The sequence below is a fragment of the Pseudomonas brassicacearum genome (genome assembly GCF_000585995.1).
Classification (GTDB): domain Bacteria; phylum Pseudomonadota; class Gammaproteobacteria; order Pseudomonadales; family Pseudomonadaceae; genus Aquipseudomonas; species Aquipseudomonas brassicacearum_A.
On record NZ_CP007410.1, the window covers coordinates 2,853,157 to 2,909,362 of the forward strand.

General features: G+C 62.7%; 53 protein-coding genes (1 of these 53 cut by a window edge). 29 read left to right on the top strand and 24 right to left on the bottom strand.

Annotation, left to right across the window (positions count from 1 at the left end; all coding sequences use genetic code 11):
* Positions 1–75: 75 nt before the first annotated feature.
* Positions 76–429: a hypothetical protein gene (locus tag CD58_RS12420; RefSeq protein WP_025213318.1), complete on the bottom strand. Its 354-nt coding sequence runs from the start codon at positions 427–429 to the stop codon at positions 76–78.
* A 432-nt stretch (positions 430–861) separates the two neighbouring features.
* Between CD58_RS12420 and CD58_RS12425 the strand changes: the two genes are divergently transcribed.
* Positions 862–5,730: an NAD-glutamate dehydrogenase gene (locus CD58_RS12425; protein WP_025213319.1), complete on the top strand. Its 4,869-nt coding sequence runs from the start codon at positions 862–864 to the stop codon at positions 5,728–5,730.
* A gap of 186 nt (positions 5,731–5,916) precedes the next feature.
* On the opposite strand, the gene CD58_RS12430 is transcribed toward CD58_RS12425, so the two are convergent.
* From CD58_RS12430 to CD58_RS12440, 3 genes are all read right to left on the bottom strand, one after another.
* A complete protein-coding gene (locus CD58_RS12430) occupies positions 5,917–6,321 on the bottom strand; it encodes a cupin domain-containing protein (RefSeq protein ID WP_025213320.1) in 405 nt (134 codons plus the stop codon).
* Positions 6,322–6,655: 334 nt separating this feature from the next.
* Positions 6,656–6,949 (bottom strand): antibiotic biosynthesis monooxygenase family protein, encoded by a 294-nt coding sequence (locus CD58_RS12435; RefSeq protein WP_025213321.1) that lies wholly within the window; start codon positions 6,947–6,949, stop codon positions 6,656–6,658.
* Positions 6,950–7,072: 123 nt separating this feature from the next.
* Positions 7,073–8,506 (bottom strand): PLP-dependent aminotransferase family protein, encoded by a 1,434-nt coding sequence (locus CD58_RS12440; protein WP_025213322.1) that lies wholly within the window; start codon positions 8,504–8,506, stop codon positions 7,073–7,075.
* Between the two features lie 204 nt (positions 8,507–8,710).
* On the opposite strand from CD58_RS12440, the gene CD58_RS12445 reads away from it, so the two are divergent.
* Entirely contained in the window at positions 8,711–9,151 is a 441-nt protein-coding gene (locus CD58_RS12445) for a carboxymuconolactone decarboxylase family protein (protein WP_025213323.1), read from the top strand.
* Positions 9,152–9,372: 221 nt separating this feature from the next.
* On the opposite strand, the gene CD58_RS12450 is transcribed toward CD58_RS12445, so the two are convergent.
* From CD58_RS12450 to CD58_RS12505, 12 genes are all read right to left on the bottom strand, one after another.
* The gene (locus tag CD58_RS12450; RefSeq protein WP_025213324.1) at positions 9,373–10,869 is read right to left on the bottom strand and encodes a cytochrome D1 domain-containing protein; all 1,497 of its coding nucleotides are present in this window, start codon (positions 10,867–10,869) and stop codon (positions 9,373–9,375) included.
* Complete coding sequence (gene cobA / locus CD58_RS12455) at positions 10,866–11,705, bottom strand: uroporphyrinogen-III C-methyltransferase (protein WP_025213325.1); 840 nt, start codon at positions 11,703–11,705, stop codon at positions 10,866–10,868. Before cobA ends, CD58_RS12450 begins: the two co-directional genes overlap by 4 nt.
* A gap of 49 nt (positions 11,706–11,754) precedes the next feature.
* Entirely contained in the window at positions 11,755–12,951 is a 1,197-nt protein-coding gene (nirJ, locus tag CD58_RS12460) for a heme d1 biosynthesis radical SAM protein NirJ (protein ID WP_025213326.1), read from the bottom strand.
* A gap of 28 nt (positions 12,952–12,979) precedes the next feature.
* Positions 12,980–13,516 carry an Lrp/AsnC family transcriptional regulator gene (locus CD58_RS12465; protein WP_025213327.1) on the bottom strand — a complete coding sequence of 179 codons (537 nt, stop codon included), beginning with the start codon at positions 13,514–13,516 and terminating at the stop codon, positions 12,980–12,982.
* On the bottom strand, positions 13,491–13,934 hold the full coding sequence (locus CD58_RS12470; RefSeq protein WP_025213328.1) for an Lrp/AsnC family transcriptional regulator: 444 nt from the start codon (positions 13,932–13,934) through the stop codon (positions 13,491–13,493). Before CD58_RS12470 ends, CD58_RS12465 begins: the two co-directional genes overlap by 26 nt.
* Positions 13,927–14,439 (bottom strand): Lrp/AsnC family transcriptional regulator, encoded by a 513-nt coding sequence (locus tag CD58_RS12475; protein WP_025213329.1) that lies wholly within the window; start codon positions 14,437–14,439, stop codon positions 13,927–13,929. The genes CD58_RS12470 and CD58_RS12475 overlap by 8 nt, the downstream gene beginning before the upstream one ends.
* Positions 14,436–14,894, bottom strand: a complete 459-nt coding sequence (locus CD58_RS12480) for an Lrp/AsnC family transcriptional regulator (protein ID WP_025213330.1) — start codon at positions 14,892–14,894, stop codon at positions 14,436–14,438. The genes CD58_RS12475 and CD58_RS12480 overlap by 4 nt, the downstream gene beginning before the upstream one ends.
* Before the next feature lie 2 nt (positions 14,895–14,896).
* Positions 14,897–16,075: a cytochrome D1 domain-containing protein gene (locus CD58_RS12485; RefSeq protein WP_025213331.1), complete on the bottom strand. Its 1,179-nt coding sequence runs from the start codon at positions 16,073–16,075 to the stop codon at positions 14,897–14,899.
* Positions 16,072–16,401 (bottom strand): c-type cytochrome, encoded by a 330-nt coding sequence (locus tag CD58_RS12490; RefSeq protein WP_025213332.1) that lies wholly within the window; start codon positions 16,399–16,401, stop codon positions 16,072–16,074. The genes CD58_RS12485 and CD58_RS12490 overlap by 4 nt, the downstream gene beginning before the upstream one ends.
* A gap of 169 nt (positions 16,402–16,570) precedes the next feature.
* Complete coding sequence (locus CD58_RS12495; protein ID WP_025213333.1) at positions 16,571–16,882, bottom strand: c-type cytochrome; 312 nt, start codon at positions 16,880–16,882, stop codon at positions 16,571–16,573.
* A gap of 24 nt (positions 16,883–16,906) precedes the next feature.
* The gene (nirS, locus tag CD58_RS12500; protein ID WP_235195300.1) at positions 16,907–18,475 is read right to left on the bottom strand and encodes a nitrite reductase; all 1,569 of its coding nucleotides are present in this window, start codon (positions 18,473–18,475) and stop codon (positions 16,907–16,909) included.
* Positions 18,476–18,597: 122 nt separating this feature from the next.
* Positions 18,598–18,786: a hypothetical protein gene (locus CD58_RS12505; protein WP_025213335.1), complete on the bottom strand. Its 189-nt coding sequence runs from the start codon at positions 18,784–18,786 to the stop codon at positions 18,598–18,600.
* Between CD58_RS12505 and CD58_RS12510 the strand changes: the two genes are divergently transcribed.
* The 6 genes from CD58_RS12510 to CD58_RS12535 all read left to right on the top strand — a co-directional run bounded on the left by CD58_RS12510 (position 18,785) and on the right by CD58_RS12535 (position 24,616).
* Positions 18,785–19,588: a CbbQ/NirQ/NorQ/GpvN family protein gene (locus CD58_RS12510; protein WP_025213336.1), complete on the top strand. Its 804-nt coding sequence runs from the start codon at positions 18,785–18,787 to the stop codon at positions 19,586–19,588. The two genes, CD58_RS12505 and CD58_RS12510, sit on opposite strands and share 2 nt — an antisense overlap.
* Positions 19,572–20,156 (top strand): cytochrome c oxidase subunit 3 family protein, encoded by a 585-nt coding sequence (locus CD58_RS12515; protein ID WP_025213337.1) that lies wholly within the window; start codon positions 19,572–19,574, stop codon positions 20,154–20,156. The genes CD58_RS12510 and CD58_RS12515 overlap by 17 nt, the downstream gene beginning before the upstream one ends.
* A gap of 12 nt (positions 20,157–20,168) precedes the next feature.
* A complete protein-coding gene (locus tag CD58_RS12520) occupies positions 20,169–20,426 on the top strand; it encodes a cytochrome C oxidase subunit IV family protein (RefSeq protein ID WP_025213338.1) in 258 nt (85 codons plus the stop codon).
* A gap of 297 nt (positions 20,427–20,723) precedes the next feature.
* Complete coding sequence (locus tag CD58_RS12525) at positions 20,724–21,164, top strand: c-type cytochrome (RefSeq protein ID WP_025213339.1); 441 nt, start codon at positions 20,724–20,726, stop codon at positions 21,162–21,164.
* A gap of 3 nt (positions 21,165–21,167) precedes the next feature.
* Positions 21,168–22,595 (top strand): cbb3-type cytochrome c oxidase subunit I, encoded by a 1,428-nt coding sequence (locus CD58_RS12530; protein WP_025213340.1) that lies wholly within the window; start codon positions 21,168–21,170, stop codon positions 22,593–22,595.
* A 182-nt stretch (positions 22,596–22,777) separates the two neighbouring features.
* Positions 22,778–24,616 (top strand): nitric oxide reductase activation protein NorD, encoded by a 1,839-nt coding sequence (locus CD58_RS12535; RefSeq protein ID WP_025213341.1) that lies wholly within the window; start codon positions 22,778–22,780, stop codon positions 24,614–24,616.
* 4 nt (positions 24,617–24,620) lie between these two features.
* On the opposite strand, the gene CD58_RS12540 is transcribed toward CD58_RS12535, so the two are convergent.
* Positions 24,621–24,821, bottom strand: a complete 201-nt coding sequence (locus CD58_RS12540) for a hypothetical protein (protein ID WP_025213342.1) — start codon at positions 24,819–24,821, stop codon at positions 24,621–24,623.
* Positions 24,818–25,501 (bottom strand): Crp/Fnr family transcriptional regulator, encoded by a 684-nt coding sequence (locus tag CD58_RS12545; RefSeq protein ID WP_025213343.1) that lies wholly within the window; start codon positions 25,499–25,501, stop codon positions 24,818–24,820. Before CD58_RS12545 ends, CD58_RS12540 begins: the two co-directional genes overlap by 4 nt.
* 582 nt (positions 25,502–26,083) lie before the next feature.
* Between CD58_RS12545 and CD58_RS12550 the strand changes: the two genes are divergently transcribed.
* On the top strand, positions 26,084–27,274 hold the full coding sequence (locus CD58_RS12550) for an NnrS family protein (protein ID WP_025213344.1): 1,191 nt from the start codon (positions 26,084–26,086) through the stop codon (positions 27,272–27,274).
* A gap of 22 nt (positions 27,275–27,296) precedes the next feature.
* Entirely contained in the window at positions 27,297–27,737 is a 441-nt protein-coding gene (locus CD58_RS12555; RefSeq protein WP_038436632.1) for a membrane protein, read from the top strand.
* Between the two features lie 135 nt (positions 27,738–27,872).
* On the opposite strand, the gene ytfE is transcribed toward CD58_RS12555, so the two are convergent.
* Positions 27,873–28,550: an iron-sulfur cluster repair protein YtfE gene (gene ytfE, locus CD58_RS12560; RefSeq protein WP_025213346.1), complete on the bottom strand. Its 678-nt coding sequence runs from the start codon at positions 28,548–28,550 to the stop codon at positions 27,873–27,875.
* A 162-nt stretch (positions 28,551–28,712) separates the two neighbouring features.
* Between ytfE and norR the strand changes: the two genes are divergently transcribed.
* From norR to CD58_RS12600, 8 genes are all read left to right on the top strand, one after another.
* A complete protein-coding gene (gene norR, locus CD58_RS12565; RefSeq protein ID WP_025213347.1) occupies positions 28,713–30,245 on the top strand; it encodes a nitric oxide reductase transcriptional regulator NorR in 1,533 nt (510 codons plus the stop codon).
* Positions 30,246–30,451: 206 nt separating this feature from the next.
* Positions 30,452–31,099 (top strand): pyridoxamine 5'-phosphate oxidase, encoded by a 648-nt coding sequence (gene pdxH, locus CD58_RS12570; RefSeq protein WP_025213348.1) that lies wholly within the window; start codon positions 30,452–30,454, stop codon positions 31,097–31,099.
* Positions 31,100–31,187: 88 nt separating this feature from the next.
* On the top strand, positions 31,188–31,742 hold the full coding sequence (gene moaB, locus CD58_RS12575; RefSeq protein ID WP_025213349.1) for a molybdenum cofactor biosynthesis protein B: 555 nt from the start codon (positions 31,188–31,190) through the stop codon (positions 31,740–31,742).
* The gene (glp, locus tag CD58_RS12580) at positions 31,739–32,974 is read left to right on the top strand and encodes a gephyrin-like molybdotransferase Glp (RefSeq protein ID WP_025213350.1); all 1,236 of its coding nucleotides are present in this window, start codon (positions 31,739–31,741) and stop codon (positions 32,972–32,974) included. The genes moaB and glp overlap by 4 nt, the downstream gene beginning before the upstream one ends.
* An 81-nt stretch (positions 32,975–33,055) precedes the next feature.
* Entirely contained in the window at positions 33,056–34,051 is a 996-nt protein-coding gene (gene ubiU, locus CD58_RS12585) for a ubiquinone anaerobic biosynthesis protein UbiU (protein ID WP_025213351.1), read from the top strand.
* A 10-nt stretch (positions 34,052–34,061) separates the two neighbouring features.
* Positions 34,062–34,952, top strand: a complete 891-nt coding sequence (locus CD58_RS12590; protein ID WP_025213352.1) for a U32 family peptidase — start codon at positions 34,062–34,064, stop codon at positions 34,950–34,952.
* Complete coding sequence (ubiT, locus tag CD58_RS12595) at positions 34,946–35,416, top strand: ubiquinone anaerobic biosynthesis accessory factor UbiT (RefSeq protein ID WP_025213353.1); 471 nt, start codon at positions 34,946–34,948, stop codon at positions 35,414–35,416. Before CD58_RS12590 ends, ubiT begins: the two co-directional genes overlap by 7 nt.
* Positions 35,416–35,790, top strand: coding sequence for a putative zinc-binding protein (locus CD58_RS12600; RefSeq protein ID WP_025213354.1), 375 nt, complete (start codon positions 35,416–35,418; stop codon positions 35,788–35,790). Before ubiT ends, CD58_RS12600 begins: the two co-directional genes overlap by 1 nt.
* Before the next feature lie 166 nt (positions 35,791–35,956).
* Here CD58_RS12600 and CD58_RS12605 read toward each other — a convergent pair whose 3' ends face one another.
* The 3 genes from CD58_RS12605 to CD58_RS12615 all read right to left on the bottom strand — a co-directional run bounded on the left by CD58_RS12605 (position 35,957) and on the right by CD58_RS12615 (position 39,334).
* The gene (locus tag CD58_RS12605) at positions 35,957–36,634 is read right to left on the bottom strand and encodes a Crp/Fnr family transcriptional regulator (protein ID WP_025213355.1); all 678 of its coding nucleotides are present in this window, start codon (positions 36,632–36,634) and stop codon (positions 35,957–35,959) included.
* Between the two features lie 256 nt (positions 36,635–36,890).
* Complete coding sequence (gene narL, locus CD58_RS12610) at positions 36,891–37,538, bottom strand: two-component system response regulator NarL (protein ID WP_025213356.1); 648 nt, start codon at positions 37,536–37,538, stop codon at positions 36,891–36,893.
* The gene (locus CD58_RS12615) at positions 37,535–39,334 is read right to left on the bottom strand and encodes a HAMP domain-containing protein (RefSeq protein WP_025213357.1); all 1,800 of its coding nucleotides are present in this window, start codon (positions 39,332–39,334) and stop codon (positions 37,535–37,537) included. Before CD58_RS12615 ends, narL begins: the two co-directional genes overlap by 4 nt.
* Before the next feature lie 306 nt (positions 39,335–39,640).
* Here CD58_RS12615 and CD58_RS12620 point away from each other — a divergent pair, with 306 nt between their 5' ends.
* From CD58_RS12620 to CD58_RS12670, 11 genes are all read left to right on the top strand, one after another.
* Entirely contained in the window at positions 39,641–40,942 is a 1,302-nt protein-coding gene (locus CD58_RS12620) for an MFS transporter (RefSeq protein WP_025213358.1), read from the top strand.
* Positions 40,920–42,317 (top strand): NarK family nitrate/nitrite MFS transporter, encoded by a 1,398-nt coding sequence (locus CD58_RS12625; RefSeq protein WP_025213359.1) that lies wholly within the window; start codon positions 40,920–40,922, stop codon positions 42,315–42,317. The genes CD58_RS12620 and CD58_RS12625 overlap by 23 nt, the downstream gene beginning before the upstream one ends.
* A gap of 64 nt (positions 42,318–42,381) precedes the next feature.
* Positions 42,382–46,155, top strand: a complete 3,774-nt coding sequence (locus CD58_RS12630; protein WP_025213360.1) for a nitrate reductase subunit alpha — start codon at positions 42,382–42,384, stop codon at positions 46,153–46,155.
* A 1-nt stretch (position 46,156) separates the two neighbouring features.
* A complete protein-coding gene (gene narH / locus CD58_RS12635) occupies positions 46,157–47,695 on the top strand; it encodes a nitrate reductase subunit beta (protein WP_025213361.1) in 1,539 nt (512 codons plus the stop codon).
* Positions 47,696–47,697: 2 nt separating this feature from the next.
* Positions 47,698–48,453 carry a nitrate reductase molybdenum cofactor assembly chaperone gene (narJ, locus tag CD58_RS12640; RefSeq protein WP_025213362.1) on the top strand — a complete coding sequence of 252 codons (756 nt, stop codon included), beginning with the start codon at positions 47,698–47,700 and terminating at the stop codon, positions 48,451–48,453.
* Positions 48,446–49,126 carry a respiratory nitrate reductase subunit gamma gene (gene narI, locus CD58_RS12645; protein WP_025213363.1) on the top strand — a complete coding sequence of 227 codons (681 nt, stop codon included), beginning with the start codon at positions 48,446–48,448 and terminating at the stop codon, positions 49,124–49,126. Before narJ ends, narI begins: the two co-directional genes overlap by 8 nt.
* 10 nt (positions 49,127–49,136) lie before the next feature.
* Entirely contained in the window at positions 49,137–50,105 is a 969-nt protein-coding gene (locus CD58_RS12650; protein ID WP_025213364.1) for a peptidylprolyl isomerase, read from the top strand.
* 25 nt (positions 50,106–50,130) lie between these two features.
* Positions 50,131–51,123: a GTP 3',8-cyclase MoaA gene (gene moaA, locus CD58_RS12655; protein ID WP_025213365.1), complete on the top strand. Its 993-nt coding sequence runs from the start codon at positions 50,131–50,133 to the stop codon at positions 51,121–51,123.
* 309 nt (positions 51,124–51,432) lie between these two features.
* A complete protein-coding gene (locus tag CD58_RS12660; protein ID WP_025213366.1) occupies positions 51,433–53,448 on the top strand; it encodes a ribonucleoside triphosphate reductase in 2,016 nt (671 codons plus the stop codon).
* A gap of 31 nt (positions 53,449–53,479) precedes the next feature.
* Positions 53,480–53,641, top strand: coding sequence for an anaerobic ribonucleoside-triphosphate reductase (gene nrdD, locus CD58_RS31610; RefSeq protein ID WP_003182303.1), 162 nt, complete (start codon positions 53,480–53,482; stop codon positions 53,639–53,641).
* Positions 53,638–54,333: an anaerobic ribonucleoside-triphosphate reductase activating protein gene (locus CD58_RS12670; RefSeq protein WP_038436633.1), complete on the top strand. Its 696-nt coding sequence runs from the start codon at positions 53,638–53,640 to the stop codon at positions 54,331–54,333. The genes nrdD and CD58_RS12670 overlap by 4 nt, the downstream gene beginning before the upstream one ends.
* A gap of 181 nt (positions 54,334–54,514) precedes the next feature.
* On the opposite strand, the gene CD58_RS12675 is transcribed toward CD58_RS12670, so the two are convergent.
* Both CD58_RS12675 and CD58_RS12680 read right to left on the bottom strand, forming a co-directional pair.
* The gene (locus CD58_RS12675; protein ID WP_025213368.1) at positions 54,515–55,882 is read right to left on the bottom strand and encodes a 4Fe-4S binding protein; all 1,368 of its coding nucleotides are present in this window, start codon (positions 55,880–55,882) and stop codon (positions 54,515–54,517) included.
* Positions 55,870–56,206, bottom strand: the end of a protein-coding gene (locus tag CD58_RS12680) for an FTR1 family iron permease (RefSeq protein ID WP_025213369.1). It continues 518 nt past the right edge of the window; the window shows 337 of its 855 coding nt (coding positions 519–855); its start codon lies off the right edge, out of view; its stop codon occupies positions 55,870–55,872. The genes CD58_RS12675 and CD58_RS12680 overlap by 13 nt, the downstream gene beginning before the upstream one ends.

Consider the following 56,206-nt stretch of genomic DNA (forward strand, 5'->3'; position numbering starts at 1 on the left):
GCAGCCCAGCGGGAGCAAGCTCCCTCGCCACAAGAGCTGCCCGACTCCTATTCTGAATCCCTGGCGCGGCTGAACTCAGAGCTGACTTATATAAGTCCCGGTGCCCCGGAGAATGTTCTGCAAGGTCAACTCCACTTCCGCCAGGTCCGCCGCATCACTGTTGTGACTGATTTCCAGCACATCATCGCCATTGAGCGCATCGGCGTCCGCCGCAGCGATTTCGATCCTGAGCAAGGTCGGGCTCAGCGTCACCTTCACGCCATCCAGGGTCGAGGGTTCACCGTCGAGGGTGATTTCCAGTTCGTCTTCGTCGGGGTAGCGCGTCATCAGGAACATTTCGCCCAGGGCGCTGTGGCAGCAGAGCATGGCCATGTTGTCTTCTTCTTCATCACACGGGTTGGCGATCAGAAGGGCGGTGGTCATTTTCATGGTGATGGCTCCAGGATCGAGTGCACCTGCGGGGGTGCAAAAAGTGGATTCTGCCAGCCCGAAGGATTTTCTGCTGGTTTACCGCCTCGGGGTGCCGTTTGGCCCCCAGCCTGCTAGGGTTGTTCGATGCGCAGGGGCTGTTTAGCTAGCCGATGACCGAATATGTCGCAGCGTTGCAAGCAGGCACATTGTCGCACTCGGTAAGCTGCGCAACGGATGTGCACCTGCAAAGGCCACCCCAGGGGCGTTTTTTGCAGGTGTCCATGACGTGAAATTACATGGAAAAGGATGTGACCTGCGGGGCTCGTCCAGCTTCACCCACCTGTCATCCTGTTTCCTCTGCCCGAGAATCAGGAACGGGATGGCCAATAGCCCCGTAAGGGGTTGCACGCGACGCTTTCATCAATAACAAGCCCAAGCGGAGTACCACAGATGGCGTTCTTCACCGCAGCCAGCAAAGCCGACTTCCAGCATCAACTGCAGGCGGCACTGGCGCAGCACATCAGTGAACAGGCACTGCCACAAGTGGCGCTGTTCGCTGAACAATTCTTCGGCATCATTTCCCTCGATGAACTTACCCAGCGCCGGTTGTCCGACCTCGCCGGCTGCACCTTGTCTGCCTGGCGCCTGCTTGAGCGCTTCGATCACGCGCAACCGCAGGTGCGTGTCTACAACCCCGATTATGAACGCCACGGCTGGCAGTCGACCCACACGGCCGTGGAAGTGTTGCACCACGACCTGCCGTTCCTGGTGGATTCGGTCCGCACCGAACTGAACCGTCGCGGCTACAGCATCCATACCCTGCAAACCACCGTGCTGAGCGTGCGTCGCGGCAGCAAGGGCGAGTTGCTGGAAGTCCTGCCAAAAGGCACCCAGGGCGACGACATCCTGCAAGAGTCGTTGATGTACCTGGAAATCGACCGCTGCGCCAACGCCGCCGAACTCAACGTCCTGAGCAAGGAACTTGAGCAAGTGCTGGGCGAAGTGCGCGTGGCCGTGGCTGATTTCGAACCGATGAAAGCCAAGGTCCAGGAAATCCTGGTTGGCCTGGACGAAAGCGCCTACGCCATCGATACCGACGAAAAAAATGAAATCAAGAGCTTCCTGGAATGGCTGGTGGGCAACCACTTCACCTTCCTCGGCTACGAAGAGTTCGTGGTGCGTGATGAAGCCGATGGCGGCCACATCGAGTACAACCCCGATTCGTTCCTCGGCCTGACCAAACTGCTGCGCGCCGGACTCACCGCCGATGACCTGCGCATCGAAGACTACGCCGTCAACTACCTGCGCGAACCGACCCCACTGTCGTTCGCCAAAGCCGCGCATCCGAGCCGCGTACACCGTCCAGCCTACCCGGACTACGTGTCGATCCGCGTGATCGACGCTGACGGCAAGGTCATCAAGGAATGCCGCTTCATGGGCCTGTACACCTCCTCGGTGTATGGCGAGAGCGTGCGGGTCATCCCGTACATCCGCCGCAAGGTCGAGGAAGTCGAGCGTCGCTCGGGCTTCCAGGCCAAGGCGCACTTGGGCAAGGAACTGGCCCAGGTGGTCGAAGTGCTGCCCCGTGACGACCTGTTCCAGACCCCGGTGGACGAGCTGTTCAGCACCGTGATGTCCATCGTGCAGATCCAGGAACGCAACAAGATCCGCGTGTTCCTGCGCAAAGACCCGTACGGCCGTTTCTGCTACTGCCTGGCCTATGTGCCTCGCGATATCTATTCCACCGAAGTGCGCCAGAAGATCCAGCAAGTGCTGATGGATCGCCTGAAGGCGTCGGACTGCGAATTCTGGACGTTCTTCTCCGAATCCGTGCTGGCCCGTGTACAGCTGATCCTGCGGGTTGACCCGAAGAACCGTCTCGACATCGATCCGGTGCTGCTGGAAAAAGAAGTGGTGCAGGCCTGCCGCAGCTGGAAGGACGACTACGCCAACCTGGTGATCGAAAGCTTCGGCGAAGCCCAGGGCACCAACGTCTTGTCTGATTTCCCGAAAGGCTTCCCGGCCGGCTACCGTGAGCGTTTTGCCGCGCACTCGGCCGTGGTCGACATGCAGCACTTGCTGAGCCTGAGTGAAAAAAATCCGCTGGTCATGAGCTTCTACCAGCCACTGGGCCAGGTCTCCGGCCAGCGCGAGCTGCACTGCAAGCTGTATCACGCCGACACGCCGCTGGCGCTGTCCGACGTGTTGCCGATCCTGGAAAACCTCGGCCTGCGCGTGCTGGGCGAGTTCCCGTACCGCTTGCGCCACACCAATGGCCGCGAGTTCTGGATTCATGATTTCGCGTTCACCGCCGCCGAAGGCCTGGACCTGGATATCCAGCAGCTCAACGACACCCTGCAGGACGCTTTCGTCCACATCGTGCGTGGCGATGCCGAGAACGATGCGTTCAACCGCCTGGTGCTGACCGCCGGCCTGCCATGGCGCGACGTGGCGCTGCTGCGTGCCTACGCCCGTTACCTGAAGCAGATCCGCCTGGGCTTCGACCTGGGGTACATCGCCAGCACCCTGAACAACCACACCGACATCGCTCGCGAGTTGACCCGGTTGTTCAAGACTCGCTTCTACCTGGCGCGCAAGCTCAGCGGCGACGACCTGGAAGACAAGCAGCTGCGCCTGGAGCAGGCGATCCTTACGGCCCTGGACGACGTCCAGGTGCTCAACGAAGACCGCATCCTGCGTCGCTACCTGGACCTGATCAAGGCCACCCTGCGGACCAACTTCTACCAGACCGACGCTCACGGCCAGAACAAGTCCTACTTCAGCTTCAAGTTCAACCCGCACCTGATCCCGGAACTGCCAAAGCCCGTACCGAAGTTCGAAATCTTCGTGTACTCGCCGCGGGTCGAAGGCGTGCACCTGCGCTTCGGCAACGTTGCTCGCGGCGGCTTGCGCTGGTCCGACCGTGAAGAAGACTACCGCACCGAAGTGCTCGGCCTGGTCAAGGCCCAGCAAGTGAAGAACTCGGTGATCGTGCCGGTGGGCGCCAAGGGCGGCTTCCTGCCGCGTCGCCTGCCGTTGGGCGGCAGCCGTGACGAGATCGCGGCCGAGGGCATCGCCTGCTACCGCATCTTCATCTCGGGCCTGTTGGACATCACCGACAACCTCAAGGACGGCGCCCTGGTGCCACCGGCCAACGTCGTGCGTCATGACGACGATGACCCGTACCTGGTGGTGGCGGCGGACAAAGGCACGGCGACCTTCTCCGACATCGCCAACGGCATCGCCATCGACTACGGCTTCTGGCTCGGCGATGCGTTCGCCTCCGGCGGTTCGGCGGGTTACGACCACAAGAAAATGGGCATCACCGCCAAGGGCGCGTGGGTTGGCGTTCAGCGCCACTTCCGCGAACGCGGCATCAATGTCCAGGAAGACAGCATCACCGTGGTGGGTGTCGGCGACATGGCCGGCGATGTGTTCGGCAACGGTTTGCTGATGTCGGACAAACTGCAACTGGTCGCGGCATTCAACCACCTGCACATCTTCATCGACCCGAACCCGGAGCCTGCCAGCAGCTTCGCCGAGCGTCAGCGTCTGTTCGACCTGCCGCGTTCGGCCTGGACCGACTACGACACCAGCATCATGTCCGAAGGCGGCGGTATCTTCTCGCGCAGCGCGAAGAGCATTGCCATCTCGCCACAGATGAAAGAACGCTTCGACATCAAGGCCGACAAACTGACCCCGACCGAACTGCTCAACGCCTTGCTCAAGGCGCCGGTGGACCTGTTGTGGAACGGCGGTATCGGCACCTACGTCAAGGCCAGCAGCGAAAGCCACGCCGATGTCGGCGACAAGGCCAACGATGCACTGCGCGTGAACGGCAACGAACTGCGCTGCAAGGTGGTGGGCGAGGGCGGTAACCTGGGCATGACCCAACTGGGTCGCGTCGAGTTCGGCCTCAATGGCGGCGGCTCCAACACCGACTTCATCGACAACGCCGGCGGTGTGGACTGCTCCGACCACGAAGTGAACATCAAGATCCTGCTCAACGAAGTGGTGCAGGCCGGCGACATGACCGACAAGCAACGCAACCAGTTGCTGGCGAGCATGACCGACGAAGTCGGTGGCCTGGTGTTGGGCAACAACTACAAGCAAACCCAGGCCCTGTCCCTGGCGGCCCGTCGCGCCTTTGTGCGGATCGCCGAATACAAGCGCCTGATGAACGACCTGGAAGCTCGCGGCAAGCTGGATCGCGCCATCGAGTTCCTGCCAGCCGAAGAGCAGCTGGCTGAGCGTGTCGCGGCGGGCCATGGCCTGACCCGTGCCGAATTGTCGGTACTGATCTCCTACAGCAAGATCGACCTCAAGGAAGCGCTGCTCAACTCCCTGGTACCGGATGACGACTACCTGACCCGTGACATGGAGACTGCGTTCCCGCCGACACTGGTGAGCAAGTTCTCCGAGGCTATGCGTCGTCATCGCCTCAAGCGCGAGATCGTCAGCACCCAGATCGCCAACGACCTGGTCAACCACATGGGCATCACCTTCGTTCAGCGGCTCAAGGAGTCGACGGGCATGAGCCCGGCGAATGTTGCGGGTGCGTATGTAATTGTTCGGGATATCTTCCATCTCCCGCACTGGTTCCGGCAGATCGAAGCCCTGGACCACCAGGTGTCGGCCGACGTGCAACTGGAGCTGATGGACGAACTGATGCGCCTGGGTCGTCGCGCGACGCGCTGGTTCCTGCGTAGCCGCCGCAACGAGCAGAACGCTGCCCGTGACGTGGCGCACTTCGGTCCGCACCTGGCGGCGTTGGGCCTCAAGCTCGACGAGTTGCTGGAAGGTCCGACCCGCGAAGGCTGGCAGACCCGCTACCAGGCCTACGTGGCGGCCGGCGTGCCGGAGCTGTTGGCGCGCATGGTTGCAGGCACTACCCACCTGTACACCTTGCTGCCGATCATCGAGGCGTCCGACGTCACCGGCCAGAACGCCGCCGATGTGGCCAAGGCCTACTTCGCCGTGGGCAGCGCCCTGGACATCACCTGGTACCTGCAACAGATCAGCGCCTTGCCGGTGGAAAACAACTGGCAGGCACTGGCCCGCGAAGCGTTCCGCGATGACATCGACTGGCAGCAACGAGCGATCACCATCTCGGTCCTGCAGGAAGGCGATGGCTCCCAGGACGTGGAAACCCGCCTGGCGCTGTGGCTGGAGCAGCATGCCAGCATGGTTGACCGTTGGCGTGCGATGCTGGTGGACATCCGTGCCGCCAGCGGCACCGATTACGCCATGTACGCGGTCGCCAACCGCGAACTGCTGGACCTGGCGTTGAGTGGTCAGGCGGTCGTGACGGCCAACTGATCCGGCGTTGAGTGAAAAAAAAGCCCCGCATTGAGAGATGCGGGGCTTTTTTTGCTTTCAAGATTCACTGTGGACCTTTGTGGGAGCGGGCTTGCTCGCGAATGCGTCGGGTCAGCTTGCACAAGTGTTGGATGTGCCGCCGTCTTCGCGAGCAAGCCCGCTCCCACAGGGTACTGCGCTGGTCCGTTAGTTCTTCAGCGGGATCAACACCGCCTCCTTCTCACCCATCACCATGAACACCAGCAGTTTCGCCGGCTCTGTCGTGCTGGCGTTTTTCGAGACCAGGTGCTCGGACCCCGCCGCTTCGTACCAGAATTCCCCGGCCTTGTAGGTGTTCGCCGGCTCGCCCTTGACCTGGGAGGTGATGGCCCCTTCGAGTACGTAGGCCATGGCCGTGCCTTCATGTTTGTGGGCGATGGACGACTGGCCGGGGGCATAGTTGACGGTGAGCATCATGGCCTTTTTACCGGGCAGGTTTTTCAGCATTTTTTCCTGCAACACCGTGACCTTTTCCGAAGGCGCGGTTTCGTGGGCGTAGGTTTGGGCGACGGGCAGCAGGCCGAGGGCGGCGATCAGACAGAGGGTTTTCATGGTGTTATGACCTGTGTGGTTTTGAGTGGATTCGCGCTGTCGCGGCGATGGATTCACCCTAAGCCCCCAGGTGGGGTAAGCAAACGTCCAATCTTTCGGAAGGTGGGTAGACCAATGGGTGGGTACGAATTTACAGCGGGCTGGCCAGTGCAATTAGCTGGCCTGCACCTTTGTGGCGAGGGGATTTATCCCCGCTGGGCTGCGAAGCAGCCCTAAAATATGCCACACAGATGTGTCAGGCTAACTGCATCCAGCTTTTTGGGTCTGCTTCGCAGCCCAGCGGGGATAAATCCCCTCACCACAATCTGGTCGGGCAGGAATAAAGCGGCGCCTTTCAGACAATCGGAAAACTATTGAAGTCCACGCTCCTGGCCAGGCGGCTGTCGATCAGGCCGATGAAGCTCTGCACTTCAGGACAGTTGAAGTGGGCCTGCATTGCCGCTTCCGATTGCCAGCGGGCGCTGACGTTCCAGCGGTCGCCATCGTCCGGGCAACGGTCGACCATGTAGGCGTCGCAGCCCGGCATGGCGCGCAGGGTCTCGACGATTTGTTGCAATTGCCGGCCCAGTTCTTCCGAGCGACCGGCGGCGGCCTGCACCTCTACGGTATTGATCACTTGGCGAGACATTGCTCTGGCTCCTGGAATCAAGTCGAATGGGTTTTGCTCGACGTCAACGACACCCATGCAGGATAGGCCCGTCGGGGCGTGGTTCAAACAGCCAATGGGCGGATAAATGCCCAGGCCAATCGGTCAGGCGACCTGCTGCAAAATGTCCCGCAGGCGGTCGAGGGCGATGTCGATGTCCAGGGTTTCGATGGACCCGAAACCGAAGAACAGACCCGCTCGCACCGACGCCTCGTTGAAAAAACCTTCAAGGCTGTACAGCCCGACTTCGGCCTTTTTCGCCAGATCGATCACCAGCGCCAGGTCGATGGGTACCTTGCACAGTACCGCCATGTGGAAGCCGGCGGTGGTGGGCACGGCTTCGAACCAGGGTGACAGGTCCCCGGCCATGCGGGCCAGGATTCGCTCGCGCCGCCCGGCATACAGGGTGTGGCAGCGACGGATGTGCTTGAGCAGGCAGCCCTCGGCGATGAACTTGGCCAGCGCCCACTGGGGCAGGGTGGAGGTGTGCTGGTCGGTGAGGCGTTTGGCCAGGATCACCGCTTCGAGGATCGCCGGCGGCAGGATGGCGTAGCCGAGCCGCAGCTCTGGCAACAGGGTCTTGGAGAAGGTGCCGACGTACGCCACGATCCCCCGTTCGTCCATGCTCTGCAGCGAATCGGCAGGGCGACCTTCGTAGCGGAACTCGCTGTCGTAATCGTCCTCGATGATGATCGCCCCTAGCTCATAGGCCCGCGCCAGCAAGGCCTCGCGGCGGGCCTGGCTCATGGGCATGCCCAGGGGGAACTGGTGGGAAGGCGTCACATAAATCAGGCGCGTGCCATCGGGAATCAGGTCCACGCGCATGCCTTGCTCGTCCACCGGCACGCCGGCCACCGTGGCGCCCTGGGAGCCGAACAGCAGCCGCGCCGGCGGATACCCCGGATCTTCCATCGCCACCAGGCTGCCGGGCCGGGTCAATACCCGCGAGATCAGGTCCAGGGCCTGCTGCGCGCCGTTGCACACCACCACGTCTTCATCCTGGCAATTGACCCCGCGGGAAAACGCGATGTGCCGGGCAATGGCATTGCGCAGCGACGGCAAGCCTTCGGGTTGACTGTAGAAGCCCTTGGCGCTGGCGATCTGGCGCAGGGCATGGGCGGTGCAGCGCCGCCAGTCGTCCAGGGGAAACTGGCCCTTGCCGGTGGCGCCGCCGATGAAGTCATAACGCAACGCGCCCTCGAGGGTGGGATGGCGCATCAGGTCCGGCATGGTGCGCCAGGCCTCGACGACGTCGGCACCGGCCAGTTCGCGGTGGCTTTGTTTGCGCACGATCCTGGCTGGCCGCGCGTTGACGTAGGTGCCTTTGCCGATGATGCCGGTGAGGAAGTTTTCGTAGGTCAGTTGGGCGTAGGTGTCGGAAACGGTCTTGCGCGAAACCCCCAGTTGTTCGGCGAGCAAGCGGCTGGGCGGCAGTTGCGTACCGGCGGCCAGGCGCCCGCTTTCGATGGCGCTGCGCAATTGTTGATACAGCTGGCCCGCCAGGTCCTTGCGGCCGTTGATGACAACATGAAGTTCCATACCCGCAGGCTCCTGGCGATTGTTTGGCGACCAGCGTCAAAGGCGCAAGATTACCCGCATTGTGCCGCTGCATAGAAGTTGCGTGGAGAAAATCCCGTCCATTGGCCTTGCGCGAGTTGGCCCCGGTTTTTTTCGACGAATTGGACCTGTCGCTCACTGCCCCCCAGGCCTACCTTGGAGGTATCGATCGCCACGGAGCGTGCCATGAGCCAGCGTCTGGATTACTACAGTGCGTCCCCCGGGGCGATGAAAGCGATGATCGGCCTGGAAGCGCTGACGAGCCGCCTGAGCATCGAACCGGCGCTGCTGCACCTGATCAAGATCCGCGCTTCGCAACTCAACGGCTGTGCGTTCTGTACCGATATGCATTCGGTGGACGCACGGCGCCTGGGCGAGACCGAACGGCGTCTGTACGCAGTGGCGGTGTGGCGCGACAGCGGCTTTTTCACCCCCCGTGAACGCGCCGCCCTGGCCTGGACCGAGGCGGTGACGCTGTTGGCGCAAACCCAGGTGCCGGATGAGGTCTATGCCCAGGCCCGTGCGGTGTTCAGCGAGGAAGAACTGGTGGACCTGACCCTGGCGATCAGCACCATCAACAGCTGGAACCGGCTGGCGGTGAGTTTTCGCCAGAGTCCCAGCGGCTGATCGGCCAGTCATGCAGCGCCTGGCAGGCCGCTATCGCGAGCAAGCTCGCTCCCACAGTGTTTCGCGGGGCGCAAGACTTTGTATCCACCACAATTCCCTGTGGGAGCGAGCTTGCTCGCGATGGCGTCGAATCAGCAACATGGAGGTTGACTGACCCACTGCTATCGCGAGCAAGCTCGCTCCCACAGGTTTTTTGTCTGCCTGGCTGAACCACGCCCAACCTAATGAGAGGTACCTTCGGCAAATTCGATCTTGTTGCCGACGTTGTACTTGCCCGAAGGTTTGTTCATGGGCAGGCGCTTGATCTCCTTGAGGGTGTTGCTGTCGTAGACGATCAGTGCGCCGTCGGTGTCCCAGATGCTCAGCAGCAGGTAGCGACCATCGCGGGTGAATTCGACGTGGGCGGCGGTTTTGCCGGGCATGGGGCGTAGGGTGTGGGCGATTTCCAGGGTCTGTTTGTCGATCAGGTGAATGGCGTCATTGTCCGGGCCGAAGAACACATCGGTCCAGGCGTAGCGGGAATTGACGTGGCTGCGCAGAAAGAAACCCGGCCCCAGGGTGGGAATCTGCTTGATGACTTTCCAGGTGCTGAAGTCGATGACCGAAATCAGGCCTTTGCTGATATTGGGTGTGGCGAATACCCAGTGCCCATCGCGTTTCCAATACGTCCCTGAGCCCAGGTGCGGCATGCCTGGCAGGGCAATGTCCGTGACCACCCGGCCATTGTCGAGGTCGATCACTTGGCCGCCCTGGGCCTTGCGCGAGGTGGCGAGCAATTGCCGGTAATCGGGCGAGAAGGAAAAGTCGTCCAGGTAATCCTGGACTTCGATGCGCCTGGGCACGAAGTCCGGGTTCGGACCGGTGGACAGTTCCCAAACTTCTTTCGTGTCCTTCAGCGCGACGATGAAGCTGTTGCGCGGTGGGGCGGTGTAGACCGCGCTGACCCGCGAAGCCTGACCGTCAGCGCCCACCGTGGCGAGGGTCTTGACCAGTGACAGGTCCCGGGCGTCGAGCACTGCCAGGTTGCCGGGCAGGTAATTGCCCACCAACACCCAGCGGCCGTCCTTGCTCACCGCCAGGTTGCGGGTGTTGAGCCCGGCCCGCACCTCAGCGATCAACTTGAGATTGTGCAGGTCATACAGGCTGATCCAGCCGTCCCTGGACGCCAGGTAGACGAAGCGCCCGTCCGGCGAGAACTTCGGTCCGCCATGCACCGCGAAGTGTGAGGCGAAACGGGCGATCACCTCGAAGCGATCGCCGTCGACGATGTCGATGTGATGATCGCCAGCCTCCACCACCACGAACAGGTTCAGCGGGTCGGCCGTGTGCTGGGGTCTGGTGGGCAATTTGGCAACATCCGCCAGCACGCGATGGCTCTGGCGAATGTCGTCTTCATTCCAGGTCGGTTCGACGGCGGGTGGGCGCTGGAGGTACAGCGCCAGGCCGTCGATTTGTGCCGGCTCCAGTATCGCGCCGAACGCTGCCATCTGACTGGCTGGCCGGCCATTCTCGATCACCTGGCGGACCTCGGCGGGTTTGATCCGGCTCAGGCTCTGGAGTAACAGCGCAGGCCCGGCGCCGCCGATGCGATTCACACCGTGACATTGTTGGCAATGCTGCTGGTAGTCGCGCTCGGCCAGGGCCATGTCCGGCTCTGTCGCGACGGCCCCTTGGGCGGCGCCTAGCCACAGCAACGGGGCGAGCCACCAGCGACTCACGACGCCACCTTCGAGGCGAAAGGGTGGGCGCGGACGGGGTGCAGGCGCGCCGGATGCTCCAGCGGCTGACGGGCGAACAAGCCGACCACCTTGCCGATCACCGTCAAGGTCGGCAGGCCTTCGAAGCATTTCGTTGCCATGTCTGGTAATTGCTGCAGGGTGCCGCGAAGCACCTGCTGGTCGGGGTGCGTGCCGTTGCTGATCAATGCCGCCGGGGTATCGGCGGCCAGGCCGGCCGCCATCAGCCGCGCGGCGATGGTGCCCAGGTTGGACAGTCCCATGTAGAACACCAGGGTCTGGCTGTCGTCCGCCAGGCTTTGCCAGGGCAAGTTCAAGTCGCCCTCGCGTTGCAGGTGGCCAGTGATGAAACGGCAGGAGTTGACCAGGTCGCGATGGGTCAACGGAATGCCCGCGTAGGCACTGCAACCGGCCGCCGCGGTGATGCCGGGCACTACCTGGCAATCGATACCGCGGGCCAGCAAGTATTCCAGCTCTTCGGCGCCACGCCCGAAAATGAACGGGTCGCCGCCCTTGAGCCGGACCACCCGTTGCCCCTGGTCGGCAAGGTCGGCCAGCAATTCGTTGATCTGCGCCTGGGGCAGGCTGTGACAGCCGGCGGCCTTGCCCACGTAATGCCGGGCGCACGTCAACGGGATCAGGCTCAACAGCTGCGAGCTGATCAAGCGGTCGTAGACCACCGCGTCGGCCTGCGTCAACAAACTCCAGGCGCGCAACGTCAGCAGGCCGGGGTCACCGGGACCGGCGCCGACCAAGGCGACTTCTCCCGGTCTGAGGGTCGATTGCAGGGCAGCAGGCAAAACGAGAGGGGCTTGCATGGGATTTCCTTGGTTCGGAATCAGGTTCGGCATCAGGTTCGCCATTGGGTTATCGGGCGCAGGGCAATGCGTCGCTGGGCATCGCAACGCTGGGGATCGCGTGCACACCGATTTCTTCATCGTTGAGGTGGCAGCCCGGGTCCTGGCCCCACAGGTCGCCGTCGGCCCAGGCGCGGGTACGGGTATTGCCGTTGCAGATCGCCAGCCAGCGGCATTGGCCGCAGCGACCGCCCACGGCCCGTGGATGCTCGCGCAGCTTCAGCAGCAGGGCGTCGGGGCGCTCCAGCCAGAGGGTTTTGAACGGTGTCTGGCGGACATTGCCCACCGAGTGCTGCCACCAGTAAGTGTCGGGGTGGACCTCGCCAGTGTTGTCGATGTTGGCAATGCCGCTGCCTGAAGCATTGCCGCCCCAGGCCCGCAGCATCTGCTCCAGTGCGTCGTAGTGTTGAGGCAAGCGCCGGGCGACCCATTGCAGCAGCAGGATTGCATCGGCGTCGTTGTTGCCGCTGACGAAATCAGTGTCGCGGCCCTGTTCGATGTCGCGCCAGGCGCGTTCGAAGATCAAGGTCATGGCCTCGCGGCTCATCTGCTGCTGGGCGTCGAGCTTGCGGCTGCGCTTGCCCCGGCCGCTGTAGTTGAGGTGCGACAGGTAGAATTTCTGCACGTCGTATTCGGTCATCAAGTCCAGCAGTCGTGGCAACTGGGCATGGTTCTGCTGGGTCAGGGTGGTGCGCAAGCCGACGCGGATCCCTCGCTCACGGCAAAGCCGGATAGCCGCCATGGAGCTGGCGAAACTGCCCTTGAGTTGGCGGAACTCGTCGTGGGTCGCTTCCAGGCCATCGATGCTGATGCCCACGTAATCGAAGTGCGCCGCGTCGATCTGCTGGATATTGCTCGCATCGATCAGCGTGCCGTTGGTGGACAGGGCGAGGAAAAAACCTTTGTCGCGGGCGTAGGCGCTGAGTCGAAACAGGTCTTCGCGCAGCAAGGGCTCGCCACCGGAGAGGATCAATACGCGTACCCCGGCGGCATGCAGGTCGTCGATGACCTGGAGCGCCGCGGCGGTGTCCAGCTCATCGCGAAACACACTGTCGGCCGATGTGGCGTAGCAGTGCTTGCAGGTCAGGTTGCAGCGCCTGAGCAGGTTCCAGATCACCACGGGTGGCCGTGTGCTGCCCGGTGGCGCGGTCCGCGGAGCGGGGCATTGCCCGGCCAGGGCGCGCAGGTAATGGCTGATCCTCAACATAAAACGCTCCTTCGGTCGACGGGCGGGTTCAGCGCAAGGATGGCGACAGGCGCAGGCCGGTTTTTTTCAGGATGCGGCTGCTTACCAGCATGTCGTCGGCGGTACAGGCGTCCCCCAGCAGGTAGCGCAGGTGTTCGCGGTAGCTGTCGATTTCTTCGCGGCTGCGGCCATGGACCATGGCGAACAGGTTGTAGCGCCAGTGGGGCCGGCGCGGGCGTCGGTAGCAATGGCTGACAAAAGGCTGCGCGCCGAGCAAGGCGCCGAGGCGCGAGATATCGGTGTCGGCCACGTCCCAGACGGTCATGCCGTTGTGGCGATAGCCCAGGCGATAGTGGTTGGGCACGGCCGCGATGCGGCGGATCGCGCCTTCGGCCTGCAAGCGCTTGAGCAGGTCGAGGGTCGACTCCACGCTCAGCCCCAGTTGCTCGCCGAGCCAGGCCCAGGGATCTTCGAGCAAGGGCAGGCCGGCCTGGGTCAGTTCCACCAGCCGCAGCGCCAGGGGCGTTTCATCCAGCGCGGGTGGCGCTTGCAGCAGCGGTTCAGACGGGGAAATACAGGCCGACATGGTAAGTCTCCTCTTTGGGCAGGTTCAGCGGCACCAGGCCGGTCAGGTGCTCGATACGCAGCAGGGTGTCGTTGATCGCCTGTTCGCTAGGGCAAGCGAGCACGAACCACATGTTCCAGGCGTGCTCGCGGCGGTAGTTGTGGGCCACTTCGGGCATGGCCGCGAGCAGCTCGGCAATGGTCTCGAAACGCGGCTCCGGCACCGCCAGCGCCGCCAGGGTGAACGCGCCGCCGAGGCGATCGATGTCGAACATCGGGCCGAAGCGGGTGAGCACGCCATCGTTGAGCAGCTCGTGCAGCCGGTCGAGCAGTTCAGTGCTGCTGCTGTGCAGTTCATGGGCCAGTACTTGCCAAGGGTGACGCACCAGTGGCAGGCCCAGTTGCAGGCGATTGATCAGGCGGCGGTCGAGGTCATCCATCGATACGCGCTCCGGCCGGTGGTGCGAAGCGTCCGCCGCACTGCTTGAACAGATGGGTACTGAACAGCAACTGGTGGGGCAGGTCGCTCAGCAAATGCTGGTCAAGCAGCGCCTGGACCTGGGCTTCCACGCGGTCACGCTGGCGCCCGTGGATCATGCAGAACAGGTTGTATTGCCACTGGGGCAGGCGTCGAGGCCGCTGGTAGCACAGGCTGATGCCCGAGGCTTGCCCGAGGCGGCGCCCGACTTCATCGACCAATGCATCCGGCACATCCAGCACCAGCATGGCGTTGGCGGCAAAACCCAATGCACGATGGTTGACCACCAGGCCGACGCGGCGGAACAGGCCCTGTTCATGCCAATGTTGCATCTGCTCGAGGACCTGTTGCTCGCTGGCGTCAATCTGCTTGGCCAGGGCCTGGAAGGGGCGTGAGGTCAGGGGCAGGCCGGTTTCAAGGTGACGGCGCAGGGCCAGTGACTGTTGCTCGCTCAAGGTGTTTTTCATGGGGTGGCCTCCAGGGCAAAGCCCAGGTCGATGCGGTAGGCGGTCAGCATGGGCAGGTCCAGCGGGGTGAGGCCGGTGTCGTTTTCCAGTTCCTGGAGAATGTTTTCCAGGTGGGCGCGGTTGGGGCCGGTCAGCACGAACCATAGGTTGTAGCGATGTTCCCGGGCGTAGTTGTGATTGACCTCCGGGTATTGGCTGACGCGCGCCGCCACTTGCTGCAAACGGTCCTCGGGCACGGCCAGGGCGGCGAGGGTACTGGCGCCGGCCCGGCTGTGTTCGAACACTGGACCGACCCTCGACAAGGTGCCGGCCACTTGCAGGTGTTGCAGGCATTCGAGTACCTGGACTTCGCTACAGCCCAGGGCGTCGGCCATGGCCCGATAGGGTTCGGCGCACAACGGCATGCCATGCTGGAATTGATCGATCAAGCGACGGGACAGTGAGTGGGTGGTCATGGTCAGTACCCCGGTTTGTGCGCACGGCTGCTGAAGAAAATGCCGCTGGGACTCAGGGCCGGCAGCGTGCTCAGGCGTTCGAGGGTGTAGGGGTTCCAGACCTGGACTTCGCCACCGTCCCGGGCGGACAGCCACAGTTGGTCACCCCGTGCGGTGAATTCCATGTGCAGCACCGCAGGGCCGGGGCGCAGGTCCGCGACGATGGCGTGGGTCTGGGTGTCGATGATCTGGACGCGGTCGTTGTCCGGGTAGGCGAAGTTGACCCACAGTTGTCGGCCGTCCGGGCGCGCCGTGACGAACACTGGCTGGCCGGCCACGGCGATGGCATCGGTCAACTGCCAGGTGCGGGCGTTCATCACCAATACCTGATGGTGACCGACGGCGGGCACGAAGGCCTGCTGGTCGGCCAGGGCCCAGCCTTCCAGATGGGGCATCTTGTACACCGGGAGCCTGGCCTGGCCGCGCCCGTAATGCGCCAATACCCGCTTCACGCCGTGCTCCGGGTGCCAAAGGTCGAGTTGCGCCATGCCGTCTTCACCGAACAACCCGGCCATGTAATAGCGCCCGTCGGGGGTGATCAGGGCGTCATAGGGTTGCTGGCCGATGGCAGTGAAACGGTCGATGCGTGGCGTGTTGTCCTGGCTGAAGTCGGCGGTCCAGATCTCGCCCGTGTCGAACAGGCTGAACACGAAGCGTTGCCCCGGCGCATCCACCAGACCCACGACCCGTGAGCGTTTCTGGCCGTCAGGCAACGGCGTGGCAGGGATATCGGCGACCTGTTCCAGGGTCAGGGCATCGAACACCTTGACGCCGCCGGGCTCGTAGTTGGAGACGGCGATCAGCTTGCCGTCCTGGCTGATCGCACCGCCGATGCTGTTACCGCCCTGGATGATGCGCCGGTCGATGCGCGCAGTGAGCAAATCAACCTTGCTCAAGCCACCATCGCGGCCGAATACATAGGCATAGCGCTGGTCGCGGGAGAACACCACCGAGGCATGGGATAGATCCCCCAGGCCTTCGACGCGGGCGAGAGCGGTGCGGGTATCGCTTTCGATGATTTGCAGGCTACCGGTGGCGCGCTCCACCACCACACCCAAGTCGCCAGTACCGCGCAACGGTGCCTGGGCGCAAGCCGACAGCAGCACGGCGACGGCCGTGAAGGACAGGAGAGAACGGATCATGAGGCGGGTTTTCCTTGAAGGAGCCGGTCCACCAGCCAGCGAATGTCGTCGGGGTCGAGCAGCGGTGCCCAACCGGGCATGGCACTGCCGGGTCGCCCCAGGGTGACGGTGGCGATGAGGCTGTCGCGGGACTTTCCGGCCAGGGCTTCGTGGGTCAGGGGAGGGCCGAGGCCACCGGTCATGTACAGGCCGTGGCAGGCGCCACAGTCCTGCTCCAGCAGGTGTTGCAGTTGGGCCTGGCGCTGGTGGTCGGGAGCGGCCAGCGCACAGGAAGAAAAGACGAAGAGGAGAGCCGTCATCGAGATTGCAGCGCTGTGTCGTTCCATGACGCCTCCTGAATTAAAGTCGTGCGCGGTCCTGTGGCGAGGGAGCTTGCTCCCGCTGGGCTGCGAAGCAGCCCTAATAGCAACCTGGCGACTCGGTGTGTCAGGCCAACCCAGGGGGCTGCTGCGCAGCCCAGCGGGAGCAAGCTCCCTCGCCACGGGATTTGTGTGGTTACTTAAGGGTCAAGACCCACGCCGCGAGGATCTTGGCTTCTTCTTCAGTCACGGGGTTGGCCGGCATCGGCATCGGTCCCCAGTTGCCTTGCGTGCCTTCCTTGATGTGCTTGGCCAACAGTTCTTGTGCTCCGGCGACGCCGGCATTTTTCGCCGCGACTTCCTTGAGCGCCGGGCCAACCACCTTGGTGTCGATGGAATGGCAGGCGGCGCAGGGCTTGCTCTTGAACAGCGTCGGGCCGTCTTGTGCCAACGCCGGTTGCAGGCTCGCCGCAGCGGCCAGGGTCAAGGCAAAGAGAATAGGCTTCATGGTTTTTCCTCTTATTGATGGGGCTCAATAGATGTCGTGTTGGGTGTTGTAGACGTTGAACTTCCCGGTAGGGGTGATCAGGCGTTTGTCCTTGATCACGTTCTTGAGCTTGAGGGTCTTGTCGTCGATCACCACCAGCGCCGACTCGTCTTCCTGGCCACTCCAGACCGAGAACCAGACTTCATCGCCGGCCTTGTTGTATTCCGGTTGCACCACGCGCATCGTGCCTTTCTTGATACCGGCGTACTCGGCAATCGGCAGCACGGTGTAGCCAGCGTCGAGCTTGTTGATGTCGAACACCGCCACCGACTGGCTGAGTTTGGTGTCGGGGCTGAGGGTGGTGTCGACATACAGGTGGCTGGACGCCGGGTGTGTCTTGATGAACAGCGAACCGCCGCCCTGGCCCTGGAGCGAACCGACCTGCTTCCAGGCGTATTGCGGGTGGTTGACCGGGTCGGTGCCGATCAGCGAAACCCCGGCATCGCCCAGGTGGCTGGTGGCCCAGACCGGTCCGTAGAGCGGATGGTTGAAGTTGGCGCCGCGCCCCGGATGGGGGATCTTGCCCACGTCCACGAGGGCGGTGAGCTTGCGTTCCTTGGAGTCGATCACCGCGACTTTGTTGGAATTGTTGGCGGCCGTCATGAAGTAGCGGTGGCTGCTGTCCCAACCGCCGTCATGCAGGAACGGTGCGGCGTCGATGCTGGTAATGGTGAGGTTCTTGATGTCTTGGTAGTTGACCAGCATCACCTTGCCGGTTTCCTTGACGTTGACGATGAACTCCGGCCATTCGTGGGAAGCGATGATGGCCGCGACCCGAGGTTCCGGGTGGTATTGCTGGGTGTCGACGGTCATGCCACGGGTCGAGACGATCTGCTTGGGCTCCAGGGTCTCGCCGTCCATGATGGTGAACTGCGGCGGCCAATAGGAACCGGCGATGGTGTACTTGTCTTCGTAGCCCTTGAACTTGGAGGTTTCCACGGAGCGGGCTTCGATGCCTACCTTGATTTCCGCGACCTTGGTCGGCTCCTTCGGCCACAGGTCGATCATGTCGATCTTGGCATCGCGGCCGATCACCAGCAGGTAGCGTCCCGATGCCGAGATGCGCGAGATGTGCACGGCGTAACCGGTGTCGATCAGCTTGACGATTTTTTTGCTGTCGCCGTCGATCAAGGCGATCTTGCCATCGTCGCGCAGAGTGACTGAAAACAGATTCGGCAGGTTGAGCGAACTGATCTGCTTGGTCGGCCGGTCTTCGGGCTTGACCAGCACTTTCCAGGTCTTGAGGGTTTCAGCCATGCCCCATTCCGGCGGCGTCGGCGGGGTGTGTTGGATGAACTTGGCCATCACCGTGATCTGGTCTTTGGTCAGGGTGTTGGAGGTGCCCCAGTTCGGCATGCCGGCGGCGGAGCCGTAGGTGATCAGGGCCTCCAGGTAAGGCTGGCCGCGAGCCTGGGTGATGTCGGGTGTCAGCGGCTTACCGGTGGCGCCCTTGCGCAGCACACCATGGCAGCCGGCGCAGCGCTGGAAGTAGATTTCCTTGGCCGAGTCGAAGTCGGCCTGGCTCAGGTCCGGTGCGCCCTCGGTTTTAACCATACGGGAGTGTTCTGACTCATGGGATTTGTCGGCTAAAGCGTAGGGTGCTGCCAACGCTGTACACAGCGCCGCGACCCTCAGGGCCCACGATTTTTTGTGGCTGATCAGCATTCCATTTCTCCTCAGGCGTGATCCGCGCTGCGCTGCAATTGACGTTCGGCGCGCAGGTTCTTGGTGCGGTGCAAGGCTATGCCCAGGCCGGTGGTTAGCCGCTTGACGGCGATCAAGTTTGCCCGCCGCAGCCCTTGCCAGGTTGTCGCAGGGGGCCGTAGCGTTGCCTGCAATCGCGCTCTCTGATCAGGCCCTGTCATGAACACTCTCCATACCCTGCGGCACCCGGACGAACCCTTCTATCAACCCCAGGACAACGAACAGGCGCTGTTCGAACAGGCCTGGCATCACGGCATGCCGGTGCTGATCAAAGGTCCCACCGGCTGCGGCAAGACCCGTTTTGTCCAGCACATGGCCCACCGCTTGAAGCTGCCCCTGTACACCGTGGCGTGCCACGATGATTTGAGCGCGGCCGACCTGGTCGGGCGCCACCTGATCGGTGCCCAGGGCACCTGGTGGCAGGACGGGCCATTGACCCGGGCAGTGCGCGAGGGCGGCATCTGTTACCTGGATGAGGTGGTCGAGGCGCGCCAGGACACGGCGGTGGTGTTGCACCCACTGGCCGACGATCGTCGGCAGTTGTACCTGGAGCGTACGGGTGAAGTGCTCCAGGCACCGCCGTCGTTCATGCTGGTGGTGTCTTACAACCCGGGTTACCAGAACCTGCTCAAAGGCATGAAGCCCAGTACCCGCCAGCGTTTCGTGGCGATGCGTTTTGGTTATCCGGCGGTAGTCGATGAAGAACGCATCGTGGCCCGCGAGGCTGGCGTGGATATGGCCCTGGCGGCGCAGGTGGTACGGCTGGGGCAGGCGCTGCGTCGCCTCGATCAGCATGATCTGGAGGAGGTGGCCTCCACGCGCCTGCTGATTTTCGCGGCGCGCATGATCGGTTCCGGTATGGACCCACGCCAGGCCTGCCTGGCCTGCCTGGCCGAGCCGTTGAGCGATGATCCCCAGACGGTGGCGGCCTTGATGGATGTGGTCGATGTTCACTTCGGCTGAAACCGCGACCCCGTCCCGGCGCTTGCCGGGAGACTTGGCGATGTGGTTTTTCATCCTTGCCGAGCTGACGGTGTTTGCACTGCTGCTCCTGGCCTTCGCTGTCGCCCAGGCGTTGCATCCGCACGTGTTCAACGAAGGCCGGCATTTGCTGGACCGTTCCACGGGCCTGGCGATGACCCTCAGCCTGCTGACCGCCGGATTGTTCGCCGCCCTGGCCCAGGAGCAGGTCAGGCAAGACCGACCGCGCCGAGGCGCGCTGTTCCTGTGCGTGGCGTTGTTGCTTGCTTCGGGTTATGTGGCGATCAAGCTCACGGAGTACGCCCACCTGTTGGCGAACGGCCTGGGGATGGAGCACGACACCTTCTTCACCTTGTACTGGATCCTCACGGCGTTTCATTTCCTGCACGTGTTGCTGGGCATGGTGATCCTAGGCTGGCTGGCCGAGGGCTGTCGGCGTCGTCGCTATGATTCGCAGCGGTGCAGCGGGCTGGAGTCCGGTGTGCTGTATTGGCATATGGTGGATCTGGTCTGGGTGCTGTTGTTTCCATTGGTCTACATCCTCGATTGAGATGAGGTGCGCATGTCGGTTTCCCGTGTCCTGATCGTCTGCTGGACGGCGTTGGCCATGCTCAGTACGGGCACCGTGGCGCTGGGCCAGGTCGCTGGCACCGGGCTGATCTCCGTTGCGATATTGATGGTGGCGGTTGCCAAGGCCTGGGTGATTGCCGATGGCTTCATGGAACTGCGCCATGCACCGCGCCTGTGGCGTCGGTTGATATTGAGCTGGGCGGTGCTGTTGGCGACGGTCATCGCAACGATACTGTTATCTGCACCTTGAACTTGCAAACACCCACCTGTGGCGAGGGGATTTATCCCCGTTGGGCCGCGAAGCGGCCCCAAGGCAGCTCACTCTATCTATCTGACACACCGAGGCGTCTGCCATAGGGACTGCTGCGCAGTCCAGCGGGGATAAATCCCCTCGCCACAAAATAGATCCCTTGCCACAGAAACTCATCTGACTTTCGAGCAGTCTTGGAACAACCCACCAAAACCATCGGAGATTCTTGATCGCCATCAAGCGGTTTTCGAGCACTCGCTTCCTAGAATGAACACGCCAAGCAATGAGGAAGTGACCATGTCAGATACCTTCACCAAAGGCATGGCCAGGAATATTTATTTCGGGGGAAGTATCTTCTTTTTCCTGATATTCCTGGCCCTGACCTACCACACGGAACAGACCTTTCCAGAACGTAGCCACCAGGCGCAACTGACCGAATCGGTGATTCGCGGCAAGGGCGTCTGGGAGCGCAACAACTGCATCGGCTGCCACACCCTGCTGGGCGAGGGCGCGTACTTTGCGCCGGAGCTGGGCAATGTGATCAACCGGCGCGGCGGCGACGAGGCCTTCAAGCCGTTCCTGCAAGCGTGGATGAAAATGCAGCCGCTGAACGTTCCGGGTCGCCGGGCCATGCCGCAGTTCAACCTGAGCGAGCAGGAAGTCGACGACATCGCCGAGTTCCTCAAATGGAGTTCGAAAATCAACACCAATGGCTGGCCGCCAAACAAGGAGGGCTGAGAGATGAGCATGGCTAATCCGCATCTGAAATTCGCCTCGCAGGCCGTCGCCAAACCCTACTTCGTGTTTGCCCTGATGCTGTTCCTGGGGCAGGTGTTGTTCGGTTTGATCATGGGCTTGCAATACGTGGTCGGCGACTTCCTGTTCCCGCTGATTCCCTTCAACGTGGCCCGCATGGTCCACACCAACCTGCTGATCGTGTGGCTGTTGTTCGGCTTCATGGGCGCGGCGTATTACCTGATCCCGGAGGAGGCTGATCGAGAGCTGCACAGCCCGAAACTGGCGCTCGTGCTGTTCTGGGTGTTCGCCGCCGCGGGTGTGGCGACGATCCTGGGCTACCTCTCAGTGCCCTATGCCACGCTGGCGAAGGTCACCGGCAACGACTTGCTGCCCACTATGGGCCGTGAGTTCCTGGAGCAACCGACCATCACCAAGATGGGCATCGTGGTGGTGTGTCTGGGGTTTCTCTACAACATCGGCATGACGATGCTCAAGGGTCGCAAGACCACGGTCAGCATGGTGATGATGACCGGGCTGATTGGCCTGGCGGTGTTCTTCCTGTTCTCTTTCTACAACCCGGAAAACCTCGCTCGCGATAAGTACTACTGGTGGTGGGTTGTGCATCTTTGGGTGGAAGGCGTCTGGGAATTGATCATGGGCTCGATGCTGGCCTTTGTCCTGATCAAGGTCACCGGCGTGGACCGGGAAGTCGTAGAGAAGTGGCTTTACGTGATCATCGCCATGGCGCTGATTACCGGGATCATCGGCACCGGCCACCACTTCTTCTGGATCGGCGCGCCCGAGGTGTGGTTGTGGGTCGGTTCGATCTTCTCGGCGCTGGAACCGCTACCGTTCCTGGCGATGGTGATTTTCGCCTTCAGCATGGTCAAGAACCGTCGCCGGCAACACCCCAACCGCGCCGCCACATTGTGGGCCAAGGGCACCACGGTCACCGCGTTCTTCGGTGCGGGTGTCTGGGGTTTCCTGCACACCTTGGCACCGGTCAACTTCTACACCCACGGTTCGCAACTGACGGCGGCCCACGGTCACCTGGCCTTCTACGGGGCCTACGCAATGATCGTGATGACGCTGATCAGCTACGCCATGCCACGTTTGCGTGGATTGGGTGAAGCGGCGGACGAGCGTTCCCAGCGTCTGGAAATCTGGGGCTTCTGGCTGATGACCCTGTCGATGGTGATGATCACCTTGTTCCTCACGGCGGCGGGCGTTGTCCAGGTGTGGTTGCAACGTTGGGCAGTGGATGGCAGTGCCTTGCCTTTCATGGCGACAATGGATCACTTGAAGCCGCTGTTCTGGGCGCGTCTGGTCGCTGGCGTCGGGTTCCTGGGCGGGTTGCTCTGCTACCTGTTCAGCTTCCGTCAACGTGGCCGTGCAGCCCTGCGGGCACCGGCGGCGGTGGTGCCTTCGTGAGTGATCACAACCACTAAACCGGACCCATTTGTGGCGAGGGGATTTATCCCCGCTGGGGCGCGAAGCGGCCCCCTACATCCTGTCTGATACACCGCAGTAGCAGACATTTTGGGGGCTGCTTCGCAGCCCAGCGGGGATAAATCCCCTCGCCACAATGGGTTCGGCTTAAGAGGAGAATAACCATGGCATTCACCCTTGAGCTGGAAGAGTGGGTCGGCAGTGTCTGGCACCGATTCATCACCCGGCGCGCCAGTGTGGATTTTCCCGAAGCACGGGTGGAACTGATTGCGCGGCAACGCTCCCTTCAGGTGCTGTTTCACGCCACGGGCGGTTCTCGCCAGTTGGGTGTGGAGGCGGTCAGCGACCGTGATCTGTTGCTACGTCGCAACCTGTTGCAGCAGATCGCCGGCACCTGCAAGCAAGTACCCCTGGCCTGCTGCGATGGCAATAACCTGCGTTTGCCGGCGAGCCTGGCGGCGTTCCCCGATGTCGGCCTGAACGAAGAGCTGTATCGCTGGCTCGCGTTGCTGGCCGCGCAGTCGGGGCCGATGAAGCATTGGGGACGGGACAATCAGCGCTGGACCCACGCGGTGTTGAAGCGCTACCCGGCGCTGCGTCCTCGCTATCGGCGATTGGTGGAGGCGCATCTGTCGTTGCGCCCCGATCCGGCCTCGCTCAACCCGGCCGAAGCCGCCCTGGAGCGCGCGCTGTGCCGGGCCCTGCGCGAGCCAGGCAGCGTCGAGCATTTCCCACGCAGTGAACGGGCGGCCTGGCCGTTGCCGTTGTGGCTATACCCACCCCAGCATCTCGCCAATCCCCAGGCGGCCAACCTTGAAGAGTCCGAGCAATACCTGGCGACGCCGCCGGGTGAGCAACAGGGCGGTCGCAAACGCGCCGAGCGCATTGATGAAACCAGCCGTGACGGTGGGTTGTTGATCGTACGCCTGGAGAATCTGTTCAGCTGGACCGAACACGTGGACCTGGATCGCTGGGCGGACGACAGTGAAGATCCGGACGCCGCCCGCGTCGCAGAAGACCTGGACCAATTGACCCTGTCACGCACTCGCTTGCGCAAGGGCGGGGGCCTGAAACTGCACCTGGACCTGCCGCCGGCCGATGTGGATGACATTCCCCTGGGCGAGGGTATCCGGTTGCCCGAATGGGATTACCGCAAGCAACGGCTCCAGGAGGATTTCGTCAGCCTGCAGACTTTCACCCCTCGCGATTGCGAACCCCAGCCACTGCCGGCACGCCTGCGCAGCTCGGCCCAGCGCTTGCGCCGCCAGTTCGAACACCTGCGCAACGATCGACAGTGGCTGCGCCAGCAAACCCAGGGTTCGGAACTGGACCTGCAAGCCTGGCTGGATTTCCACGTCGAACGCCAGCACGGCCAGTGCAGCGAACGCGGTCTGTTCATGGAGCAACGCCAGACCCGCCGCGACCTGGCGTGCCTGCTGCTGGCTGATCTGTCGATGTCCACCGACGCCCACCTCAACGACGAGCATCGGGTGATCGACGTGATCCGCGACAGCCTGTTGCTGTTCGGTGAAACCCTCTCGGTGCTGGGGGACGATTTCGCCTTGTACGGGTTCTCATCCTTGCGGCGCCAGCAAGTGCGGATGCATGAGCTCAAGGCCTTCGACCAACGCTACGACGACCATACCCGGGGGCGAATCCAGGGCCTCAAGCCCGGTTACTACACGCGCATGGGCGCCGCGATCCGCCAGGCCACGCAACGGCTGGCGGGCTGCAAGCGGCGGCGCAAGTTGTTGTTGCTGTTGAGCGATGGCAAGCCCAATGACCTGGACCTTTACGAAGGGCGCTACGGCGTGGAAGACACCCGCCAAGCGGTGCTGGAGGCCCGGCGCCAAGGGTTGACACCGTTCTGCATCACCATCGATCGCGAAGCGGGGGATTACCTGCCATACATGTTCGGGGCCAACGGCTACACCTTGATTCGCCAGCCCGAGCAACTGCCACTGCGCCTACCGCAGTTGTATCGGCAATTGACTCAGGACTGAGGGTTCAGGCGATGCTGCGAGGCAGCCAGAAAAACATGACGATGCAGAAGATCGTCAGCCCGACACAGAACCAGCCGAAGCGCCGCAACCGACGCTCGTCGGCCTTTGCGGCCTCGGCTGGCAGGGGCATGCCGCACTGGCGGCATTCGGTTTCGTTTGCAGGGTTGGCGTGTTGGCAATACAGGCAGATGGGTTGTGCAGTCATTCGAACTGTTCCAGGCGCAGGCGATCGAGAATGGCGATCTGGCGACCATCCTGGGTGATGATTTTTTCATCGATCAAGCGCCGGATGATCCGCGAGAAGGTTTCCGGCTGGATGGACAGGTGCCCGGCGATCAATTGCTTGGCCATTGGCAGTTCGAACTGACTGTCCACGGTTTGCAGGCGCACCAGTTGCGTCAGCAGGTAACGCACCACGCGGTGGGTGGCGTTTTTCAGCGACAGGGTTTCAATCTCGTTGACCCGCTGGTGCAGGCGCACGCAGAGCTTGCCGAGCAGGGCAAAGGTCAGCTGGCTGTTGCTGTGCAACAGGCGCATGTAGGTGGCGTTGGACAGCCGGTACACCTGGCTCGGGCCGACGGCTTCGGCGGAGGCCACATAGTTGGGTGTGTCCATCAGCATCATGGCTTCAGCGAAGGTCTGGCGCTCGCCGATCACCTCGAAGACTTTTTCCTGGCCGTCCGGGGTCAGGCGGTAGATTTTTACCGCCCCGCAGATCACGAAGTAAAACGCCTGCGCCGGTTCCCCCTGGCGGAACAGCGGGTTGCCCTTGTCGATGTTCAGCAGTTGACTGGTACTCATCAATTCGTCGAGTTGTTCTTCGTTCAGTGGCTCGAACAGGTGATGGCTGCGCAGAATCTGGTGATGGACACGGTGGAGCACCATGGCATGAATCCTTGTGATGGCAAGACGGTAATCGGGTTCAGACGAGGCTGAGGGACAGGCTGCTGGCCAGCGCCACGACGCAAGAGAGCACTATGAACCAGGTCAGTGGCAGAGCGACGTTTTTCATGGGTTTACCTCGGGCGAGAGTCTATGCCCTGCCTGAGCAAGAGGCGGGCCATGCCTGGAGGCTTTGATTCGTGGGACGTTTGGGCTGGGGAGGGTGAAAATGACCCTGGCACGATAGGGTTAAAACAACCATGAAAGGGTCATAAATACCCCGTTCGACTACAGTTCCTGTGGGAGCGAGCTTGCTCGCGATGACGGTAGCACACCCAACATAGTGCCAACTGACCCACCGCCATCGCGAGCAAGCTCGCTCCCACAGGGGGGCAGAGGTGTTTAGCAGGCGGCTCGACCCGGTTCGGCAAGCCCCTTGCAAGTGCTTGTTCGAGGCGGGAGGTTGCCGATGCGCGGGCTTGATCTGAGACAAGGCCCGCCAGTGTCGATAGCCGATCATTCGAACCCTGATTTTGTCGTACCTCGCTGGCGGGCCAGATCCCCGGTGAGGCAGAGGAGTGGTGTATGCAAGTGCTTGACCGTCGCAAGGCCATGGCCATTTTGCCGCTGTGGCGCCTGGCGTTTCGGCCGTTCTTCCTGGCGGGCTGCGTGTTGGCGCTGGTGGCCGTTCCCCTTTGGCTCCTGGCGTTCACCGGGCGGTTGTCGGCCTGGCAGCCGGGTGGCGGCTGGTTGGCCTGGCACCGTCATGAACTGTTGTTCGGCTTCGGCCTGGCGATCATTGCCGGGTTCCTGCTGACGGCCGTGCAGACCTGGACGGGCACCCCAGGTATCAGCGGCAAGCGCTTGGCGGCGCTGGCGTCAGTATGGTTGGGCGCGCGGTTGGCCTGGCTGGTCGATGCGCCCTGGCCATTGCTGACCGTGCTGGAGCTGGGTTTCGCCCTGGCGGTCGCGGCATTGATGGGCGTGACGCTGTGGCGCGTGCGGCAGAAGCGCAATTACCCGATTGTGCTGGTTTTGCTGCTGTTGGCCGCCGCCGATGCGCTGTCGATGTACGGCCTGGTGCAGCACAACGAGGGCTTGCAACGCCAAAGCGTGCTCACCGGCTTGTGGCTGGTAGCGGCGATGATGGGGCTGATCGGCGGGCGAGTGATTCCCTTTTTCACCCAGCGCGGCTTGGGTCGGGTAGAGGGCGTTGCGCCCTGGCCGTGGCTCGATCGCCTGTTGCTGGCGGGGTCGGCGCTGGTGGCGCTGCTCTATGCCTTCGGTCCGGCGCTGTCGGCCAGTGTCTGGGTCGGCCTGTTGTTCGCCGCGTTGGCGGTGGGGCACGGGATTCGATTGGTGCGTTGGCATGATCGGGACTTGTGGCGGGTGCCGCTGCTGTGGTCGCTGCACTTGGCCTACGCCTGGCTGGCGGTGGCGTGCCTGGGCATGGCGCTCTGGCACTTCGGCGTGCCGGTGAATCCGAGCCTGGCGGTGCATGGCCTGACCATCGGCGCCATGGCCGGGTTGATCCTGGCGATGATTGCCCGCGTCAGCCTGGGCCATACCGGGCGCCCCCTCGAGCCGCCGGCGGGCATGACCCTGGCGTTTGTGCTATTGAACCTGGCGTGCGTGAGCCGTGTGCTGCTGGTGTTGGTATTTCCGTTGGCCGCGTTGTGGCTCGCGGGACTGTGCTGGACGTTGGCGTTCGGCCTCTATGCCTGGCGCTATGGCCCGATGCTGCTGAAGACTCGGGTGGATGGGCATCCGGGATGAGCCGACTGGGCGAAGGGGAACGATGATGTATGGGGTCTTGCTGGTCACGCATCTGTTGGCGGCCATCGCTTTTATTGGCACGTTGTTTTTCGAGGTTTTCATCTGGCATGCCGCCCGCCGACCGTTGGCCCGAAGCACCCAGGATGCCGCCGACCAGGCCATCGCCAAGCGTTCGCGGCACGTGCTGCACGGCGTGGTGCTGTTGCTGTACGGCGCCGGCATCGCCCTGGCCTGGCAGCATCGCGGCGCATTGAGCCAGCCGTTGAGCAACAGCTTTGGCCTGCTGCTGAGCCTGAAAATCCTGCTGGCCCTGAGCATCATCGGCCACTACCTGTGGCTGGCGTATTGGCTCAAGAGCGGTCGGCTGACCCCGGGTCGGGCCTGCTGGCTGCGCCGCAGTATCCTTGGGCACATGGTGCTGATCGTGGTGTTGGCCAAGGCGATGTTTTATTGGCAATTTTAGATGGAGCGCCCCATGGCAATCCCTGTGGGAGCGAGCTTGCTCGCGATGGCGGCGGATCAGTCAGTATTGAGTTGTCTGACCCACCGTCATCGCGAGCAAGCTCGCTCCCACAGGGGGTAACGCAATGTTTGAGGGTCAGCGAGCAGTGGGCTTCATCGCATTGACGAACAACACATTGTTTTCCAGATGAATGTGTTGCATCAGGTCATCACGAAACTCCACCAGCCCGCGATACAGGGCGCGCCAGGTGTTGCAGGCGTCGGCGGGTGGGGTGATCTGGTCGGTCAGGGTGAGCATGGTTTCCAGGGCTTCACCGTGCTGGTCGTGTTCGTAGCGCAGTACCTGGATCGGCGCCGAGGCCCGTTCGCCCAGGCCTTGTTGCAGCATCGGGAACAGCACCTGTTCTTCCTTGAGCATGTGGCCTTCGAGCTCCTGATACATGTCCTGCAAGTGATCGGCCAGGCCGTTCGGGCAACTGGCCCGCGCACCATGGACCTGCTCGACGCGACGGGCCAGGCGGATCAGCTCCGGCAGTTGTTCGCGATGGCGGGCGTGGTAGCGTTCCAGGATGTGGGCGATCAACAGCGCCTGGGGCTCGTCGCGCCAGTCATGGCCCAGTTCGCCGGCGGCTTGCAGGGTGCGCAGGGCGTCGGCGATCAGCAGCGGGTTCAGGCCTTTAACCAGGGCGGCTTCGCGCAGGGATTTTTGCCCGCCGCAACAGAAGTCGAGGTTGTAATGATGGAAGGTGCGGGTGGCACCGGGAATGTCGCAGGCCAGTTGGCCGAGGCTTTGGTCCAGCAGTTCGAGGCTCATCATGGTTCCTTTGGGTTGAATGCCGAGAGGGACAGATAAACGCTCTCTTTGCAGCCGGCGTGCCAGATTCAACTGGCTGAAAATAAACGAATATTTTTTTGCCAGGGTGATTGTCACCCTGGCTGCCAAGGGTCAAATGAACCCTGGAGGGTCATCACTACCATGCTGCGTGAAAGCCTGGCCGCCGACCTGATCGTCGAGCTGCCCAATGCGGTGCGATTGCAGCGCCTGGTGCAGACCCTGCGCGAATACTTCAACAGTGGCGCCGTGGGGTTGTTGCGCCTGGACGATGACAGCCTCAGGCCCGTGGCAACCGTGGGCCTGGTCCACGAGGCGCTGGGCCGTCGGTTCGTGATTGCCCAACATCCACGCCTGGCGGCGATCATGGCCTCGCGCGAACCCACTTGGTTCGAGCCCGACAGTCGCTTGCCGGACCCTTATGACGGCTTGCTCGACAACCATGTCGGCGAGCCGCTGCCGGTGCACGACTGCATGGGCGTGAGCCTGTATGTGGAAGGCCGGCTCTGGGGCGCGATCACCCTCGATGCGTTGCACGCCGGCACCTTCGACAGTCGCGCCCGCGAGGAACTCAAGCGCTGCACCTTGCAGATCGAAGCGGCGGTGCGGGTCACCCGGCTCGAGCAGGAAAACCGCAGCCTGCGGGCCTCGCGCAGTGACCCGGCGGACCTGCGCCTGCCGGCCGAAGAGGGCGAAATCCTCGGGCGCAGCGAGGGGCTGCAACAGTTGCTCAATGAGTTGGATGTATTGGCCGATTCCGAGCTGCCAGTGCTGCTATTGGGGGAAACCGGTGTCGGCAAAGAGTTGTTCGCCCGGCGTCTGCATCGCTTGTCCCGGCGCGGCCACAAGCCATTGGTCCAGGTCAATTGCGCGGCGTTGCCGGAGTCCCTGGCTGAAAGCGAATTGTTCGGCCACGTCAAAGGCGCGTTTTCCGGTGCAACCACCGACCGCGCCGGGCGCTTCGACGCGGCCAATGGCGGCACGCTGTTTCTCGACGAGGTTGGCGAATTGCCCCTGAGTGTGCAGGCCAAATTGCTGCGTACTCTGCAAAACGGTGAGATCCAGCGTCTGGGCGCGGACAAGCCGCTGCACGTCGATGTGCGGATCATCGCCGCCACCAACCGACACCTGCCCGACAGTATTCGCGATGGCCTGTTTCGCGCCGACTTGTACCACCGGCTTTCGGTCTATCCGGTGCCGATCCCTCCGTTGCGCGAGCGCGGCCACGATGTGTTGATGCTGGCCGGGCACTTCCTCGAACTGAATCGCACACGCTTGGGCTTGCGCGGCTTGCGCCTGTCCCCGGCGGCCGAACAGGCGCTGCTGGCGTACAGCTGGCCGGGTAATGTGCGGGAACTGGAACACGTGATCAGTCGCGCGGCGTTGAAGCAGCTGAGCCGGGGTGCCAGTCGCAGTTTGATCATGACCCTGGAGCCGCAGGTGCTGGACCTGGATGTCAATGCCAACACTTCCACGGCACAAGCGCTGCTTGAACAACTCCCGGAGGCGGTCGATGCACCGCTCCAGCCCCTGAGCGAAGCGGTCGATGGTTGTCAGCGGCAGGCGATCCTCAAGGCCCTGGAGCGTTGCGGGCAGAACTGGGCGGGGGCGGCGCGGTTGTTGGAGGTGGATCCGAGCAATCTGCATAAGCTGGCGCGGCGGTTGGGGCTCAAGTAGCCGTTGACCGGTTAGACCGCGTTGCCTTCATCGCGAGCAAGCTCGCTCCCACAGGGATCTTGTGAACACAGCAGATCACCTGTGGGAGCGAGCTTGCTCGCGATAGCGCCCTTCAACTCACCACAAGAGCCGGCATTGACAACGATCAAGGCCAGCCAACGCAGTCGACTCCACACTGGCCCAAACCCACAGTGGAGATCACCACCATGCCCCTTTCCCTGGCCAAAATGCGCCGCCAGTACACCCTCGACGGCCTGGATGAAACCCAGGCACCGGACGACCCCATGGTCCTGTTCGGGCTCTGGATGCAACAAGCCCGCGACACCGAAAGCCCTCCGGTGGAAGCCAACAGCATGGCCCTGGCCACAGTGGATGAGCAGGGCTGGCCCCATTGTCGGGTGCTGTTGCTCAAGGGCTTCAGCAGCGAAGGCTTTTCATTTTTCGGCAACTACGAAAGCGGCAAGGGACAGGACCTGGCGGCTAACCCCAGGGCAGCCATGACGTTTTTCTGGCCGGGGCTGGAACGGCAAGTGCGGATTGAAGGACAGGTCTGCAAGCTTGACCCTGCGTTGTCGGACGCCTATTTCGAGTCCCGTTCCGTGGCCAGTCGTCTGGGCGCCTGGGCCTCGCCGCAAAGTCGTTCTCTGAATGATCGCGCCGCCCTCGAGACGTTGCTGAAAAAAACCGAACAACGTTTTGCCAATCAACCGGTACCGCGTCCCGAGCATTGGGGCGGTTATTGCCTGCGACCCGAACGCCTGGAGTTCTGGCAGGGCCGCGCCGACCGTTTGCATGACCGGCTCGACTACCGCCTGCAGGATGGCGCCTGGCAGCGCAGCCGCCTGGCACCCTGACGCCGAGGGAGGTACCTCCATGGAGGAATAGGCCCGGCATCGAATGGGGTTCAGGCTGGGCCATCTTTTTCTGACAGGACGGCTGATCATGGCCCATCTGACGCAACGCCTCTTTCAACCGCTGAACATCGCGGTCCTCACCATCAGCGATACCCGAAGTTTCGAGACTGATACCTCGGGCCAGACCCTCGCGGACCTGCTGCAAACCGCCGGGCATGTGCTGATCGAGCGCGGGCTGGTGAAGGACGATATCTACCAGATCCGCGCCCAGGTCTCCCAGTGGATCGCGGACCCGAAAGTGCAGGTGGTGTTGATGACCGGTGGCACCGGGTTCACCCCACGCGATAACACGCCCCAGGCCGTGGCGCCATTGCTGGACAAGCACGTCGACGGTTTTGGTGAGTTGTTCCGCCAGGTGTCCCTGGCGGAAATCGGCATGTCCACACTGCAATCGCGCGCCTTGGCGGGCATGAGCAACGGCGTGCTGGTGTGCTGCTTGCCAGGTTCGCCGGGGGCTTGCCGGACCGGCTGGGAAAAGATCCTGGTCGGGCAACTGGACAGCCGCACTGGCCCGTGCAATTTCACCCCCCATCTCAAGCCACAGGCCGGCATTGCCCCGACCGCCTGCGAGACACGCTCGTGAGCGGCAAGGTGTGCGACAGCGGCCTGCTGATGCCGGTGGATGACGCGATCCGTCATCTGCTGGACCAGGCACCGCCGCCACCACCGGTGCAGCGAGTGCCCCTGGACCAAGCCCTGGCCCGCGTGCTGGCGGCCGATATTCTGTGCCCTATGAACCTGCCAGCCTGGGACAACAGCGCGATGGACGGTTATGCCCTGCGCGCCGCTGACCTGCTGGCCGGTGGCGGGGCCCTGGCGTTGATCGGGCGGATCGCCGCGGGCGACGGGCCGGGCGAGCCCTTGCAGCAAGGCCAGGCAGTGCGGATCTTCACCGGTGCGCCGCTGCCGCCGGGCGCCGACACGGTGGTGCCCCAGGAAAGCTGCCGTGTCGAGGGCCAGCGGGTCTGGTTGCCCGCGGTCAATCGCGGTGACCATGTGCGCAAGGAAGGCGAAGAACAACGTCGAGGCGACCGTTTGCTCCAGGCCGGCACGCGCTTGCGCGCCCAGGAGTTGGGGTTGCTGGCCGGTGCCGGCATTGGCCGGGTGGAGGTTTATCGTCCCTTGCAGGTGGGTTTGCTCAGCAGCGGCGATGAACTGCGCGAGCCGGGCGAGCCATTGGCGCCGGGGCAGATCTACAACAGCAATCGCCATACGTTGGCGGCGCTGCTGCGGGGCTGGGGTGTCGAGGTGCATGACTTTGGTGTCATGCCCGATCAATTGCTGGCGAGCCGGCAAGCGCTGGGGTTGGCCGCCGCCGAGTGCGACGTGCTGTTGACCTCCGGCGGCGTGTCGGTCGGCGAGGAAGATCACCTCAAGCAAGCCATCGAGGCCCTGGGCAGCATCGATCTCTGGCGCCTGGCGATCCAGCCGGGCAAGCCCCTGGCCTTTGGCGATGTGGAAGGCAAGCCATGGATCGGGCTGCCGGGCAATCCTTGCGCGGCGTTGATTACGGCATTGATCGTCGTGCGACCGTTCCTGTTCCGCGCCCAAGGCATGCGCGACGTGCTGCCTGTGCCGTTGCAGCTGCCGGCCGGGTTCGACTGGCTCAAGCGCAACCGGCGTCGGCAATACCTGCGCGCCAAACTGATCCCCGACGCCGACGGCCACCTGTGTGTGGAACTGCATCCCCAGCAAAGCTCGGCGATGTTGACGGCCGCGTGCTGGGCCGACGGGTTGGCGGTGGTGGAGCGTGAGACGCTGCTGCACAAGCACGATCGGGTGCTGTACCTGCCATTCGCCGAGCTGATGCATTGACGGCAATTGATTGCCGTCAAGGTCGCCGGCCGAGGGCTGGCTAGACTGGCGGCGCCCTTAGTTTTCTCACGAGGATGCCCCATGCAACTGGTTTGCCCGGCAGGGAATCTGCCTGCCCTCAAAGCGGCGGTGCGCCAAGGCGCCGATGCCGTCTATGTCGGCTTTCGCGATGACACCAATGCCCGGCACTTCGCCGGGCTGAACATGGATGACAAGCAGTTCGACGCCGCTGTCGCGCACATCCGTCAACACCAACGCAAGCTGTACGTGGCGGTCAATACTTACCCGCAGCCCAAGGGCTGGGAACGCTGGCAACGGGCGGTGGACCGTGCCGCCGACTTCGGCGTCGACGCGCTGATTGCCGCCGATCCCGGTGTGCTCAGCTACGCCAGTCAGCGCCATCCGCAACTGGCCCTGCACCTGTCGGTCCAGGGTTCGGCGACCCACGCGGCGGCCCTGGCTTTTTACGCCGAGCGCTACGGCATCCGCCGCGCCGTGCTGCCACGGGTGCTGTCCCTGGCCCAGGTGCGGCAGGTGGCGGCAGCCAGTCCGGTGCCGATCGAGGTCTTTGGTTTCGGCAGTCTGTGCATCATGGCCGAGGGCCGTTGCCACTTGTCTTCCTACATCACCGGCGAATCGCCGAACCTCTGCGGAGTCTGTTCGCCCGCCAAGGCGGTGCGTTGGAGCGAGGACGCCCAAGGCCTGAGCGCACGTCTGAGCGAAGTGCTGATCGACCGCTACACCCCTGAAGAACCGGCCGGTTACCCGACCCTGTGCAAGGGCCGCTTCCTGGTGGGCGGCAAGCGTTTCCATGCGTTGGAAGAACCCACCAGCCTCGACACCCTGGACCTGTTGCCGGAGCTGGCGGCCATCGGCGTCGAAGCCGTGAAAATCGAAGGCCGTCAGCGCAGCCCGGCCTACGTTGAACAAGTCACCCGGGTCTGGCGCGCCGCGCTGGATGCACACCAGGCCGCGCCGCAACGGTTCCGCGTGCGGGAAGAATGGCGCCAGGTGTTGGCCGGTTTGTCCGAAGGCAGCCAGACCACCCTGGGTGCCTACCATCGATCATGGCAATGAGGGAGGCCAGATGAAACTCAGCCTGGGACCGGTCCTGTTTTACTGGGACAAAGCGCAACTGGGGAATTTCTACGCCGAGATGTCGGCCTTGCCGCTGGATGTGATTTACCTGGGGGAAACCGTGTGTTCGAAGCGCCGGGCATTCTCTCTGGATCAATGGCTGGGCCTGGCCCGCGAGCTGCAAACGTGCAGCCAGGCACAGATCGTATTGTCGAGCCTGACGCTGATCGAAGCGGCTTCGGAGCTGTCCTCGCTGCGACGCCTGTGTGACAACGGCCAATTGTTGGTGGAAGCCAATGACATGGGCGCGGTGCAGTTCCTGGCCGAACGCAAGTTGCCCTTTGTCGGCGGGCCGGCGTTGAATTTGTACAACGGTCACGCCCTGGGCCAATTGCTCGACAGTGGCATGATCCGTTGGGTACCCCCCGTGGAGTGTTCGGCGGCGCTGATCGGCGATGTGCTCGAGCAGGTGCGAGAGCTGGACCGTGAGGTGCCGGAGGTGGAAATCTTCGCCTACGGCCATCTGCCCTTGGCGTATTCGGCGCGCTGCTTCACTGCCCGGGCCGAAAACCGGCCCAAGGACGACTGCCAGTTCTGTTGCATCAACTACCCCGATGGCCTGGCTCTGAGCAGCCAGGAAGGCCAACAACTGTTCACCCTCAACGGCATCCAGACGATGTCCGGGGAGGTGACGAATCTGCTGGCCGACTACACCGCGCTGACGGCCAGTGGCGCCGACCTGCTGCGCCTGAGCCCGCGTGCCCAGGGCATGGCCGAAGTGGTCACGGCCTTCGACAAGGTGCGCCACGGCGAGGCGCCACCGTTGTTCGTGGACGGTTGCAACGGTTATTGGCACGGCCATGCCGGCATGTTGAAGGTAGAGGAGGCGGGCCTGTGCTGAGTCCAAAAAAATGGTTGCTCAAGGGCGCTGACCGATTGCTGCCGCTGGTGGGCAAGGTGCCGTTCGTGGTGCAGCGCCTGGCGTTGCAACAGGCGCTCAATCGTTGCCTGGCCGAGCCGCTGCGCGACGGCGGTTTCGATGTGCTGCAGGGGCGCTGGTTGTGCCTGCGGGTGCCTGATTTGAAGTTGTGCTGGTACCTGACCCTGGCGCGGGATGGACTGCGCATCGCCGAGCGGGCCGACGCCCAGGTCACCATCAGCGGCAACTGGCGCGAATTCCTGCTGTTGGCCAGCCGTCAGGAGGATCCCGATACATTGTTCTTCCGCCGACGGTTGGTGATCGAGGGCGACACCGAACTGGGGCTGGCGCTGAAGAACCTGATCGACAGTCTCGATCCGGATGTATTGCCGCCGTGGTTATGGCGCAATCTGGAGCGGGCGGGTAAGGGGTTGGCGGCGGTGTGATGAAAGTCCCAAGCGTATTGCCCCTGGTGTATTCCTGTTCCGGTTGTTCCAACGTGGCGCAACTGGCCAACACCGTCGCCCTACGCCTGGACCGCGCCGGGCTGGCCGAGATGTCCTGCATTGTCGGAGTGGGTGGGCACGTGGCAGCGTTGGTGAACAAGGCGCGCTCGGGGCGGCGGATCATTGCCCTGGACGGCTGCCCGTTGCAATGCGTCCAGGCGTGCTTGCAGCAGCATGACTTGAGGGCGGATGTGCATGTGATCCTGAGTCAGTTGGGCTGGCGCAAGCGTTTCGGGGTCGATTGCACTGAAGAGGAGGGGGATGCGTTGTTTGAGCGGTTGATACCGTTGATAGGTAGTGATCAAAGTCCCTGAGCCAAACTCCGATCTCGTGGCGAGGGAGCTTGCTCCCGCTGGGGGGCGAAGCACCCCCAAGTTTGCCACAGTGGTGCGTCAGATTGATTGCGTCTGGCCTTTTTGGGGCTGCTGCGCAGCCCAGCGGGAGCAAGCTCCCTCGCCACAGAGGGTGCACTTACTCGGGCTATTGCTGGTAAGCCTCCAGTTCCTCCTCCGCCAGGATGCGAATGTTACGCCGCTCCATGGCGATCAGGCCGCTATCCACCAGGCGATGGAGGATGCGCGAGAAAGTTTCCGGCTGGATGCCCAGCTTGGAGGCCACCAGGCGTTTGGAAACCTGCAACACCAGCTGGCCGTCGCGAGGGTCGCGTTCCTGCAACAGGAAATTGATGACCCGTCGGCTGGCGCTGGCCAGGGTCAGGTTGTCGATGTCCTTGAGGCGTTGGTGCAGGTGGATGCTCATGCTTCCCAGGATCGCCAGGCAGACCTTCGGCTGGTCTTCCAGGGCGTTGCGGTAATGGTTGCCTTCGACACTCACCAGCACGCTGTCCTTGATCGCAGATGCACTGACCGGGTAACAACGGGCCTGGCTGAACAACAGGGCCTCGGCGAACGTCTGGCCGGGCTGGATGATTTCCACCAGGTTCTCCTGGCCTTCACCGGTCACCCGATACAATTTGATCTGCCCACTGACCAGCAGGAAAAACCGCTTGGCCGGGTCGCCCTGGTGCATGAGCGTGCTATTGGCGGGCAGGCGCTTGAGGACGGCGAGGTTGCACACGTCCTCGAAAATCCGTTCCGGCAACTGGCTGAACAGATGGTGACGACGCAACAGTAAAACGATGGAAGGGTGGGTCAGCATGGCGTACCTCCGCGTACCGTCATGGTAGGGCCGAAGGCGCCGTCGGCCTATGCCTCGGCAGGCCTACCTCTGAAGAGGGATGGGCCCGCACTCATTCAGTCGAATCAATCTTTGCCTGACACAAATCCCGTGGCGAGGGAGCTTGCTCCCGCTGGGCTGCGTAGCAGCCCCAAAAAACAGGGCCGCTGCGCGCCCCAGCGGGAGCAAGCTCCCTCGCCACAGGCTATGTGTTGCTCATGGGATCTACTCGCCTGGCTTAACCCGCCCCGCGCAAATGCTCCATCGCCCACACCGCCGCTTCCACCCGCGAGCGCAAACCAAGCTTGTGCAGCAAATTCTTCACATGAACCTTGACCGTGCCCTCGGTGATGCCCAGTTTGTGTCCGATGACCTTGTTGCTGTAGCCCCCGGCGATGGTCTTGAGCACCTGGCGTTCGCGCTCGGTCAGGTCCACCTCGGTCTGGCGCGGCGCGGCGCGCAGGGCCTGGGCCATGACGCGGGTCAGGCCGGGGCTGATCACCAGGGCGCCGTTGAGGGCGTCGCGGATGTACTGGATCAGCAATTCCGGCTCCATGTCCTTGAGCAGGTAACCGTTGGCGTCCAGGCGCAGGGCATCGCGGATGTCATCCTCGGCATCGGACACGGTGAACAGCAGCACCTTGCCGGTGTAATGCATGGCGCGCAGCCGGCGCAGGGTTTCGATGCCATTCATCTGCGGCATGTTGTTGTCCAGCAGTACCAGGTCGGGCTTGAGCGGTTCGATCAGCGTCAGGGCCTCTTCGCCGTGGCTGGCTTCGCCGACGATCTGCAGATCGTCTTCGAGCTCCAGCATCTGACGGATCCCGCGACGCATCATCGGGTGATCGTCAACCAGTAGCAGGGTATGGCGCAGGGGGGCGTTCATGTGGCGAGGCCTTCGGTGTGTTGACCCAGGAATTCCGGTTGGAAATGCACCTGGATACGGGTGCCCTGGGGTGTTCGGGAGAGAATCTGGAATTGGCCACGCAGGCTGCGGGCCCGTTCGTTCATGATGTTCAGGCCATGATGTTCGCGCGTGTCCACCTCACCGCTGAAGCCCCGGCCATCGTCTTCGATCGACAGGTGTACGGTCTCGCCTTCCTGGCGCAGTTCGAGCCAGGCGTTCTCGGCATGGGCATGGCGCAGGCAGTTGGACAGGGCCTCGCGGGTGATCTGCAGGATGTGGATCTGCTCGCTGGCCGACAATTCGAAGGCCAGGGTGTCGACGAACAGGTGCACCTTGAAGTCCCCTCGATTGGAGAACTCTTCGGCGGTGTCCTTGAGTTCCTCGACCAGGCCGTCGTCGTGGATCTGCAAACGGAAGGTGGTGAGTAATTCGCGCAACTGGCGATAAGCATTGTTCAGCCCTTCACGCAGTTCACCGGTCACCGTTTCGAGGGTCTGCACCGGTTCGCCCCGACGCATGAGGGTCTGCATGCGGCTCACTTGCAGCTTCATGTACGACAAGGCCTGGGCCAGGGAGTCATGCAGCTCGCGGGCGATGATGGTGCGCTCGTCGAGCAGCAGCAGGCGATGGTCCTGTTCGCGCTGGCGCTTGAGGGACAGCGAGGTGCCGATCAGATTCGCCAGGGCCTGGATCAGTGCGGTTTCCCAGGGTTGTGCCGCGTGGCCGTCGACAAAGTGCGCCTTGAGTTCACCCAGCTCGTTGCCCTGGTTACTGATGCTGAACGTCTGCGGCCGGGCCGTGTGATGCTTCTGGCAGGTGGCGCAATCGCTGCTGGCACAGACCTCGCGGCTGTCGGCCCCGTGCATGGCCAGCAGTTGGCGGGCCGGTGCCTGCAGTTGCCCTTGCAGGCACAGCGAAAGACGCAGGCCCGGCAGCCGTTGCTGGAAGCGTCGGATCAACTCATCCAGGCCCTGGGCGTTGGACTGTCGCGTGGCCAGGTTGCGACTGCTCTGGTACAGCAACTCCAAGGCAGCATTGGCTTGCTGCAGGTTCAGGGTTTTTTGCTGGACCTGGCTTTCCAGGGTGCGATGCGACTGTTCGATGGTCTCGGCCATGGCGTTGAAGCTCGTCGCCAGTTGGCCCAGCTCATCCTCGGACTGGTGATTGACCCGTACCTGAAACTCGCCACGGCGAAAACGCTGGGTCGCGTCCACCAGTTCCTGCAAGGGCGTGACCACCCCGTACTGCAATTCATACAGGCCGATCAGCAGGATGATCATGGTGCTGAACAATGCCATGCCCTGGATCGTCTGTTGCCAGCCCTGTTTGTGTTCGCTCTGGCGTTGCAGCAGGGTGACGAACTGGTCCAGTTGGTCGACGAAGGAGTCGGCGCTGGCCTGGAAAAACGCCCCGTCGCCGCGCTCGACGGCCGGGCGCAAGGTCTGGTTCCAGCGTTGCACCAGGTTCTGATAGCTCTGGTGCAGGGACGTCGTGGGGCCGTCTTCCAGCACGGCGCGCAAGGCAGGGCTGTCGAGGCGCTTTTGCAGGCTATCGATGATCACCGGGATGTCGTCGGTGGCCCCCGCCGCCAGTTTCCAGCTCAGGTGGTAGGTCTCCATGCGCACGGAGCCGGCGGTGTTGATGGCCGCGGCGTCGCCCTGGCTGAACCAGGCGATCAACCCGGCGCTCAAGGAACTGGCCAGGGCCAGGATGGCGATGAGGATCACCGCCAGCCCGGCGCGAGCGGGCAGGGAGCTGCGCAGCCAGTGCATCATTGCGGCTGGCCTGGCAAGAAAATCTGGAACCCGAACATGGGCGGCGCCTGGATCTGGGGTGTAGCGGCCGATCCTGGGCGCACTACCTCTAAAGAGTTGTCGGCCGCTCCGTTTCGATAAAAGCTTCGGCAGACTTGTTCAAGACATTGATAAACAAAGGGTTTCATCAGTATCTGAATCTACCTCCTTAGAGGTAGACGGGCCAAGCATAGGCCAGTACCCCCCCGGGGCACGTTGACCCAGGTCAAGTTTTTGCGGGGTACGCATCACTAGGCTGCGCTCATCGAACTGACGGAGTGCATCGTAATGCGAGCGCAAGTGCAACAAGGGCTGGTACTAGGGATGAGTACCTTGGCCTTCACCGTGTGCTTCATGGTCTGGATGATGTTTGCCGTGCTCGGCGTTCCGATCAAGGAACTGCTGGCCCTCAACGAGACCCAGTTCGGCCTGCTGGCCGCCACGCCGGTGCTGACCGGTTCGCTGGTGCGTTTGCCCCTGGGGCTTTTGACCGACCGCTTTGGCGGACGGATCGTGTTCTTCCTGCTGATGCTGGCCTGTGTGTTGCCGCTGTACCTGATCACCCTGGCCACTGCCTTCTGGCAGTTCCTGGTGCTGGGCCTGTTCGTCGGCCTGGCCGGCGGCTCGTTCTCGGTGGGCATCGCCTACGTTGCCAAATGGTTCGACAAACAGAACCAGGGTTTTGCCATGGGCGTCTTCGGCGCAGGCAACGCCGGCGCGGCGGTGACCAAGTTCCTCGCCCCGGCCCTGATCGCGTTCGGCTCCTGGCACCTGGTACCCAAAGTGTTCAGCGCCATCCTGTTTATCACCGCGCTGCTGTTCTGGTTTCTCACCAGTGAGAAAAAAGAACACAGCGGCACCGGTGGTGCCACGTTACGCGAGCAACTCCAAGCCCTGAAAGAACCGGCCGTGTGGCGCTACTGCCAGTACTACTCGATCGTGTTCGGCGGCTACGTGGCCCTGGCCTTGTGGATGACCAAGTACTACGTGCAGGAATACGGCTTCAGCCTGCAAAGCGCGGCGCTGCTGGCGGCCTGTTTCTCCCTGCCTGGCGGCGTGCTGCGGGCCGTCGGTGGCTGGATGTCTGACCGCTGGGGCGCCCAGAGCGTGACCTGGTGGGTGCTGTGGGTCAGCTGGATCTGCCTGTTCCTGCTGTCCTATCCCCAGACTCAACTGCAAGTACAGACCGTCAACGGCATCGTCGATTTCCACATCGGCCTCAACGCCACGCTGTTCACCGTGCTGCTGTTCGTGATGGGCATCGCCTTCGCGTTCGGCAAGGCTTCGGTCTTCAAGTACATCGCCAACGACTACCCGAAAAACATGGGCGCGGTATCCGGCATCGTCGGCCTTGCCGGCGGCCTGGGCGGGTTCGTGCTGCCGATCATGTTTGGCGCCCTGGTGGACCTCACCGGCGTGCGCTCGTCCTGCTTCATGTTGATGTACGGCGTGGTCTGGGTCTCCCTCACCTGGATGTACTTCAGCGAAATGCGCAAGCGCCCGCTGCTGGGTAAGCAGTCGCCGGCCAGCCAATCCCCGTTTTCCAGCATTGCCCAAGGAGAAGAACATGTCCGTTCTGCAAACGCCTGAAAAAGGCCCGGTCATTCATGACTGGCGTCCGGAAGACCCCGCGTTCTGGGGCAGCAGCGGCAAACTGACCGCCCGGCGCAACCTGTGGATCTCGATTCCTGCGCTGCTATTGGCCTTCGCGGTCTGGATGGTCTGGAGCACCGTGATCGTGCGCCTTAACGCCATCGGCTTCAGCTTCAGCACTGACCAGCTGTTCTGGCTGGCAGCCTTGCCGGGGCTGTCGGGTGCCACTTTGCGCATCTTCTACTCGTTCATGGTGCCGATCTTCGGCGGCCGGCGCTGGACCGCCCTGAGCACCGCCTCGTTGCTGGTGCCGGCGCTGTGGATGGGCTTCGCCGTGCAGGACTCGAGCACGCCCTACAACGTGTTCGTGCTCATCGCGTTGCTCTGCGGCTTTGGCGGCGGCAACTTCGCCTCGAGCATGTCCAACATCAGCTTCTTCTACCCCAAGTCTCAGCAGGGCACCGCCCTGGGCCTGAACGCCGGGCTGGGTAACCTGGGTGTGTCGGTGATGCAGTTCAGCGTGCCGCTGGTGATCTCTTTCGGCGTGTTCGGCTTCATGGGCGGCCAGCCACAGGTGCTGGCTGACGGCAGCTCGCTGTGGCTGCAGAACGCCGGCTTCATCTGGGTGCCGTTCATCCTGGCCGTGACCCTGATTGCCTGGTTCGGCATGAACGATCTGTCCAGCGCCCGGGCTTCGTTCAGCGAGCAGGCAGTGATTTTCAAGCGCAAGCACAACTGGCTGATGTGCTGGTTGTACCTGGCCACCTTCGGTTCGTTCATCGGTTTCTCCGCGGCGTTTCCACTGCTGATCAAAACCTCGTTCCCGGAAGTCATCGCGCTGAAATTCGCTTTCCTCGGCCCGCTGGTCGGTGCGCTCGTGCGGCCGTTGGGCGGTTGGCTGGCGGACAAGCTCGGTGGTGCGAAGGTCACCTTGTGGAACTTCGTGCTGATGATCGCGATGGTGTTCGGTGTTTTGCACTTCCTGCCCCAAGGCGGCCAGGGCGGCAACTTCTACGGCTTCCTGGGCATGTTCATGTTGCTGTTCATTACCACCGGCGTGGGCAACGGTTCGACCTTCCGCATGATCCCGGTGATCTTCCGCACCCTGCATGAAAAAGCCGCCCTGGGGAAAAAGCCCGAGCTGCGCGAGCAAGCGATCAAGGACGCGGGCAAGGAGTCCGCCGCGGTGCTGGGCTTCAGCTCGGCCATGGGCGCCTTCGGTGCGTTCTTCATTCCTAAATCATTCGGCACTTCGATGGCCCTTACCGGCGGCCCGGAGATGGCCTTCTACATGTTCGTCGGCTTCTACCTGAGCTGCATCGTGGTGACCTGGTGGTGGTATGCCCGCAAGGGCGCCGCGACACCTTGCTAAGCCGAACCTAAACCTGCGTGGGCGGGGCGAAGACCCCGCGGAGCAAGCCTGAGAGGAACACACTGTGAGTCATTTACTGGATCAACTGCGGTTTTTCAACCGCAAGCAAGGCGAGTTTTCCGATGGTCACGGCGAGACCCGCAAGGAGTCCCGCGACTGGGAGAACGTCTACCGTTCCCGCTGGCAGTACGACAAGATCGTGCGGTCCACCCATGGGGTGAACTGCACCGGTTCGTGCTCGTGGAAAATCTACGTCAAGAACGGCCTGATCACCTGGGAAACCCAGCAGACCGATTACCCGCGCACCCGTAACGATCTGCCCAACCACGAACCCCGCGGCTGCCCGCGTGGTGCCAGCTACAGCTGGTACATCTACAGCGCCAACCGGCTCAAGTACCCGAAGATCCGCAAGCCATTGCTCAAACTGTGGCGCGAAGCCCGGCAGACCTTGCCGCCGGTGGAAGCCTGGGCCAGCATCGTCGAGGACAAGGTCAAGGCCGACTCCTATAAAAGCAAGCGCGGCATGGGTGGCTTCATTCGTTCCAACTGGGAAGAAGTCAACGAGATCATTGCCGCCGCCAACGTCTACACCGTCAAGACGCACGGCCCGGACCGGGTGGTCGGCTTCTCGCCGATCCCGGCCATGTCGATGGTCAGCTATGCCGCCGGCTCGCGTTACCTGTCGCTGATCGGTGGCGTGTGCCTGAGCTTCTATGACTGGTACTGCGACTTGCCGCCTGCCTCGCCAATGGTGTGGGGCGAGCAGACCGACGTGCCGGAATCGGCCGACTGGTACAACTCCAACTACATCATTGCCTGGGGCTCCAACGTCCCGCAAACCCGTACCCCCGACGCCCACTTCTTCACCGAGGTGCGCTACAAGGGCACCAAGACCGTGGCGATCACCCCGGACTACTCGGAAGTCGCCAAGCTCACCGACCTGTGGCTCAACCCCAAGCAGGGCACCGACGCCGCGCTGGCCCAGGCCTTCAACCATGTGATCTTCAAAGAATTCCACCTGGACAAGCCCAGCGCCTATTTCACCGAATACGCCAAGCGCTACACCGACCTGCCGGTATTGGTCATGCTCAAGCCGATGCTCGGCGTGGCTCCAGGCTCAGGCTACCAGCCCGACCGCTTCCTGCGCGCCAGTGACCTGACCGACAACCTCGGCCAGGAGAACAACCCGGAATGGAAAACCATCGCCCTGGATGCCAGCGGCGAACTGGTTTCACCCCAAGGCTCCATCGGCTATCGCTGGGGCGAGAAGGGCAAGTGGAACATCCTTGCCCGTGAAGGGGGCGAGGGGCGAGAGATCGACCTCAAGCTGAGCCTGATCGGCGGCGACGTCGCTGAAGTGGCCTTCCCGTATTTTGCCGGCGAGGCCCAGGAGTACTTCCAGCACGTGGCCGGTGAAGCGGTGCAGTACCGTCGCGTGCCCGTGCACAGTGTGGTGCTGGCCGACGGCAGCGTGGCGAAAGTCGCTACGGTGTTCGACCTGTCGGCGGCCAACCTGGCGATCGACCGTGGCCTGGGTGGCGCCAACGTTGCCAAGGATTACGACGACGCCTCGGTGCCCGGTACGCCGGCCTGGCAGGAGCAAATCACTGGTGTGAGCCGCGAGAAGGCGATCCAGATCGCCCGCGAGTTCGCCGACAACGCCGACAAGACCCGTGGACGCTCGATGATCATCGTCGGTGCGGCGATGAACCACTGGTACCACATGGACATGAACTACCGCGGGCTGATCAACATGCTCATGCTCTGCGGTTGCGTCGGCCAGACCGGCGGCGGTTGGGCTCACTATGTGGGCCAGGAAAAACTCCGTCCGCAATGCGGCTGGCTGCCCCTGGCCTTTGGCCTGGACTGGAACCGTCCGCCACGGCAGATGAACGGCACCAGCTTCTTCTACGGCCACAGTTCGCAATGGCGCCACGAGAAAATGAGCATGCACGACGTGCTCTCGCCCCTGGCCGACAAATCGCAGTTCCCCGAGCACGCCCTGGACTACAACATCCGCGCCGAACGGGCCGGCTGGTTGCCGAGCGCGCCGCAACTCAACACCAACCCTCTGCACATTTGCCGCGATGCCGCCGCCGCGGGCCTGGAGCCCAAGGACTACGTGGTCAAGTCGCTGCAGGACGGTTCCCTGCGCTTTGCCTGCGAGCAACCCGACAGCCCGGTGAACTTCCCGCGCAACATGTTCATCTGGCGCTCCAACCTGCTGGGCTCCTCGGGCAAGGGCCACGAGTACATGCTCAAGTACCTGTTGGGCACCAAGAACGGCGTGATGAACGAAGACATCGGCCATAGCACCGAGTGCAAGCCCACCGAAGCCGAATGGGTCGACGAAGGCGCCATCGGCAAGCTCGACCTGGTGACCACCCTGGACTTCCGCATGTCCTCGACCTGCGTGTATTCCGACATCGTCTTGCCGACCGCGACCTGGTACGAAAAAGACGACATGAACACCTCGGACATGCACCCGTTCATCCACCCACTGTCGGCCGCCATCGATCCGGCCTGGGAGTCGCGTTCGGACTGGGAAATCTACAAAGGCATCGCCAAGGCGTTTTCCGCCATGTCGGTCGGCCACCTGGGCGTCGAGAAAGACCTGGTCACCGTGCCGTTGATGCATGACAGCGTCGGCGAGCTGGCCCAACCCTTTGGCGGCACCGACTGGAAAAGCGCCGGTGTGGCGCCGGTACCGGGCAAGAACGCACCGAACCTGCACGTGGTGGAGCGCGACTACCCGAACATCTACAAGCAGTTCACCTCCCTGGGCCCAATGCTCGAGAAGCTCGGCAATGGCGGCAAGGGCATCAACTGGAACACCGAGACTGAAGTGAAATTCCTCGGCGAACTGAACCACAAGGAAGTCGAGGCCGGCATCAGCCAAGGGCGGCCAAAGATCGACAGCGCCATCGACGCTGCCGAAGTGATCCTGTCCCTGGCCCCGGAAACCAACGGCCATGTCGCGGTGAAAGCCTGGGCGGCGCTGTCGGAGTTCACTGGCATCGACCACAGCCACCTGGCCGTCTCGAAGGAGCACGAGGCGATTCGCTTCCGCGACATCCAGGCCCAGCCGCGCAAGATCATTTCCAGCCCGACCTGGTCTGGCCTGGAAGACGATCACGTCAGCTACAACGCCGGCTACACCAACGTTCACGAGGCGATTCCATGGCGCACCATCACCGGTCGCCAGCAGTTCTACCAGGATCACCCGTGGATGCAGGCGTTCGGTGAACAACTGATGAGTTACCGGCCACCGGTCAACACTCGCACCATCGAAGGCGTGAAGGGCAAGCGCAGCAATGGCGAGACCGAGATCGTCCTGAACTGGATCACCCCGCACCAGAAGTGGGGCATCCACAGCACCTACAGCGACAACCTGCTGATGCTCACCTTGAGCCGTGGCGGACCGATTGTCTGGCTTTCGGAAATCGACGCCAAGCGCGCCGGTATCGAGGACAACGATTGGATCGAGTGCTTCAACGTCAACGGCGCGCTGACCGCCCGGGCGGTGGTCAGCCAGCGGGTCAAGGAAGGCATGGTGATGATGTACCACGCTCAGGAACGGATCGTGAACGTACCCGGTTCCGAAACCACCAAGACCCGTGGCGGCCACCACAACTCGGTGACCCGCGTGGTGCTCAAGCCCACCCACATGATCGGTGGCTACGCCCAGCAGGCCTACGGTTTCAACTATTACGGCACGGTCGGTTGCAACCGCGACGAGTTCGTCGTGGTACGCAAAATGTCCAAGGTCGATTGGCTCGACGGTTCCAGTGGCGATGATCTGCCGCGTCCACTGCCGACTGATATCGAGGAGAACTGAGATGAAAATTCGCTCACAAATCGGCATGGTCCTGAACCTGGACAAATGCATCGGCTGCCACACTTGCTCGATCACCTGCAAGAACGTCTGGACCAGCCGCGAAGGCATGGAATACGCCTGGTTCAACAACGTTGAGTCCAAGCCAGGCATCGGCTACCCCAAGGAATGGGAAAACCAGGACAAGTGGAAGGGCGGCTGGATCCGCAACGCTGACGGTTCGATCAATCCGCGCATTGGTGGCAAGTTCCGTGTGCTGGCGAACATCTTCGCCAACCCGGACCTGCCGAGCCTGGACGATTACTACGAACCGTTCGACTTCGACTACCAGCACTTGCACACCGCGCCACTGGGCGAGCATCAACCCACCGCGCGACCGCGTTCGCTGGTGTCTGGCAAGCGCATGCAGAAAATCGAATGGGGCCCGAACTGGGAGGAAATCCTCGGTACCGAATTCGCCAAGCGGCGCAAGGACAAGAACTTCGACAAGATCCAGGCGGACATCTACGGCGAGTACGAAAACACCTTCATGATGTACCTGCCGCGCCTGTGCGAGCACTGCCTGAACCCGGCGTGCGCGGCATCGTGCCCGAGCGGCGCGATCTACAAGCGCGAAGAGGACGGCATCGTCCTGATCGACCAGGAGAAGTGCCGCGGCTGGCGCATGTGCATCAGTGGCTGCCCGTACAAGAAGATCTATTTCAACTGGAAGAGCGGCAAGTCGGAAAAATGCATTTTCTGCTACCCGCGTATCGAAGCCGGGATGCCGACTGTTTGCGCTGAAACCTGCGTGGGCCGGATCCGTTACCTCGGTGTGCTGTTGTATGACGCCGACCGTATCAGCGAAGTGGCAAGCACCGCCAATGAGCAGGACCTGTACGAGAAACAACTGGAGATTTTCCTCGACCCGAACGACCCGGCGGTGATTCGCCAGGCCCTGGCCGATGGCGTGCCGCAGTCGGTGATCGACTCGGCGCAACGCTCGCCGGTCTACAAAATGGCCGTGGATTGGAAACTCGCGCTGCCGCTGCACCCGGAATACCGCACCTTGCCAATGGTCTGGTATGTACCGCCACTGTCGCCGATCCAGAACGCGGCCGCCGCCGGTACCGTGGGCATGAACGGGGTGATCCCGGATGTCGACAGCCTGCGCATTCCGCTGCGTTACCTGGCCAACATGCTCACCGCCGGTGATGAAAAACCGGTCAAGCGCGCCCTCAAGCGTTTGCTGGCGATGCGCGCCTACAAGCGTTCCGAGCAGGTCGACGGCGTGCAGGACCTGCAAGTGCTGGCCGACGTCGGCCTGAGCGTGAACCAGGTGGAAGAGATGTACCGCTACCTGGCCATCGCCAACTACGAAGACCGTTTCGTGGTACCGAGTGCCCACCGCGAAGACGCCATGAGCGACGCGTTCGCCGAACGCTCCGGTTGTGGTTTCAGTTTCGGCAGCGGTTGCAGCGGCAGTTCCGACACCAACATGTTCGGTGGCAAAAAGGCCAATCGCCGCGACGTGATCAAAACCGTGCAGTTGTGGGAGGAATGAACATGCGCATTCTCAAGGTGATTTCGTTGCTGCTCGATTATCCGACCGAGACCCTGGTGGCCGGTCGCGACGAGCTGGAGCAGGCCATTGCGCAAGCACGGGAAATCAGTCCCCAGCAGCGCGCCGGGCTGTTCGAATTGCTGGAGGTGATCTGCGGCAAGGACTTGATGGACGGCCAGGAGCACTACGGTGCGCTGTTTGGCCGGGGCCGTTCGCTGTCACTGCTGCTGTTCGAACATGTCCACGGCGAGTCCCGCGACCGGGGCCAGGCCATGGTGGACATGATGGCCCAGTACGAAGAGGCCGGTTTCGCCATCGGCGTTAAAGAGTTGCCTGACTACATCCCGCTGTACCTGGAGTTTCTCTCCACCCGCGAAGACATCGAGGCCCGCGAGGGCCTGGCGGATGTGGCGCACCTGCTGGCCTTGCTCGCGGCGCGCCTGGACGAGCGTGAAAGCGTCTACGCCAGTTGCTTCCGGGCCTTGTTGCAAATCGCCGGGGCCGAACCCCAGGTGGCGGTGGCCGAGTTGCGTGAGCAAGTGAAGGCCGAGCCACGGGACGACTCCCTCGAAGCCCTGGACAAGATCTGGGAAGAAGAGCAGGTGGATTTCATGAAGGCCGAACAACAGGACCGTTGCAGTTCACTGCCCAGCGCGCCAGGCAAGGCGCGGGACGAAAGTGCGGTGCCGTTGCACTGGGTGGATTTTCAGCATGAAGGGTTGGCCGCAGCGCCGGCCGGGGAGGTGGGTAATGTCTAAATGGGATCTGTTGTTGTTCGGGGTCTACCCCTATGTCGCCTTGGCGATCTGCCTGATCGGCAGCTGGGCGCGGTTCGACCTGTCCCAGTACACCTGGAAGGCCGGTTCCAGCCAGATGCTGAGCAATCGCGGCATGCGCGTGGCGAGCAACCTGTTCCACGTCGGTGTGCTGTTCGTGTTGGCCGGGCACTTCGTCGGCCTGCTGACGCCGTCGGCGATCTACCACCATGTGCTGAGCACTGAGAACAAGCAGCTGCTGGCGATGGTCTCCGGTGGTTTCTTCGGCGTGCTGGGTCTGATCGGCCTGGTGATGCTGCTCAACCGCCGCCTGACCGACCCACGGGTCCGCGCCACGTCCAGTGCCTCGGACATCCTGGTGCTGGTGGTACTGCTGGTGCAACTGGTGCTGGGGTTGATGACCATCGTGGCGTCTACCGCGCACATGGACGGCTCGGTGATGGTGATGCTGGCCGACTGGGCCCAGAACACCGTGTTGTTGCGTCCGGTGGAAGCGGCCACGTCGATGGCGCCGGTGGGCTTGGTCTACAAGCTCCACGTGGTGCTGGGCCTGACCTTGTTCGTGTTGTTCCCGTTCACTCGTCTGGTGCACATCGTCAGTGCGCCGGTCTGGTACCTGGGACGTCGTTATCAAATCGTTCGGCAGAAGTTCTGAGGAGAAGATCATGGCGAGTGGATGCGGATGTGGCGGTAGTGGTGGCGGTAGCGGCGGTTGTGGTTCTTCGGCAAAAGCGGCACCGGAAATGGCGCCGGTTGCCGAGACCAAACCAGTCGGGGCGGTGCAGTTCGAGCCGGCCCAGGCCGGGCCGGTGGTGGAAGATGAAGCGCCAGAGTTGATTGCCAGCAGTGAGCAGGAGTGGCCGATCATCAGCGTCAACGGGGTGTCGATCACCCCCCAGGCGATGGCCCAGGAGCTGCAATACCACCCGGCGCAAAGCCGCGAGGATGCGGTCTACCAGGCGGCACGGGCCTTGGTGATTCGGGAATTGCTCCAACAACGCATCGCCGAGCTGGGCCTGGCGTTGCAGGTTGGCGCCGGGGAAAACGAAGAAGAGGCGGCCACGCGGTTGCTGCTCGAGCGTGAGGTGCAGGTGCCGCAATGTGACGAGGCCACTTGCGTGCGTTACTACGAGAACAATCGGGCGCGCTTCCATAGCGCACCGTTGTTGGCGGTGCGGCACATCCTGCTCGAATGTGCGCCGGACGATGCCCAGGCCCGCGGCGAGGCTTACGATCAGGCGCAAATCCTGCTGGAACGGCTGGACCAGTTTCCGGGTAGCTTCGCTGAGCTGGCACTGTTGCATTCGGCATGTCCGTCCAAGGCACAGGGCGGTTCGCTGGGGCAAATCAGCAAGGGCCAGACCGTACCTGAGCTCGAGCGCCAGCTGTTCACGCTGCCGGCGGGCCTGGCCAGCAAACCACTGGAGAGTCGTTACGGCTGGCACGTGATCAGCATCGACCAGCGCATCGAAGGTCAGGCGTTGCCTTACGAAGCGGTGGCCACGGCGATTCGTACCCAGTTGCAGCAGGGCGTCTGGCAAAAAGCGCTGGTGCAGTACCTGCAAACCCTGATCGGTGCGGCGGACGTCCGTGGCATTCATCTTCAGGGCGCCGACTCGCCGCTGGTGCAGTGAGCGCTGGCTCAACCAGGAGATTTCCATGAATGCGGTGTTGCAGGACGGGTTTGGGCGCCAGATCGATTATTTGCGGATGTCGGTGACCGATCGTTGTGATTTTCGTTGTGTGTATTGCATGGCGAAAAACATGACCTTCCTGCCGCGTCAGCAAGTATTGACTCTGGAAGAGTTGCAGCGCCTGGCGCGGCTGTTTGTCGGCCTGGGGGTGAAGAAAATCCGCCTGACCGGTGGCGAGCCACTGATCCGTCCGGGCATCGTCGGGTTGTGTCGCGAGATCGCGGCGCTGCCCGGCCTCCGAGAACTGGTGATGACCAGCAACGGCTCGCAGTTGGGGCGACTGGCCCAGCCGCTGGTCGAGGCCGGGGTCAAGCGCATGAACATCAGCCTCGACAGCCTGGACGGGGAGCGTTTTCGGGCAATCACCCGTAACGGCAACCTCGATCAGGTGCTGGCCGGGATTGAAGCGGCGAAGGTCGCCGGGTTCGAGCGGGTCAAGTTGAACTGCGTGGTGATGAAAGGGCGCAACTTCGATGAGGTCCCGGCGTTGGTGCAGTACGCCATCGACCAACGCATCGACATCAGTTTTATCGAAGAAATGCCGTTGGGGGAGGTGGGGCGTTCCAGGGGCGAGTCGTTCTGTTCCAGCGATGAGGTGCGGGCTGTGATCGCTAGCCATCACCGGCTGCTCGACAGTACCGAGAACAGTGGTGGGCCAGCGCGCTATGTGCGCCTGGAGCGTCATCCAGATACCCGGATCGGTTTCATTTCGCCCAATTCCCACAACTTCTGCGCCAGTTGCAACCGTGTGCGCATGACGGTCGAGGGGCGCTTGTTGTTGTGCCTGGGGCAGGAGGATTCTCTCGATCTGCGTGGCTTGTTGCGGCGTTATCCGTTGGATGATCAGCCGGTTATCCAGGCGGTGCAGCAGGCGTTGCGCGGGAAACCTTTGCGCCATGATTTCAATCCTGGTGGGGAGGTGCAGATCGTGCGGTTCATGAACATGAGTGGGGGTTAAGCGCTGACGCGGACCCCGTGGCGAGGGAGCTTGCTCCCGCTGGGGTGCGCAGCGCCCCCAAAACCTGACGCCGCGGTGTGCCTGATAAGTTGAATTTGGCTGCATTGGGTCTGCTGCGCAGCCCAGCGGGAGCAAGCTCCCTCGCCACAGGGGATATTCGGCGCCTCGAAAAATCATCTCCGACGTTGCTTGCCGGTCACTCCAGATTCTTGATATCGATCAATTGCAACTCGCCAGTTTGGCCGTACTCTCCACTGCATATTGTGTTTATTCAAATCAAAAAGCCTATATGTAGTGTCTGGAGCCAAAATGCAGAGTACGTTGATCGCTGTGGGCTGTAACCGCTTGCACAAGCGCGATGGCAGTGTGGTCGCCTTTGACGCGGACAAGATCCGCCAGGCGCTGATCGCCGCCGGCAAGGCCACCGGTGAGTACGCCGAAGCCGAGGCCGAAGGATTGCTGGAGGCGGTGCTGGACCGGTTGGAAGGGCAGAATCGCTTGAACGTCGAGCAGATCCAGGACCGTGTCGAGCGCGTTCTGATGGACGCCGGGTATTTCCTGTCCATGCGCGCCTACATCGTCTACCGCGAACAACACGGACGCCTGCGCCGGGACCGCCGGACCCTGGTGGAGGTCGCCACCTCGATGAACGAATACCTGGACCGCGAAGATTGGCGTGTTCAGGCCAATGCCAACCAGGGTTATTCCCTCGGTGGCCTGATCTTGAACGTATCGGGCAAGGTCACCGCCAACTATTGGCTCGACGAGGTCTACAGCCAGGCCATCGGCCAGGCGCATCGGGAGGCCGACTTGCATGTCCATGACCTGGACATGCTCGCCGGCTACTGTGCCGGCTGGTCGTTGCGCACGCTGTTGCACGAAGGCCTCAACGGCGTACCTGGGCGGGTCGAGGCCGGGCCGCCCAAGCACTTGAGCAGCGCCCTGGGGCAGATGGTGAATTTCCTCGGCACCCTGCAAAACGAATGGGCCGGGGCCCAGGCGTTCAGCTCGTTCGACACGTACCTGGCGCCCTATGTGCGCAAGGATAACCTCAGCTATGGCGAGGTTCGCCAGTCGTTGCAGGAGTTCATCTATAACCTCAATGTTCCGTCGCGCTGGGGCACGCAAACCCCCTTCACTAACCTCACCTTCGACTGGGTCTGCCCAGAGGATCTGCGCGAACAGATCCCGGTGATCGGCGGCGAAGAGATGCCGTTCGCCTACGGTGATCTGCAAGTGGAAATGGAGCTGATCAACCGCGCCTACATCGAAGTGATGCAGGCCGGCGATGCGAAAGGGCGGGTGTTCACCTTCCCGATCCCGACCTACAACATCACCCATGATTTCCCGTGGGACAGCGAGAACGCCGACCGGTTGTTCGAAATGACCGCCCGTTATGGCCTGCCGTATTTCCAGAACTTCCTCAACTCGGACATGCAGCCCAATCAGGTGCGGTCGATGTGCTGTCGCCTGCAACTGGACGTACGCGAACTGCTCAAGCGCGGCGGCGGTTTGTTCGGCTCGGCGGAGCAGACCGGGTCCCTGGGCGTGGTGACGATCAACTGCGCGCGCCTGGGTTACTTGTACAAAGGCGACACCAGCGCGTTGCTGCAACGCCTCGATGCCCTGATGGAGCTGGCGATGGAGAGCCTGGAGGTCAAGCGCAAGGTCATCCAGCATCACATGGATGCTGGTTTGTACCCTTACACCAAGCGCTACCTGGGCACCCTGCGCAATCACTTCTCCACCATCGGCTTGAATGGCCTGCATGAAATGCTGCGCAATTTCACCGATGACCAGCAAGGCACGCACACCGAGCAGGGCCGGGCATTCGCCTTGAAACTGCTGGATCACGTGCGGGCGACGCTGCTGCGTTTCCAGGAAGAAACCGGCCACCTCTACAACCTGGAAGCCACGCCTGCCGAAGGCACCACTTACCGCTTCGCCAAGGAAGACCTCAAGCGCTATCCCGATATCTTGCAGGCCGGCAGCCCGGTCGCTCCGTACTACACCAACTCTTCGCAACTGCCGGTGGGGTTCACCGACGACCCGTTCGAAGCCCTGGAGTTGCAGGATGAACTGCAATGCAAATACACCGGCGGCACCGTGTTGCACCTGTACATGGCCGAGCAGATTTCCTCGACCCAGGCATGCAAGCAACTGGTGCGCAAGGCCCTGGGACGTTTCCGCCTGCCGTACCTGACCATCACGCCGACCTTTTCCATCTGCCCAGTGCACGGCTACCTGGCTGGCGAACACGAGTTTTGCCCGAAATGCGACGAGGCCTTGCTGCTGCAACAGCAGTTGGCAGGCAGCGTTCACTGATCCGATCCATCGACCGCAAGGAGCTTCACCCATGAATGCATCACAAAGCCTTCCACAAGCACAGCGTCAACGTTGCGAAGTCTGGACCCGCGTGATGGGTTATCACCGTCCGGTGGCCGCCTTCAACCCGGGCAAACAGTCCGAGCATCGCGAACGGGTGCACTTCACCGAAAGCGCGGCCGGGCGTCCATGAGTCGAGTGCTACGGGTCGGGGGCATGGTGCCCCTGACCACCCTCGACTATCCGGGCCAACTGGCGTGCGTATTGTTTTGCCAGGGATGCGCCTGGCGGTGTCGTTATTGCCACAACCCGCAACTGATCCCGCCGCGCGGCAGCGAGGAGGTGGATTGGTGCCGGGTCCTGGCGTTCCTGCAACGCCGTCAGGACTTGCTCGACGCCGTGGTCTTCAGCGGTGGCGAACCGACCTTGCAGGACGGCCTGGCGCCGGCCATGGAGGAGGTACGGCAGATGGGGTTTCGCATCGGCCTGCACAGCGCCGGCATCAAGCCGGCGGCCTTCGCCAAAGTGGTCGGCCTGGCCGACTGGGTCGGCTTCGACATCAAGGCCTTGCCTGAAGATGCCCTGGACGTGACCCGGGTCGAAGGCAGCGGCGCTGCCAACTGGCGCAGCCTCGACCATCTGCTGGCCAGCGGCGTGGATTATGAATGTCGTACCACCGTGCACTGGCATCTGTTCAACCCCGAACGCCTGTTGACCCTGGCCCGGCGCTTGAGCGAGCGGGGCGTCACCCGGTTTGCCGTGCAACTGGTGCGCACCGAACGGATGCTCGATCCGCATCTTTCCAGCGTGTCGGCGCATGGGTTGCAGCCGGAGCTGTGGGCCACGATGCGTGAGTTGTTTCCTTCGTTTGTGTTGCGTAGTTGAGGGATCGCAGGTTTGAGTGACTGCTCGCCAAACCCCTGTGGGAGCGAGCTTGCTCGCGATAGCGGTGGGTCAGCTGCAGTGATGTTGGCTGTGCCGACGTCATCGCGAGCAAGCTCGCTCCCACAAGGGATTTGTGCTGAACCCAGATGTTGTGAGCACCCGCTCCCACAGGGTTTGCATGTCACCACCCCCAAAACTGCAACCACCACCCATAACCCACCCAACCGCTGGCCACTATCAAGCAGGCCATGGCAGCCAGTCGCTGAACGGGCGATGCCGCCATCTGCCCCAGGCGCTTCCAACCCAGCCACAGGCTCCAGGCCATCGCCGCCACCAACAGCCCGGCCCGAGCCGGCTGCACCCATTCCAGCAATAGCCCTTCATAGCGCAGCAACTTGACGGTGGTGGCCGACAGGCCGAGGAACAGTCCCGCACCGCCAAGGGGCGTCAGGGTGATGGCTAGGGGCAGATATTCTGCGGGATTGCCCGCGAGTCGTGCCGCCAGGCGCATCAGCAGCATCAGCGAAGTCCCCACCAACAGGGCACTCATGCCCAAATAGGCGACGATGCAAAAGCCATCGAGCCAGCTGAAGCTGTCATTGAGTTGCGGATAGTGCGTCAGCACCCACCAGGGCGCGTTGTCTTGCAACGGCCAGAACAGGTCGTGCGCCACCAGCCATTGGGCCAGTGCCTGCTTCAGGGCGATGAACCAGGGGCTGACGGTCCATTGAAAGGCCCCCATGGCCAGGCCAATGACGCCGAACAACAGTAGGCGCACATCCCAGGACGAGAGCGTGGTTGGCGTTGACTGAAGGATTTCCTGGTTACTGGAGCGGGCGATCAGGCGCACCGCATCGCGCTGGCCGCTGCAGCGACCACAGGCGTGGCAATCGGCGGCGCCGCGCATTCGGCGGATGTCCAGCAAAGGCGCGCAGTTAGGCGCGGGGCGGCGCGGCGCAGGGTTTTCCAGCCAACGTTGTTCGTCTACTTGAAAGTGCACCGGCGCCAGGCGGGCGAGCAGGGCGAAGACCCCGCTGACCGGACACAGGTAACGGCACCAGACCCGTTTGCCGCGGGCGAACAGCAGGCCAACGATCACCGCCGCGACGGTCGAGCCACCCAGGATCAGCAGCGCCGCCAGGGCATAGTCGTAGACGCTGATGAGTTGGCCATAAATCGTCGTCAGGCAGAACGCCAGGGTCGGCCAACCGGCCCAGCGCACGCTTCTTGGCACACCCAGGCCCTTGCCGTAGCGACTGGCCCATTCACTCAGGGCGCCTTCGGGGCACAGCACGCCACACCAGAGTCGACCGAACAACACGATCGAGAGCAACACGAACGGCCACCACAGGCCCCAGAACAGGAACTGCGCCAGCAGCGTGAGGTTGTCGAACAGGTGCGCCTGACTGCTAGGCAATGGCAACAGGGCGGGCACCACCAGCAACACTGCGTAGAACAGCACCACCGCCCATTGCACGGCACGAATGGTTGCGCCGTGACGCCGCATGCCGTCGCCCAGGCGCTGGAGCCAGGGGTTCAGGTGGGGCATGGCAGGTTTTCCGCCTTGCGTGGCCGCAGCCATCCTGCGACGGTCAGCCAATAGCCTATCCACACCAGCAGCGTCATCGCACTGGGGCTGGCGCGATACCCGGCGAAATCGGCGAGGAAGCCGCCCAAGCCATGGCCGTCGTCCAATATCGCACTGCTGTTCCACAGCGCATCGCCAAGGCCGCGATACACCGGCTCGGGCCAATCCATTGCGAGCAGTTGCCCGCCGACCCGCTCGATGCCGCTGACCAGCAACGCCGCGCCCAACAGCAGCAGGATCGCTTCGCTGATGGCGAAGAAACGCGGCCATGAGATGAACCGCCGA

Excerpts from the sequence above, each read along its gene's own strand:
- CD58_RS12525 (WP_025213339.1), top strand. The coding sequence starts at position 20,724 with ATGTCAGATACCTTCACCAAAGGCATGGCCAGGAATATTTATTTCGGG.
- CD58_RS12480 (WP_025213330.1), bottom strand. The coding sequence starts at position 14,894 with ATGACCACCCACTCACTGTCCCGTCGCTTGATCGATCAATTCCAGCAT.
- CD58_RS12555 (WP_038436632.1), top strand. The coding sequence starts at position 27,297 with ATGATGTATGGGGTCTTGCTGGTCACGCATCTGTTGGCGGCCATCGCT.
- CD58_RS12675 (WP_025213368.1), bottom strand. The coding sequence starts at position 55,882 with ATGCCCCACCTGAACCCCTGGCTCCAGCGCCTGGGCGACGGCATGCGG.
- nrdD (WP_003182303.1), top strand. The coding sequence starts at position 53,480 with ATGAATGCATCACAAAGCCTTCCACAAGCACAGCGTCAACGTTGCGAA.
- CD58_RS12660 (WP_025213366.1), top strand. The coding sequence starts at position 51,433 with ATGCAGAGTACGTTGATCGCTGTGGGCTGTAACCGCTTGCACAAGCGC.
- norR (WP_025213347.1), top strand. The coding sequence starts at position 28,713 with ATGCTGCGTGAAAGCCTGGCCGCCGACCTGATCGTCGAGCTGCCCAAT.
- moaB (WP_025213349.1), top strand. The coding sequence starts at position 31,188 with ATGGCCCATCTGACGCAACGCCTCTTTCAACCGCTGAACATCGCGGTC.
- CD58_RS12605 (WP_025213355.1), bottom strand. The coding sequence starts at position 36,634 with ATGCTGACCCACCCTTCCATCGTTTTACTGTTGCGTCGTCACCATCTG.
- CD58_RS12465 (WP_025213327.1), bottom strand. The coding sequence starts at position 13,516 with ATGTCGGCCTGTATTTCCCCGTCTGAACCGCTGCTGCAAGCGCCACCC.
- CD58_RS12520 (WP_025213338.1), top strand. The coding sequence starts at position 20,169 with ATGTCGGTTTCCCGTGTCCTGATCGTCTGCTGGACGGCGTTGGCCATG.
- CD58_RS12550 (WP_025213344.1), top strand. The coding sequence starts at position 26,084 with ATGCAAGTGCTTGACCGTCGCAAGGCCATGGCCATTTTGCCGCTGTGG.
- cobA (WP_025213325.1), bottom strand. The coding sequence starts at position 11,705 with ATGCAAGCCCCTCTCGTTTTGCCTGCTGCCCTGCAATCGACCCTCAGA.
- CD58_RS12600 (WP_025213354.1), top strand. The coding sequence starts at position 35,416 with ATGAAAGTCCCAAGCGTATTGCCCCTGGTGTATTCCTGTTCCGGTTGT.
- CD58_RS12535 (WP_025213341.1), top strand. The coding sequence starts at position 22,778 with ATGGCATTCACCCTTGAGCTGGAAGAGTGGGTCGGCAGTGTCTGGCAC.
- CD58_RS12590 (WP_025213352.1), top strand. The coding sequence starts at position 34,062 with ATGAAACTCAGCCTGGGACCGGTCCTGTTTTACTGGGACAAAGCGCAA.
- CD58_RS12490 (WP_025213332.1), bottom strand. The coding sequence starts at position 16,401 with ATGGAACGACACAGCGCTGCAATCTCGATGACGGCTCTCCTCTTCGTC.
- CD58_RS12425 (WP_025213319.1), top strand. The coding sequence starts at position 862 with ATGGCGTTCTTCACCGCAGCCAGCAAAGCCGACTTCCAGCATCAACTG.
- narH (WP_025213361.1), top strand. The coding sequence starts at position 46,157 with ATGAAAATTCGCTCACAAATCGGCATGGTCCTGAACCTGGACAAATGC.
- CD58_RS12435 (WP_025213321.1), bottom strand. The coding sequence starts at position 6,949 with ATGTCTCGCCAAGTGATCAATACCGTAGAGGTGCAGGCCGCCGCCGGT.
- narL (WP_025213356.1), bottom strand. The coding sequence starts at position 37,538 with ATGAACGCCCCCCTGCGCCATACCCTGCTACTGGTTGACGATCACCCG.
- CD58_RS12670 (WP_038436633.1), top strand. The coding sequence starts at position 53,638 with ATGAGTCGAGTGCTACGGGTCGGGGGCATGGTGCCCCTGACCACCCTC.
- ubiU (WP_025213351.1), top strand. The coding sequence starts at position 33,056 with ATGCAACTGGTTTGCCCGGCAGGGAATCTGCCTGCCCTCAAAGCGGCG.
- narI (WP_025213363.1), top strand. The coding sequence starts at position 48,446 with ATGTCTAAATGGGATCTGTTGTTGTTCGGGGTCTACCCCTATGTCGCC.
- pdxH (WP_025213348.1), top strand. The coding sequence starts at position 30,452 with ATGCCCCTTTCCCTGGCCAAAATGCGCCGCCAGTACACCCTCGACGGC.
- CD58_RS12475 (WP_025213329.1), bottom strand. The coding sequence starts at position 14,439 with ATGAAAAACACCTTGAGCGAGCAACAGTCACTGGCCCTGCGCCGTCAC.
- CD58_RS12420 (WP_025213318.1), bottom strand. The coding sequence starts at position 429 with ATGAAAATGACCACCGCCCTTCTGATCGCCAACCCGTGTGATGAAGAA.
- nirJ (WP_025213326.1), bottom strand. The coding sequence starts at position 12,951 with ATGTTGAGGATCAGCCATTACCTGCGCGCCCTGGCCGGGCAATGCCCC.
- CD58_RS12625 (WP_025213359.1), top strand. The coding sequence starts at position 40,920 with ATGTCCGTTCTGCAAACGCCTGAAAAAGGCCCGGTCATTCATGACTGG.
- CD58_RS12650 (WP_025213364.1), top strand. The coding sequence starts at position 49,137 with ATGGCGAGTGGATGCGGATGTGGCGGTAGTGGTGGCGGTAGCGGCGGT.
- CD58_RS12615 (WP_025213357.1), bottom strand. The coding sequence starts at position 39,334 with ATGATGCACTGGCTGCGCAGCTCCCTGCCCGCTCGCGCCGGGCTGGCG.
- narJ (WP_025213362.1), top strand. The coding sequence starts at position 47,698 with ATGCGCATTCTCAAGGTGATTTCGTTGCTGCTCGATTATCCGACCGAG.
- CD58_RS12485 (WP_025213331.1), bottom strand. The coding sequence starts at position 16,075 with ATGATCCGTTCTCTCCTGTCCTTCACGGCCGTCGCCGTGCTGCTGTCG.
- moaA (WP_025213365.1), top strand. The coding sequence starts at position 50,131 with ATGAATGCGGTGTTGCAGGACGGGTTTGGGCGCCAGATCGATTATTTG.
- CD58_RS12545 (WP_025213343.1), bottom strand. The coding sequence starts at position 25,501 with ATGGTGCTCCACCGTGTCCATCACCAGATTCTGCGCAGCCATCACCTG.
- CD58_RS12510 (WP_025213336.1), top strand. The coding sequence starts at position 18,785 with ATGAACACTCTCCATACCCTGCGGCACCCGGACGAACCCTTCTATCAA.
- CD58_RS12515 (WP_025213337.1), top strand. The coding sequence starts at position 19,572 with ATGTTCACTTCGGCTGAAACCGCGACCCCGTCCCGGCGCTTGCCGGGA.
- nirS (WP_235195300.1), bottom strand. The coding sequence starts at position 18,475 with ATGGTTAAAACCGAGGGCGCACCGGACCTGAGCCAGGCCGACTTCGAC.
- CD58_RS12440 (WP_025213322.1), bottom strand. The coding sequence starts at position 8,506 with ATGGAACTTCATGTTGTCATCAACGGCCGCAAGGACCTGGCGGGCCAG.
- CD58_RS12620 (WP_025213358.1), top strand. The coding sequence starts at position 39,641 with ATGCGAGCGCAAGTGCAACAAGGGCTGGTACTAGGGATGAGTACCTTG.
- CD58_RS12505 (WP_025213335.1), bottom strand. The coding sequence starts at position 18,786 with ATGACAGGGCCTGATCAGAGAGCGCGATTGCAGGCAACGCTACGGCCC.
- CD58_RS12430 (WP_025213320.1), bottom strand. The coding sequence starts at position 6,321 with ATGAAAACCCTCTGTCTGATCGCCGCCCTCGGCCTGCTGCCCGTCGCC.
- CD58_RS12530 (WP_025213340.1), top strand. The coding sequence starts at position 21,168 with ATGAGCATGGCTAATCCGCATCTGAAATTCGCCTCGCAGGCCGTCGCC.
- CD58_RS12495 (WP_025213333.1), bottom strand. The coding sequence starts at position 16,882 with ATGAAGCCTATTCTCTTTGCCTTGACCCTGGCCGCTGCGGCGAGCCTG.
- ytfE (WP_025213346.1), bottom strand. The coding sequence starts at position 28,550 with ATGAGCCTCGAACTGCTGGACCAAAGCCTCGGCCAACTGGCCTGCGAC.
- CD58_RS12540 (WP_025213342.1), bottom strand. The coding sequence starts at position 24,821 with ATGACTGCACAACCCATCTGCCTGTATTGCCAACACGCCAACCCTGCA.
- CD58_RS12470 (WP_025213328.1), bottom strand. The coding sequence starts at position 13,934 with ATGGATGACCTCGACCGCCGCCTGATCAATCGCCTGCAACTGGGCCTG.
- CD58_RS12445 (WP_025213323.1), top strand. The coding sequence starts at position 8,711 with ATGAGCCAGCGTCTGGATTACTACAGTGCGTCCCCCGGGGCGATGAAA.